This window comes from Amycolatopsis alkalitolerans (genome assembly GCF_006152065.1).
Classification (GTDB): Bacteria; Actinomycetota; Actinomycetes; order Mycobacteriales; family Pseudonocardiaceae; genus Amycolatopsis_E; species Amycolatopsis_E alkalitolerans.
The window spans coordinates 1-55,674 of record NZ_VDFW01000034.1 but is presented as its reverse complement, the minus strand read 5'-3'; the positions used below and the strand labels follow the sequence as shown (position 1 = coordinate 55,674).

General features: G+C 69.5%; 54 protein-coding genes, 1 tRNA gene, 1 rRNA gene, 1 other RNA gene and 1 pseudogene (1 of these 58 only partly in view). 24 read left to right on the top strand and 34 right to left on the bottom strand.

Annotated features, from left to right (window positions below):
- The 6 genes and pseudogenes from FG385_RS35730 to hutH form a co-directional block, all read right to left on the bottom strand.
- A pseudogene (locus FG385_RS35730) lies at positions 1-73 on the bottom strand (hypothetical protein) (its annotated part extends 240 nt beyond the left edge of the window); the annotation flags it as partial.
- Positions 74-76: 3 nt separating this feature from the next.
- Positions 77-1,243: an imidazolonepropionase gene (gene hutI / locus FG385_RS28365; RefSeq protein WP_139099864.1), complete on the bottom strand. Its 1,167-nt coding sequence runs from the start codon at positions 1,241-1,243 to the stop codon at positions 77-79.
- Positions 1,231-2,484 (bottom strand): formimidoylglutamate deiminase, encoded by a 1,254-nt coding sequence (locus FG385_RS28360; RefSeq protein WP_139099863.1) that lies wholly within the window; start codon positions 2,482-2,484, stop codon positions 1,231-1,233. The genes hutI and FG385_RS28360 overlap by 13 nt, the downstream gene beginning before the upstream one ends.
- Positions 2,481-3,674, bottom strand: coding sequence for an allantoate amidohydrolase (locus FG385_RS28355; RefSeq protein ID WP_139099862.1), 1,194 nt, complete (start codon positions 3,672-3,674; stop codon positions 2,481-2,483). The genes FG385_RS28360 and FG385_RS28355 overlap by 4 nt, the downstream gene beginning before the upstream one ends.
- A complete protein-coding gene (hutU, locus tag FG385_RS28350; RefSeq protein WP_139099861.1) occupies positions 3,671-5,317 on the bottom strand; it encodes a urocanate hydratase in 1,647 nt (548 codons plus the stop codon). The genes FG385_RS28355 and hutU overlap by 4 nt, the downstream gene beginning before the upstream one ends.
- Complete coding sequence (gene hutH, locus FG385_RS28345; protein ID WP_139099860.1) at positions 5,314-6,837, bottom strand: histidine ammonia-lyase; 1,524 nt, start codon at positions 6,835-6,837, stop codon at positions 5,314-5,316. The genes hutU and hutH overlap by 4 nt, the downstream gene beginning before the upstream one ends.
- A 72-nt stretch (positions 6,838-6,909) precedes the next feature.
- Between hutH and FG385_RS28340 the strand changes: the two genes are divergently transcribed.
- Entirely contained in the window at positions 6,910-7,695 is a 786-nt protein-coding gene (locus tag FG385_RS28340) for an IclR family transcriptional regulator (RefSeq protein WP_139099859.1), read from the top strand.
- A gap of 19 nt (positions 7,696-7,714) precedes the next feature.
- Here the strand turns inward: FG385_RS28340 and FG385_RS34080 are convergent, their stop codons facing one another.
- A complete protein-coding gene (locus tag FG385_RS34080; RefSeq protein WP_160148904.1) occupies positions 7,715-7,924 on the bottom strand; it encodes a hypothetical protein in 210 nt (69 codons plus the stop codon).
- A gap of 184 nt (positions 7,925-8,108) precedes the next feature.
- On the opposite strand from FG385_RS34080, the gene FG385_RS34075 reads away from it, so the two are divergent.
- Positions 8,109-8,678: a TetR/AcrR family transcriptional regulator gene (locus FG385_RS34075; protein WP_160148903.1), complete on the top strand. Its 570-nt coding sequence runs from the start codon at positions 8,109-8,111 to the stop codon at positions 8,676-8,678.
- A 1-nt stretch (position 8,679) separates the two neighbouring features.
- Here FG385_RS34075 and FG385_RS28330 read toward each other — a convergent pair whose 3' ends face one another.
- On the bottom strand, positions 8,680-9,273 hold the full coding sequence (locus FG385_RS28330) for a TetR/AcrR family transcriptional regulator (protein WP_139099857.1): 594 nt from the start codon (positions 9,271-9,273) through the stop codon (positions 8,680-8,682).
- A 194-nt stretch (positions 9,274-9,467) separates the two neighbouring features.
- Between FG385_RS28330 and FG385_RS28325 the strand changes: the two genes are divergently transcribed.
- The 6 genes from FG385_RS28325 to FG385_RS28300 all read left to right on the top strand — a co-directional run bounded on the left by FG385_RS28325 (position 9,468) and on the right by FG385_RS28300 (position 15,435).
- The gene (locus tag FG385_RS28325) at positions 9,468-10,232 is read left to right on the top strand and encodes a class I SAM-dependent methyltransferase (RefSeq protein WP_139099856.1); all 765 of its coding nucleotides are present in this window, start codon (positions 9,468-9,470) and stop codon (positions 10,230-10,232) included.
- Positions 10,233-10,409: 177 nt separating this feature from the next.
- Positions 10,410-11,486, top strand: coding sequence for an ABC transporter substrate-binding protein (locus tag FG385_RS28320; RefSeq protein WP_139099855.1), 1,077 nt, complete (start codon positions 10,410-10,412; stop codon positions 11,484-11,486).
- Positions 11,487-11,489: 3 nt separating this feature from the next.
- Positions 11,490-13,283, top strand: a complete 1,794-nt coding sequence (locus FG385_RS28315) for an ABC transporter permease (protein ID WP_139099854.1) — start codon at positions 11,490-11,492, stop codon at positions 13,281-13,283.
- Positions 13,280-14,383 carry an ABC transporter ATP-binding protein gene (locus FG385_RS28310; protein WP_139099853.1) on the top strand — a complete coding sequence of 368 codons (1,104 nt, stop codon included), beginning with the start codon at positions 13,280-13,282 and terminating at the stop codon, positions 14,381-14,383. The genes FG385_RS28315 and FG385_RS28310 overlap by 4 nt, the downstream gene beginning before the upstream one ends.
- Before the next feature lie 72 nt (positions 14,384-14,455).
- Entirely contained in the window at positions 14,456-15,202 is a 747-nt protein-coding gene (locus FG385_RS28305; protein ID WP_139099852.1) for a COG4280 domain-containing protein, read from the top strand.
- Positions 15,202-15,435, top strand: coding sequence for a hypothetical protein (locus tag FG385_RS28300; protein ID WP_139099851.1), 234 nt, complete (start codon positions 15,202-15,204; stop codon positions 15,433-15,435). Before FG385_RS28305 ends, FG385_RS28300 begins: the two co-directional genes overlap by 1 nt.
- A gap of 6 nt (positions 15,436-15,441) precedes the next feature.
- Here the strand turns inward: FG385_RS28300 and FG385_RS28295 are convergent, their stop codons facing one another.
- Together FG385_RS28295 and FG385_RS28290 are read right to left on the bottom strand one after the other, a co-directional pair.
- The gene (locus FG385_RS28295) at positions 15,442-16,020 is read right to left on the bottom strand and encodes a Chromate resistance protein ChrB (protein WP_139099850.1); all 579 of its coding nucleotides are present in this window, start codon (positions 16,018-16,020) and stop codon (positions 15,442-15,444) included.
- 51 nt (positions 16,021-16,071) lie between these two features.
- Positions 16,072-16,968, bottom strand: a complete 897-nt coding sequence (locus tag FG385_RS28290; protein WP_139099849.1) for a LysR family transcriptional regulator — start codon at positions 16,966-16,968, stop codon at positions 16,072-16,074.
- A gap of 138 nt (positions 16,969-17,106) precedes the next feature.
- Between FG385_RS28290 and FG385_RS28285 the strand changes: the two genes are divergently transcribed.
- The 3 genes from FG385_RS28285 to FG385_RS28275 are packed head-to-tail and all read left to right on the top strand — an operon-like array spanning position 17,107 to position 20,792.
- On the top strand, positions 17,107-18,498 hold the full coding sequence (locus FG385_RS28285; protein ID WP_139099848.1) for a M20 family metallopeptidase: 1,392 nt from the start codon (positions 17,107-17,109) through the stop codon (positions 18,496-18,498).
- Positions 18,495-19,769: an MFS transporter gene (locus FG385_RS28280; protein WP_139099847.1), complete on the top strand. Its 1,275-nt coding sequence runs from the start codon at positions 18,495-18,497 to the stop codon at positions 19,767-19,769. The genes FG385_RS28285 and FG385_RS28280 overlap by 4 nt, the downstream gene beginning before the upstream one ends.
- Positions 19,770-19,781: 12 nt before the next feature.
- Positions 19,782-20,792: a 1-aminocyclopropane-1-carboxylate deaminase gene (locus FG385_RS28275; RefSeq protein ID WP_139099846.1), complete on the top strand. Its 1,011-nt coding sequence runs from the start codon at positions 19,782-19,784 to the stop codon at positions 20,790-20,792.
- 335 nt (positions 20,793-21,127) lie between these two features.
- Here FG385_RS28275 and ssrA read toward each other — a convergent pair.
- Positions 21,128-21,499, bottom strand: a transfer-messenger RNA (tmRNA) gene (ssrA, locus tag FG385_RS28270).
- Positions 21,500-21,658: 159 nt separating this feature from the next.
- On the opposite strand from ssrA, the gene FG385_RS28265 reads away from it, so the two are divergent.
- From FG385_RS28265 to FG385_RS28255, 3 genes are read left to right on the top strand one after another with little or no spacing between them, the layout of a single operon-like run.
- On the top strand, positions 21,659-22,315 hold the full coding sequence (locus FG385_RS28265) for a sensor domain-containing protein (protein WP_139099845.1): 657 nt from the start codon (positions 21,659-21,661) through the stop codon (positions 22,313-22,315).
- 8 nt (positions 22,316-22,323) lie between these two features.
- Entirely contained in the window at positions 22,324-23,454 is a 1,131-nt protein-coding gene (locus FG385_RS28260) for a sensor histidine kinase (RefSeq protein ID WP_407645561.1), read from the top strand.
- Between the two features lie 53 nt (positions 23,455-23,507).
- Positions 23,508-24,152: a response regulator transcription factor gene (locus tag FG385_RS28255; RefSeq protein WP_139099844.1), complete on the top strand. Its 645-nt coding sequence runs from the start codon at positions 23,508-23,510 to the stop codon at positions 24,150-24,152.
- A gap of 1 nt (position 24,153) precedes the next feature.
- Here FG385_RS28255 and FG385_RS28250 read toward each other — a convergent pair whose 3' ends face one another.
- Positions 24,154-24,525, bottom strand: coding sequence for a cupin domain-containing protein (locus FG385_RS28250; RefSeq protein ID WP_139099843.1), 372 nt, complete (start codon positions 24,523-24,525; stop codon positions 24,154-24,156).
- A gap of 90 nt (positions 24,526-24,615) precedes the next feature.
- On the opposite strand from FG385_RS28250, the gene FG385_RS28245 reads away from it, so the two are divergent.
- From FG385_RS28245 to FG385_RS28235, 3 genes are all read left to right on the top strand, one after another.
- Positions 24,616-25,074, top strand: coding sequence for a MarR family winged helix-turn-helix transcriptional regulator (locus FG385_RS28245; protein ID WP_139099842.1), 459 nt, complete (start codon positions 24,616-24,618; stop codon positions 25,072-25,074).
- Positions 25,075-25,145: 71 nt separating this feature from the next.
- Positions 25,146-25,361 (top strand): hypothetical protein, encoded by a 216-nt coding sequence (locus tag FG385_RS28240; RefSeq protein WP_139099841.1) that lies wholly within the window; start codon positions 25,146-25,148, stop codon positions 25,359-25,361.
- Between the two features lie 97 nt (positions 25,362-25,458).
- The gene (locus FG385_RS28235) at positions 25,459-26,718 is read left to right on the top strand and encodes an acyltransferase family protein (protein ID WP_139099840.1); all 1,260 of its coding nucleotides are present in this window, start codon (positions 25,459-25,461) and stop codon (positions 26,716-26,718) included.
- Here FG385_RS28235 and FG385_RS28230 read toward each other — a convergent pair.
- The 8 genes from FG385_RS28230 to FG385_RS28195 all read right to left on the bottom strand — a co-directional run bounded on the left by FG385_RS28230 (position 26,708) and on the right by FG385_RS28195 (position 35,086).
- Entirely contained in the window at positions 26,708-27,598 is an 891-nt protein-coding gene (locus FG385_RS28230) for an amidohydrolase family protein (RefSeq protein ID WP_139099880.1), read from the bottom strand. The two genes, FG385_RS28235 and FG385_RS28230, sit on opposite strands and share 11 nt — an antisense overlap.
- A complete protein-coding gene (smpB, locus tag FG385_RS28225) occupies positions 27,598-28,074 on the bottom strand; it encodes an SsrA-binding protein SmpB (RefSeq protein ID WP_139099839.1) in 477 nt (158 codons plus the stop codon). The genes FG385_RS28230 and smpB overlap by 1 nt, the downstream gene beginning before the upstream one ends.
- A 16-nt stretch (positions 28,075-28,090) precedes the next feature.
- Entirely contained in the window at positions 28,091-28,987 is an 897-nt protein-coding gene (ftsX, locus tag FG385_RS28220; protein ID WP_139099838.1) for a permease-like cell division protein FtsX, read from the bottom strand.
- A 56-nt stretch (positions 28,988-29,043) separates the two neighbouring features.
- Positions 29,044-29,733: a cell division ATP-binding protein FtsE gene (ftsE, locus tag FG385_RS28215; protein ID WP_139099837.1), complete on the bottom strand. Its 690-nt coding sequence runs from the start codon at positions 29,731-29,733 to the stop codon at positions 29,044-29,046.
- Between the two features lie 86 nt (positions 29,734-29,819).
- The gene (gene prfB, locus FG385_RS28210; RefSeq protein ID WP_139099836.1) at positions 29,820-30,923 is read right to left on the bottom strand and encodes a peptide chain release factor 2; all 1,104 of its coding nucleotides are present in this window, start codon (positions 30,921-30,923) and stop codon (positions 29,820-29,822) included.
- A 72-nt stretch (positions 30,924-30,995) separates the two neighbouring features.
- Entirely contained in the window at positions 30,996-31,496 is a 501-nt protein-coding gene (locus FG385_RS28205; RefSeq protein ID WP_139099835.1) for a PadR family transcriptional regulator, read from the bottom strand.
- A 483-nt stretch (positions 31,497-31,979) separates the two neighbouring features.
- Positions 31,980-32,053 (bottom strand) — tRNA-Met (locus FG385_RS28200).
- 63 nt (positions 32,054-32,116) lie between these two features.
- Positions 32,117-35,086, bottom strand: a complete 2,970-nt coding sequence (locus FG385_RS28195; RefSeq protein WP_200834697.1) for a UPF0182 family protein — start codon at positions 35,084-35,086, stop codon at positions 32,117-32,119.
- Between the two features lie 163 nt (positions 35,087-35,249).
- On the opposite strand from FG385_RS28195, the gene FG385_RS28190 reads away from it, so the two are divergent.
- Positions 35,250-35,801: a PPA1309 family protein gene (locus tag FG385_RS28190; protein WP_139099833.1), complete on the top strand. Its 552-nt coding sequence runs from the start codon at positions 35,250-35,252 to the stop codon at positions 35,799-35,801.
- Positions 35,802-35,835: 34 nt separating this feature from the next.
- Here the strand turns inward: FG385_RS28190 and FG385_RS28185 are convergent, their stop codons facing one another.
- Entirely contained in the window at positions 35,836-36,981 is a 1,146-nt protein-coding gene (locus FG385_RS28185) for a YlbL family protein (protein WP_235022840.1), read from the bottom strand.
- Between the two features lie 105 nt (positions 36,982-37,086).
- Here FG385_RS28185 and FG385_RS28180 point away from each other — a divergent pair, with 105 nt between their 5' ends.
- Positions 37,087-38,454, top strand: coding sequence for a zinc-dependent metalloprotease (locus tag FG385_RS28180; protein WP_139099832.1), 1,368 nt, complete (start codon positions 37,087-37,089; stop codon positions 38,452-38,454).
- Between the two features lie 253 nt (positions 38,455-38,707).
- On the opposite strand, the gene FG385_RS28175 is transcribed toward FG385_RS28180, so the two are convergent.
- Complete coding sequence (locus FG385_RS28175) at positions 38,708-39,280, bottom strand: M48 metallopeptidase family protein (RefSeq protein ID WP_139099878.1); 573 nt, start codon at positions 39,278-39,280, stop codon at positions 38,708-38,710.
- Between the two features lie 164 nt (positions 39,281-39,444).
- Here FG385_RS28175 and FG385_RS28170 point away from each other — a divergent pair, with 164 nt between their 5' ends.
- From FG385_RS28170 to FG385_RS28160, 3 genes are all read left to right on the top strand, one after another.
- Entirely contained in the window at positions 39,445-40,494 is a 1,050-nt protein-coding gene (locus tag FG385_RS28170; RefSeq protein WP_139099831.1) for a TOMM precursor leader peptide-binding protein, read from the top strand.
- Positions 40,495-40,550: 56 nt separating this feature from the next.
- The gene (locus tag FG385_RS28165) at positions 40,551-41,894 is read left to right on the top strand and encodes an ABC1 kinase family protein (RefSeq protein ID WP_139099830.1); all 1,344 of its coding nucleotides are present in this window, start codon (positions 40,551-40,553) and stop codon (positions 41,892-41,894) included.
- A gap of 129 nt (positions 41,895-42,023) precedes the next feature.
- Positions 42,024-42,974, top strand: a complete 951-nt coding sequence (locus FG385_RS28160) for a hypothetical protein (protein WP_235022839.1) — start codon at positions 42,024-42,026, stop codon at positions 42,972-42,974.
- 3 nt (positions 42,975-42,977) lie between these two features.
- Here the strand turns inward: FG385_RS28160 and FG385_RS34495 are convergent, their stop codons facing one another.
- The 6 genes from FG385_RS34495 to FG385_RS28135 all read right to left on the bottom strand — a co-directional run bounded on the left by FG385_RS34495 (position 42,978) and on the right by FG385_RS28135 (position 47,444).
- Entirely contained in the window at positions 42,978-43,151 is a 174-nt protein-coding gene (locus FG385_RS34495; protein ID WP_200834696.1) for a hypothetical protein, read from the bottom strand.
- Positions 43,148-44,017 carry a class I SAM-dependent methyltransferase gene (locus FG385_RS28155; RefSeq protein ID WP_139099829.1) on the bottom strand — a complete coding sequence of 290 codons (870 nt, stop codon included), beginning with the start codon at positions 44,015-44,017 and terminating at the stop codon, positions 43,148-43,150. The genes FG385_RS34495 and FG385_RS28155 overlap by 4 nt, the downstream gene beginning before the upstream one ends.
- A gap of 113 nt (positions 44,018-44,130) precedes the next feature.
- A complete protein-coding gene (locus tag FG385_RS28150; protein ID WP_139099828.1) occupies positions 44,131-44,373 on the bottom strand; it encodes a hypothetical protein in 243 nt (80 codons plus the stop codon).
- A complete protein-coding gene (locus FG385_RS28145; protein ID WP_139099827.1) occupies positions 44,370-44,762 on the bottom strand; it encodes a WhiB family transcriptional regulator in 393 nt (130 codons plus the stop codon). The genes FG385_RS28150 and FG385_RS28145 overlap by 4 nt, the downstream gene beginning before the upstream one ends.
- Before the next feature lie 119 nt (positions 44,763-44,881).
- Entirely contained in the window at positions 44,882-45,127 is a 246-nt protein-coding gene (locus FG385_RS28140) for a hypothetical protein (RefSeq protein WP_139099826.1), read from the bottom strand.
- A gap of 238 nt (positions 45,128-45,365) precedes the next feature.
- On the bottom strand, positions 45,366-47,444 hold the full coding sequence (locus FG385_RS28135; protein ID WP_139099825.1) for an ATP-dependent DNA helicase UvrD2: 2,079 nt from the start codon (positions 47,442-47,444) through the stop codon (positions 45,366-45,368).
- A gap of 64 nt (positions 47,445-47,508) precedes the next feature.
- On the opposite strand from FG385_RS28135, the gene FG385_RS28130 reads away from it, so the two are divergent.
- Positions 47,509-48,237: a DUF4191 domain-containing protein gene (locus FG385_RS28130; RefSeq protein ID WP_139099824.1), complete on the top strand. Its 729-nt coding sequence runs from the start codon at positions 47,509-47,511 to the stop codon at positions 48,235-48,237.
- Positions 48,238-48,254: 17 nt separating this feature from the next.
- On the opposite strand, the gene FG385_RS28125 is transcribed toward FG385_RS28130, so the two are convergent.
- Positions 48,255-48,740 carry an RDD family protein gene (locus FG385_RS28125; RefSeq protein WP_139099823.1) on the bottom strand — a complete coding sequence of 162 codons (486 nt, stop codon included), beginning with the start codon at positions 48,738-48,740 and terminating at the stop codon, positions 48,255-48,257.
- Positions 48,741-48,913: 173 nt separating this feature from the next.
- On the opposite strand from FG385_RS28125, the gene glnA reads away from it, so the two are divergent.
- Positions 48,914-50,338 (top strand): type I glutamate--ammonia ligase, encoded by a 1,425-nt coding sequence (glnA, locus tag FG385_RS28120; RefSeq protein WP_139099822.1) that lies wholly within the window; start codon positions 48,914-48,916, stop codon positions 50,336-50,338.
- A 124-nt stretch (positions 50,339-50,462) separates the two neighbouring features.
- On the opposite strand, the gene FG385_RS28115 is transcribed toward glnA, so the two are convergent.
- The 5 genes from FG385_RS28115 to rrf all read right to left on the bottom strand — a co-directional run.
- Positions 50,463-51,209 carry an MFS transporter gene (locus tag FG385_RS28115; protein ID WP_139099821.1) on the bottom strand — a complete coding sequence of 249 codons (747 nt, stop codon included), beginning with the start codon at positions 51,207-51,209 and terminating at the stop codon, positions 50,463-50,465.
- Positions 51,210-51,293: 84 nt separating this feature from the next.
- Positions 51,294-51,728: an acyl-CoA thioesterase gene (locus tag FG385_RS28110; protein WP_139099820.1), complete on the bottom strand. Its 435-nt coding sequence runs from the start codon at positions 51,726-51,728 to the stop codon at positions 51,294-51,296.
- 14 nt (positions 51,729-51,742) lie between these two features.
- The gene (locus FG385_RS28105) at positions 51,743-54,724 is read right to left on the bottom strand and encodes a bifunctional [glutamine synthetase] adenylyltransferase/[glutamine synthetase]-adenylyl-L-tyrosine phosphorylase (protein WP_139099819.1); all 2,982 of its coding nucleotides are present in this window, start codon (positions 54,722-54,724) and stop codon (positions 51,743-51,745) included.
- A 20-nt stretch (positions 54,725-54,744) separates the two neighbouring features.
- A complete protein-coding gene (locus FG385_RS28100) occupies positions 54,745-55,491 on the bottom strand; it encodes a type 1 glutamine amidotransferase (RefSeq protein WP_139099876.1) in 747 nt (248 codons plus the stop codon).
- Positions 55,492-55,598: 107 nt separating this feature from the next.
- Positions 55,599-55,674: ribosomal RNA gene (gene rrf, locus FG385_RS35825) — 5S ribosomal RNA — on the bottom strand; the annotation flags it as partial.

Sequence of the window (55,674 nt, the reverse complement as noted above, 5' to 3'; positions counted from 1 at the left end):
CCGCGCCGATCCAGGTCGCCCCGATGAGCCCGGCGAACACCACCGCCGGGGTCACTTTCGGGTCGTCGACGATGATTCACCTGGGCGGTTTGTGGTTGAACATCCGGTGAACGCCGTTCAGGACGATCGCCCGGGTAAGCGGCACCCCTGGGCGATATGCGAGGTGTGTGACTGAGGGTGCGTCCAGCACCTGCAGACAGGCCCGCGCGCCGGGCCGGATGAAGCCGACGTCCGTTCGCCGCAGCGCTCGTGCGCCACCCGCTGTCGCGGCCCAGACCGCCTCCTCGACCGACATCCGCATCTGCAGCACGGCTGTCGCGACGCAGAAGGCCATCGACGTCGTGTACGAACTGCCGGGGTTGGCGTTGGTGGCCAGCGCCACCGTCGCACCCGCGTCGAGCAGACGCCGGGCCGGGGCGAGTGGCTGGCGGGTGGACAGGTCACATGCGGGCAGCAGCGTCGCGACCGTGTCCGACGACGCGAGGGCGTCCACGTCGGCGTCGGTGAGGTACGTGCAGTGGTCGACACTGGCCGCATCGTGGCGGACCGCGAGCTGGACGCCGGGACCGGGGCCCAACTGGTTGCCGTGGACCCGCACGCTGAGCCCGCGCTCGGCGGCCGCCAGCAGCACTCGCTCGGACTGGGCCTCGTCGAACGCGCCCTCCTCGCAGAAGACGTCCACCCAGCGCACGAGTCCCTTGACCGCGTCGAGCATCTCGCCGCAGACCAGGTCCACATACGACTCCGCATCGGTTCCCGGCGGGACGAGATGGGCACCGAGGAACGTCACCTCGTCCACCACCTCCGCGGCGATACGGGCGGATCGCACCTCGTCCACAACGGACAGTCCGTAGCCGGTCTTCGTCTCCAGGCAGGTCGTGCCCTGGCGCCGGGCCTCCTCGACGTGCTTGCGCAGGTTCGCGGCGAGGTGCTCGTCGGAGGCGGCGCGCGTGGCCGCCACCGTCACCGCGATTCCACCTGCCGTATAAGGATTTCCGGACATCCTCGCTTCGAACTCGGCCGTCCGGTCCCCGGCGAACACCAGGTGCGTGTGGCTGTCCACCCAGCCGGGCAGGACGGCACGACCCTCGACGTCAAGGCGTTCATCGGCGGCTGGGGCGTCGCGTGACGGGCCGACCCAGGCGACACGGGTACCGTCGAGCACGATCGCCGCGTCCCGCAGCCGGCCGGCCTCCGGATCGTTCGTGGTCAGCTCACCGATTCGGTCGATCAGGATCGCCACAGCGCCTCGATCTCCTTCGCCAGCACCGTTTCGGGCCGTTCGACGAGTTGGTGCACGCGGTCTCGCACCACCCAGCGCCCACCCACGAGCACGTCTGTCACGTCGGCGGCGGTCGCGGCGAGCACGACGGCTTCGGCCTCGCTCCCGGCGGTCCGCACCGATTCGGGATCGACCACGACGAGGTCCGCCGGCGCGCCCACCCGCAAGCCGCCGCCGGACGCCGCCATCAGCTCGGTCATCGTGAACCGGCCGCGGGACCCGGCGGCCAGCCGCTCGTTCATCTCCAGGGCCCTGGCCTCCTCGAACGGGTCGATGACGGCGTGGCTGTCGCTGCCGAGGCACAGCGGGACGCCCGCATCCGCAAGTGCGCGCGCGGGGCCGATTCCGTCCCCAAGATCCCGTTCCGTGGTGGGGCAGAAACAGACCCGCGTACGCGTCTCGGCGAGGGTGCGGATGTCGGCCTCGGTCAGATGCGTGCCGTGCACCGCGACCGTGTCCGGCCCGAGCACGCCCGCGTCCGCGAGCACCTGGGCCGGCGTCCGGCCAAGGTGGGCGAGGCACTCTTCGTTCTCCGCCCGCTGCTCGGACAGGTGGACGTGCAGCGGGCGCCCCTTGACCGAGGCAAGCTGATCGACGGGAACGGCGCGGACCGAGTGCACGGCGGCGCCGACGGGCACTCCCGGTTCGAACGCCTCGACCCGCCGCGCCCACGCTTCGGCGTCGCCGTCGCCGAAGCGCCTCTGCGGCTCGTCGAGTTCGCGATCGAAACCACCGGTCAGGTAACAGGTGTCGAGCACCGTCACCCTGATCCCCGCCTCCGCCGCGGCCTCCACCAGCGCGTACCCCATCGCGTTGGGATCGTCGTACGGGCGCCCGCCCGGCCCGTGATGCAGGTAGTGGAACTCGTCCACGCTCGTGTACCCGGCGAGCGTCATCTCGGCGAAGACCCCGCGCGCGAGGCGGTGATAGGACTCGGGATCGAGACGCCCGGCGAGCGCGTACATCCGCTCACGCCAGGTCCAGAATGTGCCTCGGTCGTGGTGCGTCCGGCCGCGCAGGGCGCGGTGGAAGGCGTGCGAATGCCGGTTGGCGAAACCGGGCAGGACAAGTCCATTCAGGACGATGCCGGTCCGGGGCGCGCCCGGCGTAAGCGCTTTCAGCACACCGGCCTCGACCTCGATCCGGACGTCGCGCGCGACACCGTCCGGCAGCCACGCCCGCGCACACCAGTAGGTCGTCATGTCGACAAATGCCGCAGTGCTTCGGCGAGCGCCCGCGCGCCGTGTTCGACATCCTCGTCCTCGGCGAACTCCTCCGGCGCGTGGCTGATGCCCGTCGGGTTCCGCACGTAGAGCATTCCCGCGCGAGTGTGGCCGGACAGGATCGCGGCGTCGTGCCCGGCGCCGGTCGGCAGTTCGGGTGCCCCGCCGAGCAGGGCGCGAAGCTCCTCTCGAAGGCCCGCGTCGAAAGCCACGGTCCCGCCGTAGGACTCCTCCGAGAGCCTGATCTCGCAGCCTTCCTCGGCCGCGGCCTTGCCCGCCGCGTCCGCGATCTCGTCGACCAGTGGGCGCACCCGGTCCTCACCCGTCACCCGCGCGTCGAGCCAAAGGTCCACAGTGGACGCGATGACGTTCGTCCCGCCAGGTCGCGGGATCAGCCTGCCGACCGTCGCCCGCGCACCCTCGACCTTCGACGCGATCCGCCGCGCCGCCGCGACCACCGCCGCGGCCGGAACCATCGGATCGTGCCGGTCGCCCATCAGCGTCGCCCCGGCGTGGTTTCCCTGACCGGAGAACGAAAACCGCCACCGCCCGTGGGCGATGACCGTGCTGCCCACGGCCACCGGCGAACCCAGATCGACCAGGCCGCGACCCTGCTCGACGTGCAGTTCGAGGAACGTGCCGATACGCGACAGCGCGACCTCGTCCCGCCCGAACCGCTCGGGATCGAACCCCGCCCGCGCGGCCGCTTCCGCGAACGTCACGCCGTCCTGGTCACGCAAGGCGCGGGCCTTGCCGGCGTCGATCGATCCCGTGAGCAGCCGCGAACCCAGGCACGGCACACCGAAACGGCCGCCCTCCTCTTCGGCGAACACCAGGACCGCCAACGGTTTCCCCGGCCGGAACCCCTCGGCCTGAAGAGCCGCGACGGCGTCGAGCGCGCTGACCACCCCGAGCGGTCCGTCGAAGGCGCCGCCGCCCGGCACCGAGTCGAGGTGGCTGCCCGTGACCAGGGCGTCCGGCCCCGGCGTTCCCCACCAGGCCCACAGGTTGCCGTTGCGATCGGTCTCCACGTCGAGCCCGATGCGCTCCGCGCGCTCGGCGAACCACGCCCGCAACTCGCCCTCCGCGCGGTCGAACACGTGCCGCGAATAGCCGCCGCGACCGCGTCCGACGCCGGCGATCTCCCCGAGCAGGCCGACGGCGCTCACCGCTCTTCCTTCATCGGCACGCGCACGCCTCGCTCGTGCGCGACCTCCACCGCGCGTTCGTACCCGGCGTCGACATGGCGGATCACGCCCATCCCCGGATCGTTCGTCAGCACCCGCTCGATCTTCCGCCCGGCCAGCGAAGTCCCGTCCGCCACGCACACCTGGCCCGCGTGGATCGACCGCCCCATCCCGACGCCGCCGCCGTGGTGGATCGACACCCAACTGGCCCCGGACGCGGTGTTGACCAGGGCGTTCAGCAAGGGCCAGTCAGCGATCGCGTCGGAACCGTCGGCCATCGCCTCCGTCTCGCGATACGGCGAGGCGACGCTCCCCGAATCGAGATGGTCGCGGCCGATCACGACCGGCGCCTTCAGTTCGCCGCTGGTCACCATCTCGTTGAAGCGCAGCCCCGCCAGATGACGCTCGCCATAGCCGAGCCAGCAGATGCGCGCCGGAAGCCCTTGGTAGGCAACGCGTTCCCCGGCGAGCCGGATCCAGCGTGCGAGCGATTCGTTGTCCGGGAACAACTCGAGAATCGCCCTGTCGGTCGCCGCGATATCCGCCGGATCGCCGGACAGCGCCGCCCACCGGAACGGGCCCTTGCCTTCGCAGAACATCGGCCGGATGTAGGCGGGCACGAACCCGGGATAGTCGAACGCGCGCTCGCACCCGCCGAGTTTCGCCTCGCCGCGCAACGAGTTCCCGTAGTCGAACACCTCGGCGCCCCCGTCGAGGAACCCCAGCATCGCATCGACGTGCCGGGCCATCGAATGCCGGGCCCGCTCAGTGAACTCCTCCGGCTTGCTCGCCGCGTACTCGTGCCAATCCTCGACGCCGACCCCCACCGGCAGGTACGACAGCGGATCGTGCGCGGAAGTCTGGTCGGTGACGATATCGGCCTCGACACCCCGCCGCAGCAACTCGGGCAACACCTCGGCCGCGTTCCCGATCACCGCCACCGACAACGCCTGCCCGGCCTGTTTCGCCGCCGTCACCCGGCGCACCGCGTCGTCCACATCGGACGCCAGCTCATCGAGATAGCGGGTGTTCAGCCGCCGCCGGGCCCGGTCCGGATCGCATTCGACGACGAGCGCCACGCCACCGTTCATCGTCACGGCGAGCGGCTGCGCGCCGCCCATCCCGCCGAGCCCCGCCGTCACCGTCAGCGTGCCCTTGAGCGAACCGCCGAACCGCTTCGCCGCCACCGCGGCGAAGGTCTCGTAGGTGCCCTGCAGGATTCCCTGCGTGCCGATGTAGATCCACGAGCCGGCGGTCATCTGCCCGTACATGGTGAGCCCGAGCCGTTCGAGCCGGCGGAACTCCGGCCAGTTCGCCCAGTCCCCCACCAGGTTCGAGTTCGCCAGCAGCACACGCGGGGCCCACTCGTGCGTGCGGAACACCCCGACCGGCTTACCCGACTGCACGAGCAACGTCTCGTCATCGTCCAAAGTGGTCAGAGTACGGGTGATCGCCTCGAAGCTCGCCCAGTCGCGGGCCGCCTTGCCGGTGCCGCCGTACACGACCAGGTCTTCCGGGCGTTCGGCGACGTCCGGATCGAGGTTGTTGTGGAGCATCCGTAACGCGGCCTCCGTCTGCCAGCTCTTGGCAGTGCGTACGGATCCGCGGGCAGCTCGGACGATCATGCTTCCTCCAATGCCTCGAGAACGGCTCCCGACCTGACGAGTTCCTCCGCCGCGGCGATGTCCGGCGCGAGGTGCCGGTCCGGCCCCGGACCGCCGGCGCGTTCACGCACGATGTCCCGCACCGCCCCGGTGACGGGCGCCGGCCGCAACGGCGCGCGCAGGTCCAGCGCCCGCGCCGAGGTCAGCAGTTCGACGGCGAGCACCGTGGTCAGCCCGTCGATGGCGCGCCGCAGCTTCCGCGCGGCGGACCAGCCCATCGAAACGTGGTCCTCCTGCATGGCGCTGCTGGGAATCGAGTCGACCGAGGCCGGTACGGCGAGCCGTTTCAGCTCGCTGACCACGGCGGCCTGCGTGTACTGCGCGATCATGTAGCCGGAGTCCACCCCGGGATCGTGCGCGAGGAACGCCGGGAGTCCTTGTGAGCGCGCGACGTCGAGCATCCGGTCGGTGCGGCGTTCGGCGATGCTCGCGACGTCGGCGACGCCAATCGCGAGAAAGTCCAGCACATGAGCGATCGGGGCGCCGTGGAAGTTGCCGTTGGACTCGACGCGGCCATCCGGCAGCACGACCGGATTGTCGATCGCGGCGGCCAGTTCCCGGTCGGCGACCAGTTCGCCGTGGGTCACGGTGTCCCGTGCCGCGCCGTGCACCTGCGGGGCGCAGCGCAGCGAATACGCGTCCTGGACGCGTGTGCAGTCCGGCCCGCGGTGGCTCGCGACGATCTCGGAATCCCGCAGTGCGGCGAACATCCGCCGGGCGGAAAGCGCCTGCCCCGGATGCGGTCGCAACGCCTGCAGATCGGCGGCGAACGCGCGATCGGTGCCCAGCAGGGCTTCCACGCTCATCGCACCGGTGAGGTCCGCGGTGTCGAGCAGGCGGTGGAGGTCCGCGAGCGCGAGCACCAGCATGCCGAGCATGCCGTCGGTGCCGTTGGTGAGGGCGAGCCCTTCCTTCTCCGCGAGCGTCACGGGCGCCAGACCGGCCTGCCGCAAGGCATCCGCGGCCGGAAGGCGAACGCCGTCCTGGACGGTTTCCCCTTCGCCCATCAGCGCGAGCGCGACGGCGGCGAGCGGCGCGAGATCCCCGGAACACCCCAGCGAACCGTACTCGTGCACGACCGGCACGATGCCCGCGTTGAGCAGTCCGGCGAGCGCGGTCGCGGTCTCCGGGCGCACCCCGGTGTATCCGGTGGCGAGCGTACGCAGGCGCAGGAACATCAGCGCGCGCACGACTTCCGGCTCCACCGCCGCCCCGGCACCGGCCGCGTGTGAGCGGATCAGCGAACGCTGCAGCGCGGTCCGGCGGTCGGCCGGGATGTGCCGGATGGCCAGCGCGCCGAACCCCGTCGAGACGCCGTAGGTCGGTTCGGTCGCGCCCGCCAGCGCGTCGATATGCTGCCGGGTCTCGCTCAGGTTCTTGAGGACCGCTTCACTCAACTCCACCCGGGCCCCGCCGCGCGCGACCGCGGTCACCTGCTCGCGGCTCACGGGCCCCGCGTCCAGCCGAACTGCACTCACCATCAGCCCATTCCACCTCTGCCGAGTGTCTCGCACAGTTGGCGAGGGTGTGCTTCGGTCTGGTATTCCAGACACATGACCGACGTGCCGGCGCTGCGGCGTGGCCTGGCCGTGCTGGACGCACTGGCGAGGCGTGCCGGACCGGCTTCGGCCGCCGCGCTCGCACGCGAGCTGGACCTGCCGCGGTCGACGACCTATCACCTGCTGGCCGAGCTCGAGGCCGCCGGTTTCGTCGCGCATCTGCCCGCGGAGCGCCGGTACGGGCTCGGCATCGCGGCGTTCGAGCTGGGTTCGGCGTACCTGCGGCACGATCCGCTCGAACGGCTCGCGGGACCGTTGCTGCGCGAACTCGTCGACGAGGTCGGGCACACCGCGCAACTCGGCGTGCTGCACGGGAACGAGCTGGTGTACCTGCTGAAAGAGCGTCCGGCGCTGCCCGAAACGCTGGTGACGGACGTGGGCGTGCGGATTCCGGCGCACCTGCCCGCCTCGGGGCGCGCGATGCTCGCGTACCTGCCGGCCGCGCATGTGCGGGCGCTGTTCCCGGACGCCGCCGCGTTCGTGCGCCGCACGGACCGCGGGCCGCGGAACCTTGCCGAGCTACGGCGTGTGCTCGCGACCGGTCGCCGGCGCGGCTGGGCGGTGGAGGACGGCTTCGTGACCGCAGGGTTCGCTTCCGTCGCGTACCCGGTGTTCGACCACGGTTGCCGGCCGATGGCCGCGGTCAGCGTGACCCTGCGACACCACTGCCCCGACGAAGCCGCGGTATGCGGGCAGGACTGGCCCGAACTCGCGCGGTGCGTACGTGTCGTGGCCCGGGACCTGACCACCCGGATCGGCGGCCAGTTTCCGGTTGTCTAGCGCCAGTCCCTTCGCGCCCCTAGATGAGCTGCTTGCCCTGCTCGGCGTGCAGGCCGAGCATCTCGAGCAGTTCCGCGCACTCCTCGGCGTCGGCCGAGTGGCCGGCCACCGTACGCGCGGCTTTGCACTCCTGGGCATCCCGGAGGACCTTCTCCTCCGCGCGAACACCTGCGAGCCAGCCTCCCTGCGCTGCTTCATCGGGGCTGGTCGCACGGCTTACCCGGGCCATCTGGCACCTTCTTCCGGCTTCGCGTCTGGGTGGCGGAATTCGCCTAACCGCGCTAAGCATCGCAGGCGCTGTGCGGAGCGTCCAGTTTCACTTCACTCCGTCACGTACGCGCAACACGCCGGAAATAGGCAACCGGATCCATTATCCATTCGGATGGACGATCCGGATACCGTACGATGAGCGCGTGAAATCGCGGGGTGAAACGCCACGGCGGGCAGATGCGGCGCGTAACCGCGAGCGCGTGCTGCGGATCGCGCGGGAGCAGCTTACCGCCGGTGACGAATCGCTCCAGCTGAACACTATCGCACGGCTCGCGGGCGTCGGCGTCGGCACCGTCTACCGGCATTTCCCCGGTCGCAATGCGTTACTGGAGGCCATTTCCCACGGTTCGCTCGCGGAATTGACCGAACGCGCCGAAAGCGCGGCGGCGAACGGTGACCCATTAGCCGGATTGCATGAGTTATTACGCTTCGCACTCACCCGCACACTGGCGGAACCGGGTTTCGCGGGCGTACTGGGTTCGCCCACCGCGGCCGATCCCGCGACCGCGGCCCTGAAATCCCGCTTCGACAAGGCGGCGGGCCGGCTGCTGCGCCGCGCGAAGCAGCAAGGCCAGGTGCACGAGGACCTCCGCCCCGCGGACCTGCGCCGCCTGCTGGCCGGTATCACCCACGCGCTGCGCTGCGGTCCGCACCCGCCCCGGGTGGTCAAGACCTATCTGCGGACGCTGCAGAACGGGCTCCGGCCCAGCTGACTCACGGCAGCCGCCGTTGCACGACGTCCGCCATGACCGTGTCCACCACGCGTTCGATCGCGCCCGGCTCGACCGGCTCCCGGCCGGCGAACAGCAGGTGCCCGGTGCCGACCAGCGCGAGCGCCAGCGAATCGACGTCCGCGTCGGCCGCGATACGGCCGAGCGCGCGTTCGTCCGTGAGATAGGCGGAGATCATGGCGCTGGCCTGGCTCATGACCGGGACACCGGGAAGCCCGGCCTGGCGCAGCCGGGCGCGCAGGCCGTCCCGGAAGACGACGAGACCGAGGATCCCCACCGCGATCGGATCGAACAGGTCGGTCAGCGCGGTGACCAGGTTCCCGCCGACGGTTCCCCGCCCGGCGGCCTGGCGGAGGACGGCCGCCCGATCCTCGACCCTGGCGACGCGATCTTGCACCAGTTCGGCGAGAAACGCGTCGAAGTCCTCGAAATGCCTGTGCAGGACACCCTTGGCGACACCCGCCTCCGTCGTGACGGCACGGCTCGTCAGCGCGCTCGGCCCGTCACGGAACAGGACACGCTCGGCGGCGTCGAACAACTGCTTGCGCACATCGCGGATATGCACCCCGGTCGGCATACCGGCATTCTCTCCGCATCTTTGCCTCACACGCCGGCGGGCTCGAACCGCGCTCCGTGCCACTGGTCGCCTGAAGCTCGGTGCGAGTCGCGCGATCGCTGACCGCGAACCAGCACCCGACTGCTTAGTGGGCACTCGCCCACTAAAGTAGGCGAGTGCCCACTGTACCTTCCGAGCCCCATCAAGCCAGGCAGATGGCCGAATCGTTCGGCGTGGACGCCGAACGCTACGACCGCGCCCGCCCCGGCTACCCCGACGAGCTGGTGAACCGGATCGTCGCCGCCGCCCCCGGACGAGGCTTCCTCGACGTCGGCTGCGGCACCGGCATCGTGTCCCGTCAGTTCCAGGCGGCAGGCTGCACGGTCCTCGGCGTCGATCCCGACTCCCGGATGGCCGGCTTCGCCCGCCGAATCGGCATCGACGTCGAAGTCGCGACCTTCGAGGAGTGGGACCCGGCGGGCCGCACGTTCGACGCGGTGGTCGCCGCCCAATCCTGGCACTGGGTGGACCCGGTCGCCGGCGCCACCAAGGCGGCGGCGGTCCTTCGCCCCGGTGGTGTGCTGGCGATCTTCGCGCACGCGTACATCCCGCCGCCGGAGATCGCAAACGCTTTCGCCGAGGTCTACCGGCGCGTACTGCCCGACGCGCCGTTCACCAGACAGCGCGCGGCGACCGCGCCCGACATCTACGAGGCGATGTTCGCCAAGTTCGCCGGGGGAATCGAAGAGGCAGGCGGCTTCGGCACACCGGACCGGTGGCGCTTCGAATGGACCCGCACCTACACCCGTGACGCCTGGCTGGACTTCCTCCCCACCACAGGCGGCCTGACCCGGCTCCCGAAGGACAAACTCGACGAAATCCTGAGCGCGGTAGGCAACGCGATCGACGCCCACGGCGGCGAGTTCACCCTTCCCCACACCACACTGGCGCTGATCGCCGGCACCGGGCGAACTGCCTGATCAGCGCAAACTTCCGGCGCGATCTCACCGACCGTGCGCGGACCGTTACAGGTCCACTCCGCGGTGGCCTGATGTTCACCGAGTCGCCACTGAAGCACCACCTCACCGCCTTGGCTGTCACACATCGTTCGTAACGACGGTTTTTGGCTCGGCGCTAACGGCGATGAGGAGAACTCCATGACCACCTGGAATGCCTGGCGGACCGCGGCCGCCGTGGTCGCCGTCGCGGCCACGGCCTCGGTCGCCGCGTGCGGCGGCGGATCGGCCACCACCCAGACCGCGGCCACGAAGGCCGGCACCGTGCCACTGGTCGTCTACTCGGCACAGGGCTACGACTCGGCCGTGACCAAGGCTTTCCAGGCGGCCACCGGTATCCCGGTCAAGCTGGACGACGACAGCACCGGCCCGCTGCTGACCAAGATCGCCGCCGAGCGCAACAATCCGCAGTGGGGCCTGCTGTGGGTGGACGGCGACACGGCGTTCGCCGCTCTCGACAAGCAAGGGCAGCTGCTGGACTACGCGTCGCCGACCACCCTGACCTCGGCCGGCCAGGCTCTGGTACCCGCGGACCACTCCTACATGCCGGTGAGCACGACCGTGGTACCGGCGCTGATCTACAACGCGGCCAAGGCGCCCGCGGCCCCGGCCACCTACCAGGATCTGCTCGGCCCCGTCTACAAGGGCCTGGTCGGGATGAACGACCCGGCGCAGTCGGGGCCGACGTTCCCGTTGGTGGCCGGCCTGATGAACCAGCTCGGCGGCCAGGCCAACGGCGTGTCGGCCGGCGAGAACTACCTGCGCCAGCTCAAGGCCAACGGCCTGCACGTCTACCCGACCAACGGCGACACCCTGCACGCGCTCGAGACCGGTCAGATCAGCTACGGCCTGATCCAGAGTTCCGCCGCGCTCGGCGAGGTGGCCAAGGCGCACAAGAACGCGAACTTCGACCCGAAGATCATCTATCTGCCCAAGTCGACGCTGCTGCCCAGCGCGATCGGCATCGACAAGGGCGCGCCGGCCGCTGAACAGGCCGAGGCCAAGAAATTCGTCGAGTACGTGCTCTCGCCCGCCGGGCAGCAGGTCATGCAGAAGGGCGATCCGACGGGCGACTCGCTGTACTGGCCGATCGTGCCCGGCGTGTCGCCGCTGCCGGGCTTGCCCGCGCTGCCCGCCGGCTACCAGCGGATCGACCCCGCGTACTGGGGTCCGCTGGAGAACCAGGTCAACACCTTCTTCGATGCCAACATCAAGTAGCCGATGACGTCGCACAACGACGTGGAACCACTGGACGTGCTCGCTCCCACCGCGCAGGCGGAGCGAGCACGTCCGCGGTCCGGCGGCCTGCCGAGGTGGGTGAGCCGCGCGCCGGTGACGCTGTTCTGGGCGATCGTCGTCGCGATCCTGCTGGTGCCGATCCTGCTGTTCCTCGCCGTGGCCTTCAGTCCGGCGCTGTTCGGCCAGGGACCGCAGTGGTTCACGCTGTCGGGCTTCCACGACGCGCTGTCCGGGCCATTGCTGACCGGCACGCTGGACTCGCTGCTGGTCGGCGTCAGCTCCGCGGTCGTGGCCACCGTGCTGGGCTTCGCGGTGGCGTGGGTGGTGCTGCGTACCACCGTGCCCGGCAGGCGGCTGTGGTCGGCCGCGATGTTCGCCCTCCTGCTGGCGCCGTCGTACCTGATCGCCTTGGGATGGGAGCGGCTGTTCGAACCGCAGGGTGTGTTCGACCTGCTCGGCGTGCCCACCGCCGGAGTGCGATCGCTGCTCTACGGACCGGTCGGCGTGATCACCGTGCTGACGGTGAAGGGGGTGCCGTTCGCCTACCTGGCCATGTCGGCGGCGCTGCGCGGCCTCGGCGAGGAGTTCGAGGCGGCCGTCCGCGTGCACGGTGGCGGCAGGCTGGCCGCGTTGCGTGTGGTGGTCGCGCTGCTCGGCCCTGCCGTCTGGTCGTCGCTGGCGATCGTGTTCGCCGAATCGATCAGTGACTTCGGTGTCGCGGCGACACTGGCCAACGACGCCCACTTCCCGGTGGCCACCTTCGTGCTCTACAACGCGGTCGACAGCTTCCCGATCCAGTTCCCGGTCGCCGCCGCGGTCGGCTGGATCCTGATGGGCATGGCGGTGCTGGCGCTGCTGGCCCAGTCGGCTTCGTTGCGCGGCCGGAGCTACCGCGTGCTGTCCGGTCGCAACCGTGTCGCCCGCCGCCGGCGGCTGTCCACCGTGAGCACGGTCGTGGCCTTCGCGGCGATGGGCGGGCTCGTGCTGCTCAGCCTGGGTGTGCCGATCTTCGGGGCGGTGTCCGCCTCGCTGATCAGCGGCCTCGGCTCGCTGCTCGGCGACCACGGGATCACGCTGGCCAACTACCAGCACGTGCTGGGCGACTCCGGGCTGCGCGGGCCACTGCTGTTCTCGGCCGAGATGGCCGCGATCACCGCCACCGTCACGATGGTGCTGGGCATGACCGTCGCCGGCGTGCTGAGCGCCCGGCGCGGGCGGTTCTCCGCCCGGCTGCTGGATCTGGTGCTGCTGGCCGCGGTCGCGCTGCCGGGCATCGTGTTCGCCGCCGGCTACATCTTCACCTACAACCTGCCCGTCACGAACCAACTCGGTATCCATCTCTACGAGACCTCGACACTGCTGTTGATGGGCTACGTCGCCACCGCGCTGCCACCGGCGTCCCGTGTGCTGCTGGGCAGCGTCGGCCAGGTGCACGCGTCGATGCGCGACGCGGGCCGTGTGCACGGCGGGGGCCCGGTGGGCTCGTGGCTCCGCACCGTCGCGCCACTGCTGGCCCGGCCGATGCTCTCCGCCTGGAGCCTGACCTTCGGCGCCACGCTGCTGGAACTGCCCGTCTCCGAACTGCTGTACCCGCCCGACCAGCCACCGGTCTCGGTCGGCATCACCAAAGCCCTGTCCAACTACGACTTCGGGGGCGGCACCGCGATGGAGGTCATCGCCATCGTGCTCGCACTCGGCGTGATCGCGCTGGTGTGGGGCCTGTTCTGGCTGCTTGCCCCCGTCGGCTGGCGACGCCTGGGAAGGACCATCCGATGACCGTCGCGACGAAGAGCCCGGCCATTGTCCACGGCCATACCGTCCACCTGCGGCAGGTCAGCAAGCACTACGGCCGCACCGCCGCACTGACCGACATCGACCTGCACGTCGAACCCGGCCAGTTCCTCGTGTTGCTCGGCCCGTCGGGCTCGGGCAAGTCGACGCTGATCCGCACACTGGCCGGCGTCGAACATCTCGATCGTGGCCGGCTCCACCTCGGCGGCACCCTCATGGACGACGGCCGCCGCCGGCTGCCACCCGAACGGCGCGACCTGGCGATGGTCTTCCAGGACTACGCCCTGTGGCCGCACCTGACCGCGGCCGGCAATGTCGACTACGCGTTGCGCCGCCGGAAACTCACCGCCGCCGAGGCCGGGCGCCGCCGTGCCGAGGCACTCGACCGCGTCGGGCTGGCCCACCTGGCCGGCCGGTACCCGCACGAACTGTCCGGCGGCGAACAGCAACGCGTCGCGCTGGCCCGCGCCGTGGTCGGCAACCCCCGGCTGCTCCTGTTCGACGAGCCACTGTCCAATCTGGACGCCGATCTCCGGGAGCGGCTGCGGGTCGAGATCGCCACGCTGACCCGGCAGTCCGGCGCCACCGCCGTCTACATCACCCACGACCAGTCCGAAGCGTTCGCGCTTGCCGACGTCATCGGCGTGCTGGACAAGGGAAAGCTGGTTCAGCTGGGGCCACCCGAGGCGATCTACCACGACCCCGCGACCCCGTTCGTCGCACGGTTCACCGGCCTGTCAGGCGAACTGAGCGGAACCGTCGACAGCGTGGACGGCGATGTCGTACGCGCGCGGGTCGGCGCCGACCTGATACGGGCCAAGCGGCGCGGCGCAGTCGGTCCCGGCGACACGGTGCGCGTCCTCGTCCGCCCCGCCGCCCATTTCGCGGCCGAGGTCGATAGTGCGCCTGAAGGGACGGTGGAAGGCAGCGTCGTCGACGTCGCCTACCGCGGCCACGGCTACGACCACGTCGTCGCGTGCGGCGGCACCACTCTCGGCGCGGTGTTCGCCACCCACGCCCGGCCTCGCGGCAGCCGCGTCCGGCTTCGGATCGACATCGAAGGGTGCATGGCCTTCGCCGGCTGAAGCCAGCCGTTAGCCTCTCGATGTGACTGCTGTTAGAGTCAGCTGGTAGAACATCCGGGAGGGAGGTTGCCAGTGACCACGAGCGCGCTGTTCATCGCGGTGTTCCTGGCTTGCGCGGTGGAAGCCGTCGAAGCGCTGACCATCGTGCTCGCGGCAGGGACCTCGCGGCAGTGGCGATCGGCCCTGCTCGGCGTCGGCGCAGGACTGATGCTGCTGGCCGCCATCGTCGCGGCGCTCGGTCCGGCGCTCACCGCGGTCCCGCTGTCCGCACTGCGGCTGGTCGTCGGCGGGCTGCTGCTCATCTTCGGCCTGCAATGGCTGCGCAAGGCGGTGCTGCGGGCCAGCGGCCACAAGGCTCTGCACGACGAGAACGCCATCTATGCCACGGAGCTGGCCACGGCGCGATCCGCGCCGCGGACCGCACGGTGGGTGGTGACCGACTGGTACGCGTTCACCTTGTCCTTCAAGGGCGTCACGCTGGAAGGGCTGGAGGTCGCGTTCATCGCGCTGACCTTCGGCAGCAACCAGCACAACATCCCGCTGGCCGCGATCGCCGCGATCGCCGCCGTGCTGGCGGTCGCCGGTACCGGATTCGCGGTCCGCGCCCCGCTCGCCAGGGTGCCGGAGAACACGATGAAGTTCGTCGTCGGCGTGATGCTCACCGGTTTCGGCCTCTTCTGGGGCGCCGAGGGGGCGGGCGCCCGGTGGCCCGGCTCGGACGCCGCCTTGCTGGGCATCGTTCCGGCGGTCGCCCTGTTCGCCCTGGCGCTGGTCGCGATCCTGCGCCGGCCCGCCCTCGTCCCCGCCACGGAGAACTGATGATCAAGCGAATCCGCGCGTTCGGCGCGTTCTGGTACGACTTCGTCGTGGGCGACGACTGGCGGATCGCCGTCGCCGTGGTGGCCGCGCTGGCGGTCACGATCGTCCTGAGCCACAACGCGGTGAACCCGTGGTGGGTACTGCCCGTGCTGGTCGCGCTGGTGCTGCCGTGGAGCCTGTGGCGAGCTCGACGTGTGCCCGTGCCGGCGCGCGAGGAAGCCGGGGAGCGCTGACCGCCGTCAGCGGCTTTCCCCTTCTTCGACGTACACGCGCGCCGCGTATTCCTCCAGCGCCTGCTCGCATTTCTCCAGTGCCTGCACGGTCGCCGCGCGGCCCGGTGCGCCGAACACGTCCCGGTCGGTGATCTTGGCGAACCAGTTGCGCAGCTTCACCAGGTCCTCCTCGTTCTCCTCCAGCTCCGCGTAGGTGAAATGGGTGGCCCGGTATTCCTTTTCCAGCTGAGCCAGGAAGTCCTGGCACTTGTCCACGATCTCCTCGTACTCGTCGTCACGCGCGGCCTGGAACGCCTTCCGCACCTCGGGCTCGCCCGCCAGCGCCGTGCACGACATCAGCACCGCGGTTCCCGACATGTCGACGATTTCCCGGCGGAGCTTGCGCAGGGCCCGCTCGCCGGCCGGGCTGGCCGGCAACGCGGCCGCCGAGTTCTGCAGGTAGATCGCCCCGAGGCCCTTGATGCGCCGCCATACCGTCGCGCGCAGGCGAGTCGGCTCCGAAGGGATCCGGTAGATCAACAACAGCCAGCCCGGCTCGCCGCCCTCCTGGCCGTCGGGATCGTTGGAGGTCTGTTCCCTTGACACGACGACAGTCTGCCTGACCGGCCACGATCGCGGCTCCCGGGTTCGGGCCGCTCAGTCACCGATCTCCTCGATCAGGTGCACCAGGAAGGCCCGCACGGCCGCCGGCAGCGCCCGGCGCGCCATCGACTGGATCTGCACACTGCGCCTGCGCAGCTCCGGATTGCGGATCGGCACGATCGCCATCCCGTCCGGGCCGAGCCGCCGCCGTACGGTGAGCGGGCCGACGAGCGTGACCCCGCCGCGCAGCTGCGCGAAGCTCTGCAGCGCGCCCGAATAGTTGCTCACCAGTGCGGGTTCGAAGGCCAGGCCCTCGACCGCGACGCATACGTCGAACAGCTGCCGGATCGTGGTGCCCTCGTCCATCAGCGCGAGCGGGTACTCCAGCAGTTCCGCGAGTTCGACATCGGCGCGGCCGGCGAGCGGGTGGTCGTCCGGCATCAGCGCGTAGATCGGCTGCTGCCGCGAATACTCGACCCGGATTCCCGTTTCCGGGGCCAGACTGTAGGTGACGGCGAGATCCACCGCACCTTCTTTCACCTGCTGGGTCGCCTCCGCCGGGCCAGTCACATTCAACCGGAACCGGACCCCCGGGTGCCTTTCCCGGAATGTGGTTATCGCCCCCGGCAGGAAATCGCGTGCGAATCCCTCCGAACTCGCGAGCTTGACCGTGCTGCGCGCCAGCGCGCGTACCCCGTGCACGTCCGCGAGCACCTGCTCTGCCTCCAGCGCGTTTCGCCGCGCGTAGGCGGCGAGGATCTCGCCCGGCTCGGACAGCACCATGCCCCGCGGCTGCCGTTCGAACAGCGGCGCCCCGACGTCCTGCTCCAGTTTCGCGATCTGCCGGCTGATCGCCGACGTCGCCACGTGCAGGCGCTCGGACGCTTCGCTGATGGAACCCGTGCGCGCGACCTCGAGGAAGTAGCGCAGGGGCGTGGGCAGCAGGCTCATGCGCGGATAGTAGTCGTTGCCGGGAAAGCAACGCAGCCTTCGAAAACGCGTAATTGTCCCCGGTAACCCGGTTTCCTAAACTCGATTCACCGGCTGAATGAATTGTTACTCGCAGGTTTCCGAAGCCAAAGGGGAATGATGTCCCGCGCCGCCGCGCTCGATCGAGCCGCCAGATACTTCGATTCCGGGGAATTCCTGACCGAACTCGCCCACCGGATCTCCCATCCCACGGAAAGCCAGGATCCCGGCCGCGCGCCGGCGCTGCGCGAGTACCTCACCGGCGAGATGATCCCGGCCCTGACCGCTCGCCTGTGCGGCACCGCGCGCGTCGTGGACAACCCGGCGGGCGACTTTCCGCTGCTCGTGGCGTCCCGGCACGAGGGCGAGGGCCTGCCCACCGTGCTGGTCTACGGTCACGGGGACGTCGTGCTCGGTGAGCCCGAGCGGTGGCGCGCGGGGCTGGACCCGTGGCGGGTCGTGGTCGAGGGCGATCGCTGGTACGGCCGCGGCACGGCCGACAACAAGGGCCAGCACGCGATCAACTTCGCCGCGCTGGAACAGGTCCTGCACGAGCGCGGGCGGCTCGGCTTCAACCTCAAGGTGCTGCTGGAGACCGGCGAGGAGTCCGGCTCGCCGGGGTTGCGCGCGGTCTGCGCCGGGCTGCGCGACGAACTCGCGGCCGACGTCCTCATCGCCTCCGACGGACCGCGCGTCGCGGCGGACCGCCCGACGCTGTTCCTCGGTTCGCGCGGCTCGACCCCGTTCACGCTTCGGGTAGCGGAACGAAAAGGTTCCTACCACTCCGGAAACTGGGGTGGCCTGCTGCGCAACCCGGCGACCGTCCTCGCCGCGGCCCTGGCGACCATCGTCGACGCGCGCGGCCGCATCCTCGTCCCTGGCCTGCGCCCGCCGGAGATCCCGGCGAACGTCCGCGAAGCGCTGCGCGACATCACGTTCGGTGGCGGCCCGGAGGATCCCCAGGTCGACGAAGGCTGGGGCGAACCGGGCCTCACTCCGGCCGAGCGCGTCGTCGGCTGGAACAGCCTCGAGGTGCTCTCGCTCGCCGCGGGCAACCCGGACACCCCGATCAACGCGATCCCCGGCGCGGCGCACGCGCACTGCCAGCTCCGGTCCGTGGTCGGCACGGAGGCCGAGAAGCTCGGCGTGGTCCTCCGCGAGCATCTGGACGAGCACGGCTTCGGCATGGTCGAGGTCGAGGTCGGTGCCACCATGCCGGCCACCAGGACGGATCCCGACGACGGCTGGGTGCGCTGGGCGCTCGGCTCGATCGGCCGCACGACCGGTGCGAAACCCGCGCTGCTGCCGAACCTCGGCGGCAGCATCCCCAACGACGCGTTCGCCGACGAACTCGGGCTGTGCACGCTCTGGATCCCGCATTCCTATCCGGCCTGCGCCCAGCACTCCCCGGACGAGCATCTGCTCGCGTCCGTGGCGCGGGAGAGCCTGCTCATCATGACCGGCCTCTTCTGGGATCTCGGCGAGCGACCGCCATCGAGGAGCCATCCATGACCACACAAGCCGTCTCCTCCGAAGCGCCGGTGAAGGTGCGCCGCGTCATCATCGCGGCGTCGATCGGGAACGCGATGGAGTGGTTCGACATCCTCGTCTACGGCTTCTTCGCCGCGACGATCTCGAAGCTGTTCTTTCCCTCCGCCGACGAGACCGTGTCACTGCTGCTGACGTTCGGCACGTTCGCGGTGTCCTATGTGGTCCGCCCGCTCGGCGGGCTCATCCTCGGCGCCTACGCCGACCGCCGAGGACGCAAACGCGCGCTGATGCTGTCGATCCGGCTCATGATGCTCGCGACGCTGCTCATCGCGGCGATGCCGCCGTACGCGAAAATCGGCCTCGTCGCACCGATCGCGATCCTGCTGGCCCGGCTGGTGCAGGGCTTCTCGGCGGGCGGTGAGTTCGGCAGCGCCACCGCGTTCCTCGTCGAGCACGCTCCCGAGAAGCGCGGTTTCATGGCCAGCTGGCAGTTCGCGAGCCAGGGACTCTCGACGCTGCTCGCGTCGTTGTTCGGCACGGTGCTGACGGCCACGCTCTCGGATGCGCAGTTGCAGTCGTGGGGCTGGCGCATCCCGTTCCTCTTCGGCCTGCTGATCGGCCCGATCGGCTACTACATCCGGCGTTACGTGGGCGAGGCCGGTGAGTTCGTCGCCACCGCGGGCGTCGAGCGCGCGCCGGTGAAGGAGACGTTCCGCGGCCAGAAGGGCCGCATGTTCGTGGCGATGGGCGCGCTCGCGGTGTCGACGGCGCTCAGCTACCTCATCACGTTCATGCCCACGTTCGCGGTCAAGGAGCTGCACCTGCCCGCGTCGACGGGATTCGCGTCCACTTTGCTCACCGGGATCGTGCTGACCGGCCTGACACCCTTGGTCGGCCACCTGCCGGACCGGTTCGGCCGTACCCGGATCATGGTGGTGTTCGCGGTGCTGATCCTCGCGCTGGTGTACCCGAGCTTCGCGCTGCTGGTGGCGTACCCGGGCTTCGGGGTGATCCTCGCCGTGATGTTCGTGATCGGCGTGCTCAAGGCGGCCTACTTCGCGCCGCTGCCGGCGATGATGGCGGACCTGTTCCCGATCACCAGCCGCGCCACCGGGATGTCGGTGAGCTACAACGTCGGTGTGATGCTCTTCGGCGGCACGACGCCGCTGGTGATCGTATGGCTCGTGAGTGCGACGGGCAGCAAGATCTCGCTTACCTTCTACCTGATGTTCCTGGCCGTGCTGAGCCTCGCGAGCGCGGTCGTCGCGCGTCGCGTGCTGGGCGTTCGCTGATCGGAGGATCCCTTGTCAATCAACGACTTCGACCGTTACCCGCTGCTGTTCGGGCCCTCCCCGGTGCATCGCCTGGAACGCCTGAGCGCGCACCTCGGTGGCGCCGGCGTCTGGGCGAAGCGGGAGGACTGCAACTCCGGAATCGCCTTTGGTGGCAACAAGACCCGCAAGCTGGAGTACCTCGTCGCCGACGCCCTGGCGCAGGGCTGCGACACGCTCGTGTCGATCGGGGGCGTGCAGTCCAACCACACGCGCCAGGTCGCGGCCGTCGCCGCCCGCGTGGGGCTGAAGTGCGTGCTGATCCAGGAAAGCTGGGTCGACTGGCCGGACTCGGTGTACGACAAGGTCGGCAACATCCTGCTGTCGCGGCTCGCGGGCGCGGACGTGCGGCTGGTGAAGGCCGGGTTCGGCATCGGGTTCAAGGAAAGCTGGGAGCAGGCGATCTCGGAGATCGAGGCGGCCGGCGGTACCCCGTACCCGATCCCGGCCGGTGCGTCGGATCACCGGCTCGGCGGGCTGGGTTTCGCCAACTGGGCCTTCGAGGTGGCGGAGCAGGAGCGGCAGCTGGGGGTCTTCTTCGACACCATCGTGGTGTGCTCGGTCACCGGCAGCACGCAGGCCGGCATGATCGCCGGGTTCGCCGCGCTCGGTGGGCGGCCGCGGCGGATCCTCGGCATCGACGCTTCGGCCAAGCCGAAGGAGACGTGGGACCAGGTGGCGCGGATCGCGCGCGGCACCGCTTCGCTCCTCGGCCTCGACCGGGACCTGACCGACGGCGAGATCCTGCTCGACGAGCGCTACCACGCGGGCACCTACGGCACACCCGACGACGCCACAACGGACGCGATGCGCGTCGCCGCCCGCACCGAAGGCATGATCACCGACCCGGTCTACGAAGGAAAGTCGATGGCCGCCCTGATCGACCAGGTGACACGCAACGAAATCCCCAGGGACTCAACGGTCCTCTACGCCCACCTAGGCGGCCAACCAGCCCTAAACGCCTACAGCACCCTGATCAACTAACGCCGCCCACCCGGGCCCAACCCCCGCGAGGCGACAGCAGAAGCCGCCCACACGGACGGGGGTCCGGGGGCAAGCCCCCGGGCGGGGTTTGGGGGTCGCACCCCCAAAAAAACGACGAAGATCGAGAACAAGCGAAGGCGCCCCCGCGACGAGCAGGGGCGCCTTCGATCGAGTGGGCCTGACGTGGCACAACCCGAACCCTCCGATGCTGGTCAACGACCAACGCAACCAGGCTGGTACGACAGGAGCTCGCACCGCAGGGGGCGTGGGGGACTCGGTCCCCCAACATAATCCGGAACGACCCGGTCCGCGCTTTCCGCGGACACGGGCCGGCCGAGTGGAGGTGCCGGGAATTGAACCCGGGTCCTCTGGCGCCTCACCAAGGCTTCTCCGTGCGCAGTTCGCTGTGCCTCTACTCGGCCCCACCGGTCTCGCGAACAAGCCGGTGTGACGGGCCCAGCCGCTGTGGGTGTTCCTTCCGGACCCCGCGGCCGGGTCCAGAAGGTGAGCCTCCTAGCTGATGCCGGCTACCGGGACGGAGGCGCTCCCGGGCCGACAGACACGCACTCGCTCAGGCGGCGAGGGCGTAGTCGCGCTGACTATTCGTCTTGGCGCTTATTTGAGTGCGATGACGCTTACGGTGGTCTCTCGCCTGCACCGGCACGCTTCCCTTGACTCAACGTCCAAAGTCGAAACCGTTCACCCCCTTGGTGATCCTTGATCCGCCTAGTCTAACGCCCCCGGCAAGCCGGTTTGTTCCCCCGGCGGTAGGGCCTGCCCTACCTCGTAGACGCCCGGGTTCCCCATGGTTCCGGCCCGTGTGGCGGGTGATGCTGAGTGGATCGTTTCGGGAGGAAGGAATCATCATGCACGCGGTCGAGGACGGGACGAGGCCCCATCCTTCGGTGGCTGGTTCGCTGGGGTATCTGCTGCTGAACTTCCCGGTGGGGCTCGCCGGGTTCGTGGCCGTGGTCACGCTCGCGCCGGTGGGTCTGAGCACGGCGATCGTCTGGCTCGGGGTGCCGGTGCTGGCCGTGCTGATCCTGGGGACGCGCGCCGCGGCGCGGTTCGAGCGCGCCCGGGCGCATGCCCTGCTCGGCACGTATGTGGCCTCGCCCTACCGGCCGTTGCCCGCGATCGGCTGGCGGGCCCGGTGGCGTGCGCGGCTGCTCGACGGCGCGACGTGGCGGGATCTGGGCTACTTCGTCGTGCTGTTCCCGATCGGCACGGCGGAGTTCGTCGTCCTCGTGACGTGCTGGTCGGTGGGTCTGGGACTGACGACGCTGCCCACCTATGTCGGCTACCTGCCCGAGGGCACCGACCTGGGCCTCGTCCGCATCACCTCGGCGGTCCAGGCGCTGCCGTGGGCGGTCGCCGGCGTGCTGGTGCTCGCCCTGTCGGTCGTGCTGACCCGTGAACTGGGCGCGGTGCACGCCCGGTTCGCGCGGCTGGCGCTCGGCCCCGGCCCGCGGGCCCGGCGGCTGGCCGAAACCGAACCCGACCTGCGAAGCGCGGTGGCATGATGGCGGGTATGGCCGCAGACCGGGCGCCACTGCACCAGCCGCGCCCGACAGCGGTTCGCACGATCACCTACCTGATCACCGGCTTCGTGCTGCATTTCGCCCAGTTCCTGCTGATCGTGCTCGGCATCGCGATCGGGATCGGGACGGTCGTGATCTGGGTCGGCATCCCGATCCTGATGCTGACCACGAGTGTCATCCGCGGGTCGGCGAACCTGGAACGCCGGTTCGTCGCCCGCATGCTCGCCACCCCACTGCCCCCGGTCGAACGCACCCCGGTCGAGGGCGGGATCCTGCGCCGCTGGCGATACCGCCTTGTCGATCCGACGACCTGGCGCGATCTGGGCTACCTCGCGCTGGTGTTCCCGCTGAGCATCGTCGAGGCGGCGGTCGGGCTCGCGTCGATCGTCCTGCTGCCGATCGCGATCTGGGTCGCCCCGTGGATCGGCTGGATGCACGGCTCGCTCGCGATGGCGCTGCTCGGCCCCAACCGCGCGAAACGCCTCGAGGTCACAGCGCAGCACCTGCAGGCGTCGCGGGCCCGGGGCGTCGACGCCGCCGAGGCGGAACGGCGCCGGATCGAGCGCGACCTGCACGACGGGGCGCAGCAACGGCTCGTGTCGGTGGCGATGAGCCTGGGCCGCGCGAAGAACAAGCTGGGCCGGGATCCCGACGCGGTGCGGGCACTGATCGACGAGGCCCATGTGGACGCGAAACTCGCCGTCTCGGAGTTGCGGGACCTCGCCCGCGGCATCTACCCGGCGGTCCTCGGTGACCGGGGCCTCGACGCGGCCGTGTCGGCACAAGCGGCGAAATCACCGATCCACGTCGACGTCGAGGTGGACGTGCACCCACGCCCGCCGGCCGCGGTCGAAACCACCGCGTACTTCATCGTCGGTGAGACCCTGACGAACATCGCGAAGCATTCGGGTGCGACGGAGGCGAGCGTCAAGGCCTCGCGCGCCGAGGACAAGGTCGTCCTCGAAATCACCGACAACGGGCACGGTGGCGCCCACCTACGGCCAGGTGGCGGGCTCGCCGGCCTGGCCGACCGCGCGGCGACGATCGACGGGGTGATCACGGTGGTCAGCCCCACCGGCGGCCCCACAGTCATCAGAGCCGACCTCCCCTGCCAATGGTGAACTGGTTCGTGAGTCAATAGCTGCCGACACACACCAACTCACCCGGGGGCCGTATGCGCGTAGTGCTCGCCGAGGACGCCGTCCTGCTGCGCGCGGGAATGCAGCGCCTACTGGCCGACGAAGACATCCACACCGTCGCCGCCGTCGACAACGCCGACGACCTCATCCACGCGGTCACCACACACAAACCCGACCTCGCCATCGTCGACGTCCGGATGCCCCCCACCTACACCGACGAAGGCCTGCGCGCCGCCCTGCAGGCCCGCGAAACCATCCCAGACCTGCCAGTGCTCGTGCTCTCGCAATACGTCGAGGAAACCTACGCCGTCCAACTACTATCCGGCGGCGCCGGCGGCGTCGGCTACCTACTCAAAGAACGGGTGGCCGACATCGCCGACTTCCTCGACGCGGTGCGCCGGGTCGCCCGCGGCGGCACGGCGATCGACCCGGAGGTGATCGCGCAGTTGATGGCACGTGGCCGCAAGAACCCGCTCGACGCGCTCACCGCACGCGAGTCAGAGGTGCTCGGCCTGATGGCACAGGGCCTGTCCAACACCGCCATCGGCGCACGGCTCGTCGTCTCCCAAGGCGCGGTCGAAAAGCACATCGGCAACATCTTCGCCAAACTCGGTCTCGAAGCCAGTTCGGAGGAACACCGCCGGGTGCGCGCCGTGCTCACCTACCTCGGCCGAGCCTGAATCACCGCGCCCAGGGCGGCTCGATCGTGCGCCCGTCGATCACGCCGACCATCCCCTTCGAGGTCGCCACCGTGAGGCGCGCGGTTCCGGTGCCGTCGTTGGCCAGCCGGACCGGGGTGTCCGGCGGCACGATGAGCGCATCCCCCGGCACCAGTTCGTGCTTGCCGTCGCCGATCTCCGCGCTGATCCGCCCTTCCTGCACCACTAACACCTCTTCGCGGCTCACCGTATGTCTTTCACTGGCCGCGCCAGGCGCGGCCTCGAGAGCCCACACCGCCAGTTCGGTCGAGCCACGGCTCGGCACCGCGAGCGGGCGGAACGTGAATCCGTGATTCTGAAAGGTCGGAGCATCGGCGAGAGACACCACAGGCACGAGAATCCTCCAAGTAGTCAAGTAGCTTGACCAAGTTCACAGTACGAGTGCCAGCCGATATAGTCAAGTCACTTGACCACAGGAGGCCTCATGCCGCACGGTGACCTGCCCGCCCTGCTGGCGCTCACCTGCCGCGCGGTCATGGATCAGATCCACGATCACCTTGCCGCAGACGGCTTCGCCGACGTCCGCCCGGCGCATGGTTTCGCGTTCCAGTTCCTGTCACACCGCGACGGAGCGACGGCGGTCGAACTCGCCGACCATCTCGGCGTCACCAAGCAGGCCGCCGCGCAACTGGTCGACGACCTGGAGAAACGCGGATACGTCGAGCGGCACCCGCATCCAGCCGACCGGCGCAGCAGGATGGTGTCCCTGACCGCGCGTGGCTGGCAGTGCATCGACCGGTTCATGACGTGGTCCGCCGACGTGGAGTCCCGCTGGGCCACACTCATCGGCGCCGGTCAACTCGACCAGCTGCGCGGCGGGCTGCTCGAGTTCGTCCGGGACGCCTCACGGGAACGCCAAGTCACGCTACGGCCGGTTTGGTGAGCCCGAGCGACACCGAGCGTGAATCCCCTATCCTGGTCGGACGTCAGCGAACGTCCGGAGGGGGCAGCACGATGAGCGAGGTGAGCGTCCGCTTCTTCGGCGGCCCGCTGGACGGCCGGGTCCAGACTCTCGGCGCGGAGGAGCCGGTCGCGGGCAGCGTCATGCGGCACGTGCACCTGCACGACGGGCCGAAGATCGAAACCCACTACCGCCTCGATTACTCCCCCGAATCCGGCTGGGAGTACCGCCTGTGCGGCGTCACCACCTCCGAGGTGGACGAGGTCTAGTAGGGCTGACCCCACCAAGGCGTTGCGCTGAACCGGAACCCGAAGACGGCGGCTGGCCTGGCTGCCCGGAAGCCCTTGTGCGACAAGGCTTCAAGCCATGCGACCAAGCCAGCGGGACAGTTTCCTCGACGTCGTACGCGCGGGCGCGATCCTCGCCGTGATCGCTCAGCACTGGCTGATGCCCGTGCTGAGCTATGGCGGCGGCCGCCTCGCGACCGGTAACGCGCTCGCCACCCCCGGCTGGGCGCCGATCACCTGGCTCTCCCAGGTGATGCCCCTGGTGTTCTTCGCCGGCGGTGCGGCCAATTTCATCTCGCTGGGCCGCGCCCCGTCGGCTCGTGACTGGCTGGCCGGGCGAATCGGCAGGCTGCTGCTGCCGGTGCTCCCGCTGGCCGCCGTCTGGCTCGCCGCGCCGGCCGTCCTGCGCGGCTTGGGTGCACCCGAGCAACCCGTCGAGGTCGCGGGTGCGATCGCCGGGCAACTGCTGTGGTTCCTCGCGGTGTACCTGCTGACCGTGCTGGCCACACCGCTCATGGCGGCCGCGCACCGGCGCCTGCCGCTCGGGGTGCCGCTGGTGCTCGGCGGGATGGCGGTGCTGGTGGACGTCGTCCGCTTCGAAGCCTTCGGCCTGTTCGGATACCTCAACGCGCTCTTCGTGTGGCTCGCGGTGCACCAGCTCGGCTTCCATTACGTGGACGGCCGGCTCGGCGCACTGAGCCGCCGCTCGGCGCTCACCCTCTCGGCCGCGGGCTTCGGGATCACCGCGCTGATGGTCGCGTTCGGTCCGTACCCGGTGAGCATGATCGGCATGCCGGGCGCACCGGTGTCGAACATGAGCCCGCCGACCGCGGTGCTGCTGAGCCTCGCCGCCGGTCAGATCGGGCTGGTCCTCGCGATCCGGCCCCAGTTGCGGGCGCTCGCGGCCCGTCCCGGCCCTGGTACCGCGCTGCGGTGGATCGCCTCCCGCTTCATGAGCGTCTACCTGTGGCATATGCCCGCGCTCGTCGTGGTCGCGGGGGTCAGCGTGCTCGGTTTCGGGTACGCCACGCCGGAACCCGGCTCGGCGCGCTGGTTCGCCGCGGCACCGTTGTGGATCGCCGCCGCGGGTCTGGTCCTGCTCGGGCTGCTGCGCGTGTTCGGCCGGTTCGAGGCCGTCCCGGTGCACGGCACCGCGCCGATGCCGCGGCTCGTCACGGCCGCACTGTTCGGTTCGCTCGGCCTGCTCGGACTCGCCGCGCGCGGTTTCGCCACGCCACCCGGCGGCGCCATCCTGAGTGGTCCGGTGCCCTGGGTGACGCTGGTGTTCGCGGGCGCGCTGCTGGCCTCGCACCGCAGCCCGGCCACGGTCAGAGGTTGAGCAGCTTCGCGGGAGTGTCGTGCAGGACCGCACGCAGGAACGGCTCACCGAGGCGATCGTCGGCCGCCCAGCCGGCGATCGCCCGCAACTGCGTCGCGTAGGAGTACGGGATGTTCGGGAAGTCCGTGCCCAGCACGACCCGGTCCGCTATCTCGACCAGGCGGTCGGTCCAGTCGCCCGGCAGCGGCATCAGCTTCTCGGTGAACGGCGCGCCGACCATCGTGGTGTCGATATGCACCCGCGGGTACCGCGCCACCAGGTCAAGCGCGGCCTCGTACTCGGGCATGCCGGCGTGCGCCAGTACCGCGACGAGCCGTGGATGCCGCGCCAGGACCTCCTCGAACACGTCCAGCCCGGTGAACGGGCCGCGTTCGGGCCCGTGCCCGGCGTGCACGACGACCGGCACGCCCGCGTCGGCGATCGCGCCCCACGCCTCGTCGAGCAGCGGATCACGGGGGTCGTACGCACCGACCTGCACATGGGCCTTGAAGCACCGGGCGCCCGCCCGCAGCTCGCTGTCCACATAGGACGACGCAGCGGGCTCGGGGTAGAGGGTGGCCGTGCGGACCGAGGCGGGCACGCGCTCGGCGAACCCGGCGAGCCACGCGTTGAGCCATTCGGCCATGCCGGGCTTGTGCGGGTACGCCAGCGGCGCGTACCTGAGCACCCCGAACGACTCGAGCAAGGCGATTCGATCGATCTCGGGCTGGCGGTACCACACCGGCCACGACGCGCCGAGCCGCGCTTCGACCTCGTCGAAGTAGGCCCAGACCTTGGTCATCATCCGGTCCGGCAGGAAGTGCAGGTGCAGGTCGACCAGGCCGTCGAGACCCAGCCCCCGCACCCAGGCCGCGATGTCCTCGTCCCGCTCCGGGCCGATCAACGGCGCCCTTTCAGCGCCCGCCCCACGGCGCGTTGCATCTCGCGCTGCGCGTCGCGCTTCGCCAGGTCCTGGCGCTTGTCGTAGGCCTTCTTGCCCTTCGCGAGGGCGAGTTCGACCTTGACCTTGCCGTCCTTGAAGTACAGCGACAGCGGGACCAGGCTCAGCCCGCTCTCCTTGGTCTTGCCGATCAGCTTCTCGATCTCGCCGCGGTGCAGCAGCATCTTGCGGTGCCGCCGGGCCTCGTGGTTGGTCCACGTGCCGTGTTCGTACTCGGGGATGTGCAGGTTGCGCAGCCAGACCTCGCCGTCGTCGACCGTGGCGAACGCGTCGGCGAGCGACGCGCGGCCGGCGCGCAGGCTCTTCACCTCGGTGCCCACCAGGACGAGACCGGCCTCGTAGGTGTCGAGAATCGACCAGTCGTGCCGTGCACGCCGGTTCGACACGATCACCTTGTGACCACGTTCCTTGGGCATACCGACCAGTTTATCTTCAGTGTCGAACGTATAGCCGCAGCGTCACGTAACCCGTGGTCGCCGAGATGACGATCGAGGCGAGCAGCAGCCATGGCGAGGTCACGATGATGTCGAGCAACTCGATCTTGGGGATGATGCCCGAGGTGACGCCGAGGATCCGGTCGAGGAAGGCGTACTTCAGCGCGATCAGCCCGGTGACCGAGAGCACCCAGCCGACGATGCCGGTCATCACCGCCTCGAGCAGGAACGGCAGCTGCGTGTACCAGCGGGTCGCGCCGACCAGGCGCATGATGCCGACCTCCGTGCGCCGGGTGAACGCGGAGATCTGGACGGTGTTGGAGATCAGCAGCAATGCGGCGAGCGCCTGGACGAGCGCGATGACGAACGTGCCGTCCCGGACGGAACCGAGCAGGCCGAAGAACCGGTCCAGGAACTGCTGCTGGTCCTCGACGCGGTCGACGCCCGGGCTCTTGCCGTACTCCTGCTGGATGATCGCGCTGCGGCTCGGGTCGTGCAGCTTGATCTGCAGCGAGGCCGGCAGTGCCTCGGGGCGCGCGGACTGCACGAGGATCGGGTTGTCTTGGAAGATCTTCTTGAACCGCGCGTAGGCCTGGTCGCGGTTCTCGAAGACCACGGACTCGACGGCGGGGTTGTCCTGGATCTGCTGGCGCAGGGTCCGGCACGGGTCCTTCGAGCAGTCCGTGTCGTTGGCGCTGACGTCCTGGGTCAGGTAGATCGAGACCTCGACGTCGGCCATGTAGTTGACCTGCATCTTGTCGATGGTGCGCACGATGAGCAGGCCGCCACCGAGCATGCCGAGCGAGACCGCGGTGGTGATGATCATCGCGATGGTCATCGTGACGTTCCGGCGGAGACCGGTGAAGACCTCGCTGAAGACGAAGCTTGCGCGCATCGGGGATTGTGTCCTTGGGTCGGGGGAAGAGGCGGGCGGGGACCGGAGCGGGGGAACTACCGGCCGACGCCGTACACGCCGCGGGCGTCGTCGCGGATCACCCTGCCAAGCTGCAGTTCGACGACGCGGCGCCGCATGGAGTCCACGATGGAGTGGTCGTGGGTCGCCATCAGCACCGTCGTGCCGGTGCGGTTGATGCGCTCCAGCAGCAGCATGATGTCCTGGCTGGTGTCCGGGTCCAGGTTCCCGGTCGGCTCGTCGGCCAGCAGCACGAGCGGCCGGTTGACGAACGCCCGCGCGATGGCGACACGCTGCTGCTCACCGCCGGAGAGCTCGTTGGGCATCCGGTCGGCCTTGCCGTCGAGCCCGACGAGTTCGAGGACCTCGGGCACGACCTTGCGGATGATGTGCCGGGGCTTGCCGATGACCTCGAGCGCGAACGCGACGTTGCCGGCGACCGTCTTGTTGCCGAGCAGCCGGAAGTCCTGGAACACGCAGCCGATGGTCTGCCGCAGCCGGGGGATTCTGCGGCGGGCCATCTTCGCGACGTCGAAGTTGGACACGAACACCCGGCCCTTGGAGGGCACCTCCTCCCGCAGCAGCAGCCGCAGGAAGGTCGACTTCCCCGAGCCCGAAGGGCCGATCAGGAAGACGAACTCGCCTTTGTCCACCTCAACGGACACGCCCTCGAGAGCGGGACGCGTCGACGTCTTGTAAACCTTGGAGACACTGTCGAGCCGGATCACGGTGGGCCATCCTACTCATGGCTACCGTTAAACCTGGGTAGGCATCTTCCCCGATTTGGAGCAGAGCCGCTCACAAGGCGTGATCATCATGCCGCCGCGGCCTGCTTCCGCCAGCGGATCCCCGCCTCGAGGAAGCCGTCGATGTCCCCGTCCAGCACCGCGCTCGGGTTCCCCACTTCGTGCTCGGTACGCAGGTCCTTGACCATCTGGTACGGGTGCAGCACGTAGGAGCGCATCTGGTTGCCCCAGCTGGACCCGCCGTCCTTGAGCGCGTCGAGTTCGGCGCGCTCCTCTTCCTGCTTGCGCTGCAGCAGCTTGGCCTGCAGGACCTTCATCGCGGCGGCCTTGTTCTGCAGCTGCGATTTCTCGTTCTGGCAGGACACGACGACGCCGGTGGGCAGGTGCGTGATGCGCACGGCCGAGTCGGTGGTGTTGACGCTCTGTCCACCGGGCCCCGACGAGCGGTACACGTCGACGCGGATGTCCTTCTCGGGGATGTCGACGTGGTCGATCTCTTCGACTTCCGGCAGGACTTCGACGTGCGCGAAGGAGGTCTGGCGGCGGCTCTGGTTGTCGAACGGCGAGATCCGCACGAGCCGGTGCGTGCCCTGCTCGACCGAGAGCGTGCCGTACGCGAACGGGGCGCTCACCTTGAACGTGGCCGACTTGATGCCGGCTTCTTCGGCGTAGGAGATGTCATAGACGTCTGTCGGGTATCCGTGGCGCTCAGCCCAGCGCAGGTACATCCGCATCAGCATCTCGGCCCAGTCGGCCGCGTCGACGCCGCCCGCCTCGGAGCGGATGGTGACGACGGCGTTGCGGTCGTCGTACTCGCCAGAGAGGAGCGTGCGCACCTCGAGCGCGTCGATGTCCTTCGAAAGCTGCGCGAACTCGGCCTCGGCCTCGGTACGGCTCGCGGCGTCGCCCTCGGCCACGGCGAGCTCCCAGAGCACTTCGAGGTCGTCGAGGCGGCCCCGGAGTTCGGTGACGCGGCGGAGTTCGGCCTGCCGGTAGGAGAGCTGGCTGGTGACCCTCTGCGCCGCCTCCGGGTCGTCCCAGAGGTTCGGCTGGGCAGCCTGGTTCTCCAGGTCGGCGACCTGTGCTCGCAGGTCGTCCAGGTCCATGACGGCCTCGACCTGCGCCAACTTGCCGGCGAGGTCTTTCAGGTCGGTTTCGAAGTCGGCACTCACAACCCTCAAGGTTACGGCAAGGGCCACGGCCGGCCGGTTACGGGCGAACCGGCCGTGGCTTGCCGTCGCCTCTCAGGACTGTGGGATGGCGTCGACCAGTTTGAGCGCGGCCCTCGCGTGCGCCTGGCCGAACTCGGCCACGGCCTTGACGTACGGGTCGTCCGCGGCCCTGACCGCGGCCTTGGCGTCGTCGAGTTCCTGGCTGTAGGTGGCCCTGGCCGACTCGATGAGCGCTCCCCGCTGTTTCACGGTGAGCGAACCGGCGTGCACGAGCCGGAGGATGAGCGGGCTGCGCAGGTGGTCGGGCCCGGCGTCGGAGCCGAGCCAGGCCTTGAAGGCCTTCTTGCCCGCGGCGGTGATGGCGTATTGCTGGCTGGAGCGGGGGCCTTGCTTGCCGAGCCGGACGAGCCCTTCCTTGGCGAGGGCGGGCAGTTCCCGGTAGACCTGGCTGCGGGTGACACTGAAGAAGGCGCCGAAGCGATCCTCGGCGCTCGCGACCAACTGTCCCCCGGTCGCCGGACCGTCCTGGAGCAGACCAAGCAATGCCGCTGCTGTCGCATTCAATTCAGACACCCCCTCACGGTCCCACTTTTCGGCCGATCTGTCCACAGTGGCCATCTGCTCCGTCCACAATGGTCACTGAAATCGTCCATCCGGCCCAACCACCCATGCTCCAGCCGCCCACCGACCCTCACCACGCGACCACCGCAGCCCAACAGCCCAAGCCGCGCCACACCATGGGGGGTGCAGGGGGGCGAAGCCCTCCCTGCCGGGGGCCTGGGGGTCCGACCCCCACCACGCGACCACCGGAACCCAACAGCCCAACCCGCGCCACACCGGGGGGGTGCAGGGGGGCGAAGCCCTCCCTGCCGGGGGCCTGGGGGTCCGACCCCTCACCACGCGACCACCGCAGCCCAACAGCCCAACCCGCGCCACACCATGGGGGGTGCAGGGGGGCGAAGCCCTCCCTGCCGGGGGCCTGGGGGTCCGACCCCCAGAGCAATAACGAAGGAGGCCCGCTCCGCGCTTTCCGCGGAGACAGGCCTCCCACCTCTGTAGCGGGGACAGGATTTGAACCTGCGACCTCTGGGTTATGAGCCCAGCGAGCTACCGAGCTGCTCCACCCCGCGCTGTGACAGTCAGTCTACGCCTTCCTTGCGGGCAGGTGTGCGCGGGGTGACCTCGGGGCGCGGTCAGCCTCCTGGCGGCGGTGCGCTCGTGGTCGTGGTCGTTCCCTTTGCCGACTCGTACTCCTTGGTGGCCGCTTCGAGCGCCGCGAGTGCCTGGCCCTGCGCGGCGAAGTCGCCGTTCTGCTGCGCGGTCCGCAGCTGGTCGAGCGCGGACGTGATGTCGGCGACGGCCTTGTCGAGCGCCGGGTTGCTGCCGCCCGACGCCGGAGGCGTGGCGGGTGGCGACGTGCTCGACGGTGGCGTCGAGGTGGGTGAGGTCGGTTCGGTCGGTGAGGTCGCCGACTGGTTGGCCCCGTCGCCGAAGACCTGTTTCAGCGCGTCGCCGAGTGTCGAGGCGAAGCCGACCTTGGGTCCGTACGACACCAGCACGCGTGCCAGCTGCGGATAACTGTTCTGGTTGCGCTGCTGGATATAGACGGGTTCCACATAGAGGAACCCGCCGTCGAGCGGCAGCGTGATCAGGTTGCCGAAGATGACGGTGACGGACTGGTTGCTGAACAGGGTGCGTTCCTGCGCGAATCTCGAGTCGCTCTGGAACTTGTTCTGCACTTGGACCGGACCGTCGACCTGACTGTTGCCGGCCGCGGTCGTGGGTAGTCGCAGCACCCTGATCGTGCCGTAGTCCTTCGGGTCACTGGAGACGGACATCCAGGCCGCCAGGTACTGCCGTTGCAGTGCCGTCAGGGGGCTGGTGAGCTGGAACGTCGTCGAGCTTTCCCCTGGCGCCTCGGCGAGCACGTAGTAGCCGGGCTGGTTGGCCAGGCCAGACGCGTCGAGGTTGGTGCCGCCCTCCTGGGTCGGATCCTGCGGCACGTTCCAGAAGGTGTTGGTGGTGTAGAACTCCTGCGGGTCACCGACGTGGTACTTGGTGAGCAGTTCCCGCTGCACCTTGAACAGATCTTCCGGGTAGCGGAAGTGCGAGCGCAGGTCCGGGCTGATGTCGGAGCTGGGCTTCACCAGGCCAGGGAAGACCTTCTCCCAGGACTTGAGCACCGGGTCCTTGTCGTCGACCGAGTACAGCGTGACGGTGCCGTCGAACGCGTCGACGGTCGCCTTCACCGAGTTCCGGATGTAGTTGATGTTGTTGTTCGCCAGCCGTGCGACACCGGACAGCGAGTCCTCGGTGGCCTGGCCGAGCTGGGTCTCCTGCGAGTACGGGTAGTTGTTCAACGTCGTGTAGCCGTCGACGATCCACTGGATCCTGCCGTCCACGACGGCCGGGTACGGGTCGCCGTCGACGGTCAGCCACGGGGCGACCTTCTGCACGCGTTCGCGCGGGTCGCGGTTGTACATGATCTTCGAGCCGTCGCTGATGGCGTTGGAGAACAAGATGTTGCGTTCGCCGTACTTGGCCGCGAAGGCGAGGCGATTGAACCAGTTGTCGATCGGGACGCCACCGGTGCCGTCGTAGCGGTAGTCGCTGTGGCCCGCGCTGTCGTACTCGCCGGGCGCCTTGCCCGCCTGACCGCCGACGATGGCGTAGTCGTTGGTCAGCTCGCCGTAGTAGATCCGCGGCTGGGTGACGTCGATGCCGGGGGCGTTCGGGTTCGCGGGGTTGAGGCCCTTGCCGGTCGGGTTCTGGGTGTCGCTGGTCGCCGCGATGGGGTAACCACCGTCGCTGTTGGCGCCCGACACGGCGCGGTCGATCGTGTTGGCCGGTGCCGCGACGAACCCGTTGCCATGGGTATAGACCATGTGCTTGTTGATCCAGTTGGTCTGGTTCCCGGTCAGGTTCGCGGTGTTGATCTCGCGGGCGGCGACGATGTAGTCCTGGGTCGTCCCGTCGATCGTGTAGCGGTCGATGTCCAGTTTGGCCGGGAAGCCGTAGAAGTTCTCCCTGCCGACGCGCTGCGTGAAGGTCGGGGCGAGCACGTTCGGGTCGAGCAGGCGGATGTTCGGCACGGTCGTCTTGTCGTCGCTGACCTGTGCCGCGGTGGCCTGCCCGGTGCCGCTGTAATCCTCGTACTGCACGTTGTTGAGGCCGAAAGCGTCCTTTGTGGCCGCCATGTTGCGGCTGATGGGAAGCGCTTCCTTCTGGTTGGCGTTCGGCTTCACCGAGAACTGCTCGAGGATCGCCGGCCAGGCCGCGCCGACCAGCACGCCGGAGAGGATGAGCAGGACGAGCGCGATCGCCGGCAGCTGGATGTTGCGCAGGAAGGCACCCGCGAAGAACGCGACCGCGCAGATCGCCGAGATGCACAGCAGGATGAGCTTCGCCGGCAGCACCGCGTTCAGATCGGTGTACGTGGCGCCGTAGAACAGCGGGGCGTTGCGGTCGGAGAAGAGCAGGTTGTAGCGGTCGAAGAAGTACTCCACCGCTTTGAGCAGCACGAACAGCCCGGCGGTGGTGGCGAGCTGAACCCGCGCGGACGACGCGAGCTGCCCGCCCCGGCCGGCCAGCCGGATGCCGCCGAACAGGTAGTGCGCGATCAGCGCGCCCACGAAGGAAAGCGTGATGGCGACGAACAGCCAGCCGATCAGCCACTGGTAGAAGGGCAGGGTGAACGCGTAGAAGCCGATGTCGTTGCCGAACTCGGGATCGGTCTTGCCGAAGCTGGTGCCGTTCAGGAACAGCTGCACGCGCTGCCAGTCGCCGTTGCCGGTGGCACCGGCGATGAGGCCGGCGACGACCGGGATGCCGATGCCGAACAGCCGGATGCGCCCGACGACGGCCGAGCGATAACGCGAGAGCGGGTCGTCGGCGCCGGAGACGGGCACGAACACCGGACGGGTGCGGTACGCGATCCACAGGCTGATCGCGAGGCTGCCGCCGACGAGCAGCCCGATCGCGAAGAACAGCACGATCCGGGTGAGGACGACGGTGTTGAAGACCTCGCGAGCGTGTACCTCGCCGAACCACAACCAGTTGACATAAGTGTCGAGGAGTCTCGCCCCGAGCAGCAGCGCCAGGACGATCACGGCGGCGATGATGAGCAGGATCCGGCTGCGGCGGGACAGCTTCGGCAAGCTCACAGGGGGCCGGTTGGCCACTGCACACGCTCCTGTTTGTTGCGAGTTCGGTCCGGGGCGGCGGACGAAACCGCACGCTACCCCTGGTCACCTAACTCTACGAAGGGCGCTCCGGGTTCCCCCACCCTCCCCGAATCGGACATCGGCCCCCTGACACGATGGCGGCATGGCGACATCTGAGAACCAGCCCTCCGGCGTGGCGGCGGTGGCCCGCGAGGTCGAGGAGTTCGTGGCTTCGGCCGGCTGGGACCAGCCGACGCAGCTGTTCGCGCTGGTACGGACCGAGGAGCTGCTGCGGCAGGAGCCGGACCTGGCGGGGCAGTTGGATGTCGCGAACCCGCTGACACCGGTGGCGCAGGACGAACTGCCTGAGGGCGATCTCGCGGAGGCGCTCGGGCGCATCGCGTGGCCGGAAGCCGTGGCGGGGTGCGCCGTGGCGCAGGAGATCATCGTGCTGCCTCCGAGCGCCGAGGCTTCGCTACCCGACGACGACGAGACCGACGATGTGGACAGGCTGCGGCAGGCCGCCGCGGACCACCCGGACCGGACGGAGGCGCGCCTGGTGGCCGCCGTCCTGCGTGACGGCCCCGCCGCGTGTGTGATGCGCCTGCGGGGCTACACGGCCGCGCCGGAGGGCGAGCCGGTCGACGAGGTGGTCGAAAGCCCCGACCTGGCTCCCAACTTGGTCAATGCCCTCCGCGCGACGCTCGTCCCCTGAGCTCAGCAGGACGGCGCGCGCCTCCCCGCCTCACTCAGCAGGACGGCGCGGGCCTCCCTGCCTTGACGTCGTCGAGGGCCGTGAGCGCCGAGTCGAGGTTCGTGACCTTCACGAGCCTCAGCCCGTCCGGATCCGCGGCCTTCGCTTCGGCGCAGTTCTTCTCCGGAGTCAGGAAGATCGTCGCCCCGGCCTCGCGCGCGCCGACGAGTTTGAACGAGATACCGCCGATCGGACCGACGTTGCCCTTCTCGTCGATCTCTCCGGTGCCGGCCACGTGCTCGCCGGCGACCAGGTCGCCCGGGGTGAGCCGGTCGATCATCGCCAGCGCGAACATCAGCCCGGCCGACGGCCCACCGACGTCCTCGAGTGACACCTTGACGTCGAACGGGACGTCCGCCCGGTCGATCGGCTGCAGGCCCATGAAGCCCTGCGCCGCCTTGGGATCGGGGTTCGCCGCGAGCGTGAGCGGGCTGGTGCGCGGTGCGTCCGTGCCGTGCTGGAAGGTGATCTGGATCGTCTGCCCCGGCTTGGTGCCGACCAGCGCGGCGCGCACGTCGTCCTCCTGCGCGATCGGCTTGCCGTTGACGTTCAGCAGCCGGTCACCGGCCGCGAGCACCTTGTCCGCCGGGCTGCCGGAGACGACCTGCTGCACGAGGACCTTGATCGGGAAACCGAGATGCCGCAGCGCCGCGACCTCGGCGTTGCTCTGGGAGTCCTGGAACTCCTTGACGTTCTCCCGCTGGACCTGCTGGTCGCTCTCCCCCGGCGTGAAGTACTCCTCGCGGGGCGCGAGCGCGTAGCGGCCGCTCGCCCACAGACCGAGCGCGCCGAACAGCGTGACCTGGTCGTTGAGGGAGACCGTCGTCATCCGGAGCTCGCCCGAGGTCGGGTAGGTCTGATGGCCGCTGATCTGGACGACCGTCGTGCCGCCCGACTGGCCGAGGGTGTCGAAGGTGGGGCCGGGGCCGATCGCGACGTAAGGAACGCGCACGAAGGCGCCGATGAGCCCGAACGCGATCGCGAGGAGGGCGCTCAGCACTACGGTCCAGCCTCGCCTGGTGAGCCGTTTCCGCCGGTCCGCGGGTGGGGTTCGCCGCCCGCCGCCCGCGCCGCCCGCCTCGCCGGCGGCGCCGTCCACGGTGGTTCCTCGAGCTGTGGTTTCCTCACGGGACTCGCTCACGCGGGACAGCGTACGGTGACGGGTCCAAGCTCCGGGTCACCAGCCCTCGGGCATGGGCGCATGGCTGGCCCGGTGTCCCCCTGGACGTCCGCGTACGGTGGTGGTATGAGCAATCTCCCGTTCGGTTTCGGGCTCCCCGATCCCGACAAGCGTGGTGAAAACGAGCCGGAAGGCGGCGGGCAGTCCGGCGCCGAGGCCTTCAACCAGTTGGGCCAGATGCTCAGCCAGCTGGGCCAGATGCTCAGCCAGGCGGGCAGCTCATCCGGGCCCGTCAACTATGACATCGCCAAGCAGATCGCGCTGCAGAAGCTGAGTGGCTCCGGCGGCGGCCAGATCGGTTTCGCGGCGACCAGTGACTCCGACTCCGCGGTCCGGGACGCGGCTCATCTGGCGGAACTGTGGCTCGACGCGGCGACGATCCTGCCCGCCGGCGCGAAGGCGACGGTGGCCTGGTCCGCGCGTGACTGGGTGCAGAAGACCTTGCCGACCTGGCAGCGGCTGTGCGATCCGGTGGCGCGGCAGGTGTCCGGCGCGTGGGTCGAGGCGCTTCCCGACGAGGCCAAGCAGGCGGCGGGACCCCTGCTGCAGATGGTCGGTCAGATGGGCGGCATGGCGTTCGGCTCGCAGCTGGGCAACGCGCTCGCGCAGCTGGCGTCGGAGGTGCTGACCTCGACCGAGGTGGGTCTGCCGCTGGGGCCGGACGCGACCTCCGCTCTGCTTCCCGCGAACATCGAGAAGTTCACTGAGGGGCTCGAGGTGCCCAACAGCGAGGTTCTCGTGTTCCTGGCCGCGCGCGAAGCCGCGCACCAGCGGCTGTTCACGCATGTGCCGTGGTTGCGGCAGCGGCTGCTGGCGACCGTCGAGGAGTTCGCGCACGGCATCAAGGTGGACACGTCGGCGCTGGAGCAGCTGGCGGGGCAGGTCGACCCGAGTAACCCGGCGAGCATCGAAGAGGCGATGTCCTCGGGCCTGCTCGAACCGAAGACGACGCCCGAGCAGCAGGCGGCGCTAGGTCGTCTGGAGACGCTGCTCGCCCTGGTCGAGGGCTGGGTCGACGTCGTGGTCGCCGATGCGGTCGGCGACCGGCTGCCCGGAGCCGGTGCGCTGCGCGAGACGCTTCGCCGCCGCCGCGCGACGGGCGGGCCCGCCGAGCAGACCTTCGCGACGCTCGTCGGCCTGGAGCTCCGGCCGCGTCGGATGCGTGCCGCGTCGTCGCTGTGGAAGCTCGTGGGCGAGCAGCACGGCATCGACAAGCGCGACGGTCTGTGGTCGCATCCGGACCTGATGCCCAGCGCCGAGGACCTCGACGACCCGATGGAGTTCAGCGAGCGCCTCGCCGACCAGGCGAGCATCGAAGACCTCGATCCCATCGCCGAGCTGGAGCGCACCGAAAAGGCCGAGAGCGAGTCCGGCTCCGCCCAGGACGCCGAGCCCGGTACGGACGACGACGAGGGCGGGAAGTCCGGCCACTGAACCGGCCCTCCCCGAGCCGCCCGCCAGCCACGGTTCGGCCGTGGCTGGAAGGTGCGCCGGTTTCCCGTGACCAGCCCGCCTGCCTCCGCCGCATCGTGACCCGCGCCGCGCCTCGTGGGTCGCACCCACCAGGCCCACGTGCACTGCGCCGACCAGCCCGGCGCGCCCACGTCCCTCCGCTATGCGCCCGCACAGCGCGCCGACCCGCGGCGCCCCGTTCTCCCCTCGCTCACCTCCTCGCGTGCCTCAGCCATCACCCGTCCATGTCCAACTCGCTGATCCCCCAGCCGGCCGCGGCCGAAAGACCCTCCAGATACCCCATCGCGCGTTCCGTCTTGGGGTAGCGCCGGACCAGGGCCCAGAACTCCTCGTCATGCCCCGGCACCCGCAGGTGCGCGAGTTCGTGCACGAGGACGTAGTCCAGCACCCAGGACGGCACCTGCCGCAACCGTTCGCTGACCCGGATCGTCGCGTCGGTCGGCGTGCACGACGCCCACCGTGTGCGCATGGGCGGCACCCAGCGCACACTCACCGGCAGCGCGTTCCTGTCCAGATAACGCGCCGACAGCTGAGCGCAGCGTGCCAGCAACGCCGCGTCCGACTGCCGTGCCGGTGAGGCACGCCGCGACTCGGTGCGCTGCAGCTTGCGCTCCATTTCCGCGACCCAGTGCTTCTCCTCCGCCCTGCTCATCCCGGCTGGGATAAGCACCACCAGCGTGTCTCCGTCGCGGTACGCGGAGACCGTGCTCCGCCGCCGCGTGCTCCGCCGTACTTCGACTTTCTGCTGCGGGTTCGCCACCTGCTCGGTTTTGTCCCGGCCCCTCAGCGAGGGCACCCGTGCGTTCGCCACCCGTCCAAGGTAAGCGCAGCCACCGACAACTCGGGAGCCTTCGACGCCAGACTGCCCTGGTTATCCACATCGAATTGTTCCTGTGGACAACTTCTGTGTTCAGCTGGCGATTTCGTAGTCAGGTTGTCACCGTATGTGTCATGACCGATCAGTCGACGACCGCAACGGAAGTCCGCCTGCCCAAACGCCCCCGGCTCAGACCCGGCCTCCGGGTGTACGACCGCTGTCCGGACGAGGTCCAGTTCGGGCTCGATCCGCGCCATGCGATGGTGGCCACCGAACTGAGCCCGGACCTGGTCCGCGTCCTGCACCGGCTCGACGGGCGCCATCGCACCGACGAGCTGCTCGCGATGGCCAAGGACGAGAACACCGCCCATCTCCGCGAACTGCTCCTCAACCTGACTCGCCTCGGCCTCGTCGAAGAGGCATGGGCTCCCGCGGGGCAGCGCCGCACGGCCGGCGAGGCCGGTCTCTGGTCGCTGCGGGCTCGCCAGCCCGGTACCGAGATCTTCGCCCGGCGCGCGCACAGCGCCGTCGTCCTGCACGGTGCGGGGCGGCTGACCATCGCGATCGCCACGTTGCTCGCCGCCTCCGGCGTAGGGAAGGTGCAGGTCGAGGCCAGCGGCGTGGTGACCGACCACGACACGGGCAGCGGCTACCTCGACGCCGATATCGGCAGGCAGCGGCGGGCGGCCGCAAGCGACGCGATCCGGCGGGCGAATCCGGCGGTCCGGCAGACGCGGCTGCGCGCCGACCGCCAGCCGGAGCTCGTCGTCTTGGCCGACGCGATCGTGCCCGCCCCGGAACTCGTGCAGCAACTCCTGCAGGAAGGGATACCGCACCTGCCGGTACGGGTCCGTGAGGGCATCGGCATCGTCGGGCCGCTCGTCTACCCGGGTCGCAGCACCTGCCTGGGGTGCGCCGACCTGCACCGCAAATCGATGGACCCGCGCTGGCCGATGGTGGCCGGCCAGCTCGCCGGGCGCAGCCAGCAGGCCGATCTGTGCAGCGTGCAGGCTACAGCCGGGATGGCCGTGGGTCAGGTCCTCCGGGTCCTCGACCGCGGCGAGGGCGCGCCGGCCTCGTGGAACACGACGATCGAGATCGACACCCACGCCGGAACGGTGGACCACCGCATGTGGCCGCCGAACCCCGCGTGCACCTGCGGGGCGCCACCGCTTCGATGCTGACCGGGTACATCCACCGGCGGCTACACGGCGGATCATCCGCAAGGCAGAATCGTTAGGTGACTGACTCCCGCGATCGCGACGACGAGGACAGCTCGGGCATTCCGCGCCGTACCGCAGCCAGAACGGCGAAACTGGCCAGCCTGCCGCTCGGCATCGCCGGCCGGGCCGTCGGCGGCTGGGGGCGGCGGCTGGCCGGTCAGAGCGCCGAGGAGGTCAACGCGACGCTGTCGGCGAGGGCCGCCGAGCAGCTGTTCGAGGTGCTGGGCGCGCTCAAGGGCGGCGCGATGAAGTTCGGCCAGGCGCTCAGCGTGTTCGAAGCGGCCGTGCCGGACGAGCTGGCCGCACCGTACCGCGACGCGCTGACCCGGCTCCAGACGGCGGCGCCTCCGATGTCGGCGAGGCAGACTCACCGGGTCCTCGCTGAGCAGCTGGGGCGCGGCTGGCGAAACCGGTTCCACGAGTTCGACGACGAGCCCACCGCTGCCGCCAGCATCGGGCAGGTACACCGGGCGGTGTGGCACGACGGCCGCGAGGTCGCCGTCAAGGTCCAGTACCCGGGCGCCGACGTGGCGTTGCGCAGCGATCTGCGACAGCTCCAGCGGTTCAGCAGGCTCTTCCAGGCGCTCATACCGGGAGCCGAGGTCAAGCCACTGCTCGCCGAACTCGCCGCGCGGATGGACGAAGAGCTGGACTACCGGGGCGAGGCGGAGAACCAGCGAAGGTTCGCGAAGGCCTTCGAAGGCGACGAGCGCGTGCACATCCCGCGAGTCGTCGCGAGCGCGCCGAAGACGCTCGTGACCGAGTGGCTGAGCGGGACTCCACTGGCCAAGATCATCGCCGGTGGGGACAGGGCGACCCGCAACTCCGTGGGGGCGATGCTGGCCGAGTTCCACTACTCCTCACCGGTGAGAGCGGGTCTGCTGCATTCGGATCCGCATCCGGGCAACTTCCTGCTGCTGGACGACGGCAGGCTCGGAGTGATCGACTTCGGCGCGGTCGCCCGGTTGCCGCACGGTATTCCGCGGCATCTCGGCGAAATGACGAGGCTCGCACTCGACGGCCGCTCGGCCGAACTCATGCAGTTGCTGCGCGCAAACGGTTTCGTGCGTACGGACAGTGATTTACGCGCCGAAGACGTACTAGCCTATTTGGCCCCGTTCACCGAGCCGCTGGCGACCGAGACGTTTCATTTCACGCGTAAATGGATGCAACGGCAGGCCATGCGGGTCGGTGATTCCCGGGGCCAGGACTTCCAGGTGGGAAGGTCACTCAACCTGCCGCCGGAGTACCTGATGATTCACCGGGTGACCGCCGGCTCGACTGGGATCCTTTGCCAGCTGGACGCGGAGATTCCGGCACGGGCGATTGTGGAGCGCTGGCAACCCGGCTTCGCGGATTAAGCCATTTGAACCAGTAGTTGTCCACAGGAAACCCGTATTTTCGCACGAAGTCGCCATTCACTCGCGGGAGTTGTCCACAATTTGCCCGATCACGTTCCGTGACGCCTGATTCATTGCCAGGCTGGGGGCATGGCCCGAATGACTTCCGCGGAACTGGCCGCCCTGACCATGCCGGAACCGGATGGCATCACCACGACTGCCAGGCTCCGCGAGGCTGGTGTGAACTCGCACGCCATCGCGTCACGGTGCCGTCCCGGCGGCCCGTGGCAACGCTTGCTGCCTGGCGTCATCGGCCTCGGCGAGGGGCGCCTGACCCGGCGGCAGATGCAGCGCGCCGCAACGCTCTACGCCGGCCAAGGCTCCGTCGTCAGCGGCGCCGACGCGCTGGACGCGCACGGTATCCATCTCCCGCCACCGGACCGGCTGCACATCCTCGTGCCGCCGCACCGGCGGGTCCACTCGCAGGAACTCGTGCACCTCGAGCGAACCTCGCGGCTACCGGAGCCGCTCGTCGACGGTGGCGTCGCCTTCGCGCCGCCGGCTCGCGCGACGATCGACATCGCCCGCCGTGAAACGGAGCCCGAGCGGCTCCGGAGGTTGCTGGCGCTGCCCGTCTACTTCGGCTTGTGCTCCCCGGACGATCTCCGTGCCGAACTCGAGGCGGGCAATCAGCGCGGTTCCGCGTCCGTTCGCGAAATGTTGCGGAGCCTGGGCTCCATGGGCGAGACGTACCTGCAGGGGCTCGCCCGTGAACTACTCGAAATGGTCCCGCTGCCGCCGCCGGTCTGGAACGTCACGATCTGCGACGCGCTGGGGAGGCCGATCGGCATGGTGGACGCCTGGTGGGACGAGGTCGCGCTCGGCTGGCAGTTCGGCGCGGGCGGTAAGGAGAATCGCGGGCCGAAGATGAACCATCTGGCGCTCGCCGCGGCCGGTGTGGTCCTGGTGCGCACCCCACCGGACCAGTTGCGCCGGCAGGTCAGACGGATCGCGCTGGAACTGACGAGCGCCTTCGCCAATGCGGCGAAACGAAGACGCCCGAGAGTCCGCGCCCTCGGCTCCGTTCCGGCGACGGTATGAGCTCTACCAGTACTCGCTCGGCAGCTTGCCCTCGATGTCCCGGACGTGGTCGCGGGCGCATTGTGGACACAGCCAGCGCACGTCGCCGCCCTCCCGCTCGGACACCCAGGCCAGCACGAGTGAAGGCTCGGTCTCCGCCTCGCGGACCGCACCGCAGCGGGCGCACCTCGTGGTCAAGGCTTTAGTCCGAAGTGGACTGTCCGGGTGCCCAGCACGTAGAGGTCGTCGCGATGGCCCAGGTGGTCCGGACCAGCCGGATCCAGCAGCCGCCGCACCGTTTCGCGGTCGTCCTCGCCGATCCTGTCCTCGACCGTCTCGGCAAGCCGGTCGAGCCGCCCGAGCACGAACTGCCGCACCTGCTCGGACGGCGGGGCCGGGTGATCGACGAGCGCGGTGAACGAGCCGACGTCGGCCAGCCCGGCCTTACCCAGTGCGGTGGTCCAGCCGTAGGGCATCCGGACGGCGCCTTCCATCGATGCCCGCATCTCGCCGAACCACTCGTCCCTGGCCGCCATCAGCCGGCGTTCGAGACCGGGCTCACCGATGCCGACGTCCCACGGCAAGGTCTGCGTCTCGAGCCCGCCTTCGGCCACCGCCAGCACGCCGCCTGGCGACAATGCCGAGGCGAGGCCGGTGACGCCGGCCTGCTGGTCGGGCAGGTGGTGGACCATCGACGCCGCCCACACGAGGTCCGCGGCGGGCACGAGGGTGTCGAGGGCCTGGGTGGCGACGTCGGCGTGGACGGTCCGGATCTCGACGGAATCGGTCGACGCGGTCTCGGCGGCGACGGCGAGCAGTTCCGGAACGGCGTCGACGAGGAAGAGGGTGCCACCGCCGCAGGTGGCGAGCGCGGCGGCCAGGGCGGCGCTCATCCCACCGGCCCCCGAGCCGACGTCGACGACCGTCGCGCCCCGGGGTAGCGCGGCCGTCAGGCGGGCCGCGATCGCGGTGAAGGCGCCGGCGTCGAGTTCGTCGACTCTGCGAAGGTCCGGGATCCGTGACGCCCAGTCGATGTGGTCGTGGGTGTGCGCATGTGCCGCCATGAGCCCATTCAACACGATCCGAAGACGTGGCAAGGGATGCCCGCCATGCCGATCACGGCGGGCATCCCCTGTCCCTTACCACCTATGGGAGGTGCATCGAGGCGAGGCAGAACTCAGGAACGGTGGCGGCGGGCTCGCTGGGCGGCCCAGCCGGCTATCCGGTCCCAACGCCGGGCCGCACGGGCGTGCCCGCGCCTCTGCTGGGCGTGGATGTCCCGGCGCAGGTCCTGTATTCGTGCTCTCGCCAGTTCTTCATATATCAACATCTCGGTGATCTCCTTGGTCGTGACGGGCGCCGCGCTGGGGCGGACATCCGCCATGTCTGGCTTCTCGCTGGTCAGCTGCGGGGCACTCATGCGGCAGCGCTCCGCTGCTCGCCCGAGTCCCGCTGCTCGAGGGTTTGTTCCGCTACCGGGTGCTTCCGCGGGCGTCCCCGGGGCCGCTTTCGCGCGACCACGGCGCCGCGCTCGAAGATCTCGCCGCCCCAGACGCCCCACGGCTCCCGCCGTGCGAGCGCACCGGCCAGGCAGGACTGCCTGATCGGGCAGTCACCACACAGGCGCTTGGCCCGCTCGAGGTCCGCGGGAGCCTCCGCGAACCACAGGTCGGCGTCGCCGGACCGGCAAGGCAGGTCCAGCTCGGGCGAGACAGCCGCGTCGAGCAGGTCGCCGATTCCCAGGGTGCCGGGGTCGGCGAACTCGGCGGGTAACGCCCCCTCTGACGCGAAGGCGATTGCCGATGACATTCCCGTTCTCCTTTGTGTAGTAACGGTTTTTCGGTTTTGACGGGTACTGCACAAACACGAAGGCCGCGGATCCGATGTACGGTTCCGCGGCCTTCGTGAGCCTGTTCCCTGAATGGGTGTCAGGGACTTCGCTCCAGCGGAGGGTGCGGAACATACGTCTGCGGCTGCTTGTTCGTCGGCATCCCGGTCGGCGCGGCATCGGCCAGCACGACCTCGGTACCGAAGACACGGTCACGGTCGGCAAGGTGGCGAAGGCGCGCCGGCGCCCCGGCCGGCACACCGATGCCGTGGCCGACGAAAACGCCAGCGTCAGCGGCGCAGGACAGCGTGGTGCCAGGGATACCGATCAGATTGGTGATCTTCATTCCGGACGCCTCCCTTCGCTGTCCAACGCGCATCGCCTTCGCGACGGGCGTAAACCCCCACGGGTGGCCTTCCACCCGGCCCCTGCAGGCTATTGCCCCGGACTCCGTCGCGGCAACCTATTTTTCCAAGACTCTCCGAATCGACGAAGATCGGCCCTGAGCGGCGGTTTTGCCGCACGGATCGACCCCTCGACGCGGCCTGTCACTTGCCCGCCCTCGACTGGAGCAACCGCCCCGATCAGCGCTCCCCGTTGACGACGGCCAGCACGTCGGCGCCGAAGCGCTCGGCCTTGTTCGGGCCGATGCCGGAAATCGACACCAGGCTGCGGCGATCGGCGGGCTGCTGTTCGGCGATCGCGATGAGCGTGGCGTCGGTGAACACGACGAACGGCGGCACCTTCAGCTCCTTCGCCCGGGTGATACGCCAGTCCTTCAACCGCGCCAGGAGCTCTTCATCCACATTGGACGGGCAGCGGCCGCAGCGCCCCAGTTTGATCTCCATCGTCTCCAGCAGGGGGCCGCCGCACACCCGGCATCGCGGCTTGGGCCCGCTCCTTCCGGACTGCGACCGCGGCACGCGCGCGGCCGGATGGTGTTCGGGCAGCAAGCCGTACATGAACCGGCTGCGCCGCCGATGCCGCTTGCCGCCCGCGTGACGCGAGAGCGACCACGACAACCACAGATGCTCGCGTGCCCGGGTGACGCCCACGTAGAACAGGCGGCGCTCCTCTTCGATCGCGTCGCCGTCGCCGTCCGCGTGCAGGATCGGCATGGTGCCCTCGGCGAGCCCGACCAGGAACACCGCCTCCCACTCCAGGCCTTTCGCCGCGTGCAGTGACGCCAGCGTGACGCCTTCGACCGTCGGCGGGTGCTGGGCGGCCGCCCGCTGCTCGAGCTCGGCCACATACCGCGGCAGATCCGCGCCCTCGACCGTCGCCGCGAGCTCCTCGGCCACTTCGACCAGGGACAGCAGCGCGTCCCAGCGCTCCTTCGCCGCCCCACCGGACGGCGGCTGCTCGGTCAGGCCGGCCCTGGACAGCACTGAACGCACCGCCGTCACCAGCTCCGTCGGAGGCGGGTCCGCCGCTGCGGTACGCAATGCGACCATGGCCTGCCGGATCTCGCGGCGGTCGAAGAACCGCTCCCCGCCGCGCACGAGGTACGGAACACCGGCCTCGGCGAGCGCCTGCTCGTAAACCTCGGACTGCGCGTTGATCCGGTACAGGATCGCGATCTCGCTCGCCGCGACCCCGCCGTCCAGCAACGCGCGAATGCGGGCCGCGACCGCGGCGGCCTCCGTCGGCTCGTCCTCGAACTCGGCGAACCGCGGCTCCGCGCCGGCCGGCCGCTGCGCGACGAGCCGCAGCCTGGACCCGGTGGGCCGGTTGCGCGCCGCGCCGATCACCTTGTTCGCCAGCTCGACCACCTGCGGCGTGGACCGGTAGTCACGCTCCAGCCGCACCACGGTCGCCTCGGGGAAGCGGCGGGTGAACTCGAGCAGCGGGCGCGGCGACGCGCCGCCGAACGAGTAGATCGTCTGGTTCGCGTCACCGACGACGGTCAGATCGTCGCGGCCGCCCAGCCACGCGTCGAGCAGGCGCTGCTGCAACGGGGTGACGTCCTGGTACTCGTCGACGATGAAGCACCGGTACCGCTCGCGGAACTCACGCGCGACCTCGCCGTGCTCCTCGAGGGCCGCCGTGGTGTGCAGCAGCAGATCGTCGAAGTCGACGACCTGGGCGGAGTTCTTCAGCTTCTCGTACGCGCGGTAGACCTCGGCGACCTTTTCCGGCGCGGCCGGGCTGTCCCGCTGGACGCGCGCGGCCGTGGCCGGATAGTCGTCGGGACTGATCAGCGACGCCTTCGCCCATTCGATCTCGCTCGCCAGATCCCGCAGGATCTCCGCTTCGGTGCCCAGACCCACCTTGTTCGCGGCCTGGCCGACCAGCCGCAGCTTGCCCTCGAGCAGATCCCACGGCCTGTCCCCGATCACACGTGGCCAGAAATACCGCAGCTGCCGCCTCGCCGCCGCGTGGAAGGTGAGCGCCTGCGCGCCCTCCACCCCCAGCGCGCGCAACCGCGTGCGCATCTCACCGGCCGCGCGCGTGGTGAACGTGACGGCGAGGACCTGTCCGGGCGCCACGTGACCCGACCTGATCAGGTGCGCGATACGGTGCGTGATCGTCCGCGTCTTCCCCGTGCCCGCGCCGGCGAGCACGCACACCGGCCCCCGCGGCGCCACCGCGGCGGCTCGTTGCTCGGGATCGAGCCCGTCCAGCAGGCCGGGCCGGTTCGTGCGAACTGCTGCGTCAACCACGCTGGCATCCTCGCAGAGGGGGCCGACAGAATCCGTACCGCCCGGCCGCCCGTATCCTGGAGATATGGCGGGAAAGCAGGACAAGGAAGCTGCACGGCAGGCGAAGCGGGAGAAGCGCGCGGCGAGCAAGGCGCGGCGCGGTCAGATCTTCGAGGCGTTCAAGATGCAGCGCCGGGAAGACAAGGCGCTCATCCCGTGGATGGCCGGCTCGATCATCGTGATCGCTGGCGTCGTGTTCGGCGTCGGCTTCTTCTTCAACGCCCAGTGGATCCTGCTCCCCCTCGGCATCGTTCTCGGCGTGCTGGCCGCGGTGATCATCTTCGGCCGCCGCGTGCAGAAGACGGTGTACTCGAAGGCCGACGGGCAGCCGGGCGCGGCGGGCTGGGCGCTGGACAACATGCGTGGCAACTGGCGCGTCACGCAGACCGTCGCCGCGACCACCCAACTCGACGCGGTGCACCGCGTGCTCGGTGGGCCGGGCGTCGTCCTCGTCGGCGAGGGTGCGCCGCACCGAGTGAAGAACCTGGTCGCGCAGGAGAAGAAGCGCGTCGCGCGGCTGATCGGCGAAACCCCGATCTACGAGGTGATCGTCGGAAACGAGGAGGGCCAGACGCCGCTGCGCCGCCTGCAGCCGACGCTGATGAAGCTGCCCCGCAATCTCAAGGGCGCCCAGGTCGACGCGCTCGAGGCGAAACTGGCCGCGCTGGGCAACAGGGGTGCCGCGATGCCGAAGGGGCCGGTCCCCCAGGGTGCCAAGATGCGCAACGTGCAGCGCACGATCCGCCGCCGCTGACTCCTTGCCGGGCCCGATCAGCGTAGGCGGACGACCACGGTGTTCGTCAGCCGATCGAGCCAACTGCGCCCGTCGGCGTTACGCACCGCAGCGGGGATGAGCAGGAAGGTCAGCGCCGCGCGAACCACCGCTCGCCAGATGCCGACCATGCTCTTGCCATCGAGGCGCGCGACGCGTATGCGGACCGCCGCCATCCCGGGGGTGAAGCCGAAGAACGCCACCGGCAGCACCGTGATGACCGCCCAGACCGCGATCGAGGCCAGGTTGTAGTTCTGCATCGCCGCCGTGTCCTGCAGCGCGGGGCGGATGAACAGCGAGGTCAGCAGGGATGCCAGCACCAGGTCGAGCACGAAGGCCAGTAGCCGCGGGCTGCCCCCGGCCACTGATCCGGGGCCGTCTTGGGGCAGGCCCAGTCGCTCTCCGCGCCAGCGCGGAGGCTCCGCGTCACCGGTATTGAGACCGGTGTAGGAGCCCGACAACCACTCTCCGGTCCATCTCGCCACACCATCAGGGTAGGTCGCTGGCGGAAACCCCGTCTGACCTGGTCCACTGGCCCGGTTCACAAGGCCCGTTAACATCGACGAAACATATGGGTGACTGGCGGGCAACACCGCGCTTTTAGCGTGAGCCGAAGAGAGTACTGCCCCCGGCAAAACAGTTGAAGGAGTTACAGAGGGTGTCCACTACTCCAGAAGATATCCAGCGTCTCATCACTGATGAGAACGTGCAGTTTGTCGATGTCAGGTTCTGCGACCTGCCGGGCGTCATGCAGCACTTCACCGTCCCCGCGAAGGCATTCGACGAGGAAGCCTTCGGTGAGGGCCTGGCCTTCGACGGCTCATCGGTACGTGGTTTCCAGTCGATCCACGAGTCGGACATGCTCCTGCTGCCCGACCCGGACACGGCGCGGATCGACCCGTTCCGCAAGGAGAAGACGCTCTCGATCAACTTCTTCGTGCACGACCCGTTCACACGGGAGGCCTACAGCCGCGACCCGCGGAACATCGCGCGCAAGGCCGAGCAGTACATCGCCGAATCCGGCGTGGCGGACACCGTGTTCTTCGGCCCGGAGGCCGAGTTCTACATCTTCGACTCCGTCCGGTTCAACTCCGCCGAGAACGGCACCTTCCACGAGATCGACTCGATCGAGGGCTGGTGGAACACCGGCCGCGAGGAAGAGGGCGGCAACCGCGGCTACAAGACCAAGTACAAGGGCGGCTACTTCCCCGTCCCGCCGGTCGACCACTACGCCGACCTGCGTGACGAGATCAGCCAGAACCTGATGAACTCGGGCTTCACCCTCGAGCGGGCGCACCACGAGGTGGGCACCGCGGGCCAGGCCGAGATCAACTACAAGTTCAACACGCTGCTGCATGCCGCGGACGATCTGCAGTTGTTCAAGTACATCGTGAAGAACACCGCGTGGGCCGCCGGCAAGACCGCGACCTTCATGCCGAAGCCGCTGTTCGGCGACAACGGCTCGGGCATGCACTGCCACCAGTCGTTGTGGAAGGACGGCCAGCCGCTGTTCTACGACGAGTCCGGGTACGCGGGGCTGAGCGACACCGCGCGGCACTACATCGGCGGCATCCTCGCCCACGCGCCGAGCCTGCTGGCCTTCACGAACCCGACGGTGAACTCCTACCACCGCCTGGTGCCGGGCTTCGAGGCGCCGGTCAGCCTGGTGTACTCGCAGCGGAACCGCTCCGCGTGCGTGCGTATCCCGATCACGGGCACCAATGCCAAGGCCAAGCGCATCGAGTTCCGCTGCCCCGACTCGTCGGGTAACCCGTACCTGGCCTTCGCCGCGATGATGATGGCCGGTCTGGACGGCATCAAGAACAAGATCGAGCCGGCCGAGCCGATCGACAAGGACCTCTACGAGCTGCCGCCCGAGGAGGCCAAGGACGTCAAGCAGGTCCCGGCCGACCTGGGCAGCGTGCTCGACAACCTCGAGTCCGACCACGACTTCCTCACCGAGGGCGGGGTGTTCACCCCCGACGTGATCGACACGTGGATCTCCTTCAAGCGGGAGAACGAGATCGACCCGCTGCGGCTGCGCCCGCACCCGTACGAGTTCGCGCTGTACTACGACGTGTGATCCCACCCCCCAGCCCAGTGCGCTGACCAGCGAAAACGCTGGTCAGCGCACTGTTCCAGGCCGCTCGGCGTGACGGTGAGCCACAGCAGGGCCCACCTCGGTCGTCACCCGAATTGCCGTCGAATCAGGGGTCAAGGATGGGGGCGTACTCGTGCGGACCACACAGCAGGACGACTGGCAGCAGGTGGTCGAACTCTGCGAGACCGTGACGAGGGAAGTACCCGAGGTCGTGCCCGACATCATCTCGCGAGCAGCCCGAGCGCGGCCATGCCGAGGACCGGCGGGGGAAGTCCAGCCGAAGGTCGAGCCTTCCACGAACACGAACGCCACCGCGCCCATCGCGACGATCGCGAGTATCTGCCCCGGCACGTCGAGCTTCGCGCGCGCGCCGCGCGGGATACCGCTGATCGTCCGCGTGACCAGGATGTAGACCCCGGCGCAGATCGGCACGTTGACGCAGAAGATGGCCTGCCAGCCCAGCGTGTCGATCAGCACGCCCGCGACCAGCGGCCCCATCGCGAGCGGCGGAAACCCCTTGCAGGACACGGAAAAGGATGAGCAGCGCGAGGTTCGGCGCGAGCCCGCAGATCAGCGAGGTGATCGCGAACCCGAGTACGCCGAGCCGGTACGCGCGGTCGTTGCCGAGCCGGTCACCGATCGCTCCACCGGAAAGGATCAGCGCGGCGACCGTCAGCGTGTAGCCGTTGACGACCCACAGGAGTGTGCCCAGCGAGCCGCCGAGCGAGGAGCGGATATGCGGCACCGCGAGGTTGACGATGTTGGTGTCGAGCATGATGACGAAATTGCCAAGGCAGATCGCGAAGAACCCCAGTGCGCGCCGCCGCTGCCCGGTCTCGACCATCGTCGCCATGCGACCAGCCTCGCGGAGCGCGCTTCGCACGCATATGCGAACAACGACGAATCTCCCGCGGCCGATCTCGTGGAAACCACGAACCTACTCGGCGGTGGAAAGCACCTTCAGGTCGTACCCAGCCTGCTCGAACCGGCTACGCGGATCGTCGACGAGCTTGCGCCGGTCGAGGTCCATCAGGCCCACCGTGCACGTGATGTCGGCGGACACGGTGCCGTCGGCCTTGTAGATGAACAGCTCCATCTGGAAGGACTTCCCGCTGCCGAACCGGGTGTCACACGTGACGTCCACGGTCTCGCCCATGCGGATCTCGCTGCGGTAGTTGATGGTCGAGGACAGCAGCACCGGCGAGATGTTCTGCTCTCCGAACGAGGTGCTGCCCCCACCGGCGCGCTCCAGCATCTCGATACGCGCCACCTCCCCGTACGAGTGGTACACGGCGTGGTTGAGGTGGCCCAGCATGTCCAGTTCGTACATCCGCACCTTGATCTGGATCCGGAAGGGTTCGCGCTCGCTCACAAGCCGTACTGTAGTCAATCGGCGAAGAACACGCGTTCGACCACCGCGTGGGCGCGGCGGGTCGTGCGGCGGTAGTAGTCGAGGAACTCGCCGGGATCCTCCTCGTCGCCGTAGCCGAGCACGCGCGCGACGGCGACGAGATCGCGCCCGCTGCCGGGCACCTGGTCGGACGCCTTCCCGCGTACCAGCATCGTCGCGTTGCGCACGCGCGTCGCGAGCAGCCAGGTCTCGGTGAGGGATTTCGCGTCTTCGGCGTCGACGATCCCCGCTTCGGCCAGTGCCGCCAGTGCGGCCGGCGTCGCCGTCGTGCGCAGGGCCGGCACGCCGTGGGCGTGGCGCAATTGGAGTAGCTGCGCGGTCCACTCGACGTCGGCGAGACCACCACGGCCCAGCTTCGTGTTCAGCGTCGGATCGGTGCCGCGTGGGATGCGCTCGGTCTGCACGCGAGCCTTCATCCGCCGCACTTCACGCACGCGGACGGCGTCGAGCCCGCCTTCGGGATAGCGGATGGCATCGATCACGTCGATGAATCGCGTCCCGAGATCGTCGTCCCCCGCCACGAACCGAGCGCGCAGCAGGGCCTGCGCCTCCCACACCTCGCCCCACCGGGCGTAGTAGGCGCGATACGACTCGAGCGTGCGGACCAGCGGACCGCCGCGGCCTTCCGGACGAAGATTGGCGTCGACCTCCAGCGGCGGATCGGCGCTGGGCTGCCCGAGAGCCTGCCGGACGGTCTCGGCGACCGAGGACGCGAACCGGACGGCCTGGGTGTCGTCGGCGCCTTCGTTCGCTTCACACACGAAGAGCACGTCCGCGTCCGAGCCGTAACCGAGTTCTCCGCCGCCGAGCCGCCCCATGCCGATGACGGCGATACGCGCCGGGCTGCCGTCGACCTCGGCCTGCCGCTGCCGGATCGCCGCCGCGAGCGCGCTCTGCAAGACCGCGACCCACACGCTCGACAGGGCTTCGCAGACCGCACGAACGTCCAGCAGTCCCAGCAGATCCGCGGCCGCGACCCGGAGCAGTTCGTGCCGGCGCAGGGACCGGGCGGCAGCAACCGCCGCCTTGATCCCCGGCTGCCGCCGCACGGTGGCGCGAAGGGACTTCGCGAATTCGGCGGCGTCCCGGCCCGCGAGCTGATCCGGATCTCCCAGCAGCTGCAACACTTCCGGCGCCCGCACCAGGAGTTCGGGGACCAGCTTGGAGGTGCCGAGCAGGTAGGCCAGCCGCTCGACGACCGCGCCTTCGTCCCGCAACACCCTGAGGTACCAGGGGGTTTCTTCGAGCGCCTCGGACACTTTGCGGTACGCGAGGAGACCGCCGTCCGGATCCGGGGTGTCCGCGAGCAGGTCGAGGATCACGGGCAGGAGTGTGTGCTGGATCGACGCCCGCCGCGAGACCCCGGAGGTGAGCGCCCTGATGTGCTGCAGGGCACCGTCCGATGCCACGTAGCCCAGCGCGGTAAGCCGCTGCGCGGCCTGTTTCGTGGTGAGCCGCAAGGCCTCGGTCGGCACGCTCGCCACCGACTGCAGCAGCGGGCGGTAGAAGAGCTTCTCGTGCAGGCGGCGGATCCGCTGCGCGTACCGGCGGAACTCCGCGAGAAGCACCGCGTCCGCGCTGCGGCCGCGCTCGGGCCTGATCCCGATGGCGCGCGCGAGGACCCGGAGCTCGGCGGTTTCGGAGGCTTCGGGGAACAGGTGGGTGCGGCGCAGGCGGCGCAGCTGCAGCCGATGTTCCACGGTGCGCAGGAACTCGTACGACGTCTCGAGCTCGGCCGCGTCCTCACGACCGACGTAGCCGCCCGCGCCGAGCGCCCGCAAAGCATCCATTGTGGACCGCAGGCGAAGGTCCGCGTCCGCGCGCCCGTGCACGAGCTGTAGCAGTTGCACGGCGAACTCGACGTCGCGCAGCCCACCGCGCCCAAGCTTGAGCTCGCGATCGGCCAGTTCGGAGGGCACATGCTTCTCGACCCGCCGTCGCATCTGCTGGACGTCCTCGACGAAGTTCTCCCGCTCCGCCGCGGACCACACGACCTCGTCGACCATCGCCACGTAGTTGCTGCCGAGTTCGGCGTCCCCGGCCACCGCGCGCGCCTTGAGCAGGGCCTGGAACTCCCAGGTGCGGGCCCATTTCTGGTAGTAGGCCGTGTGACCGTCCAGCGTCCGCACGAGCGCCCCGGCCTTGCCCTCGGGCCGCAGGGCCGCGTCGACCTCGAAGCAGGCCTTCCCGACGACGCGCATCGTCGTACTGGCAAGGCTGGTCGCGAGCTGGAGATCTCCTTCGCCGACGAAGATGACGTCGACGTCGCTGACGTAGTTCAGTTCGCGCCCGCCGCACTTGCCCATCGCGATGATCGCGAGCCGGGTGCCATCGAGGTCCTTTCCGGCGAGCTCGGCGTGGGCGACGGCAAGGCCCGCCGCGAGCGACGCTTCGGCGAGCGCGGTGAGCCGACCGGTCACCTCCGCGTAGGAGGGTTCGTCGAGCGAAGGCTCGACCACATGCCCGAGGTCGGCCGCCGCGATTTCGAGCAACAAGCCGCGATACCCGGCTTTGAGTGCCTGTTCCGCGGCGGTGCCCGTAAGGGGTGCATCGCCCGTCCCCAGAACGGTGGCGAGCAGCTCATCGGCGTAACGGCTGCTGTCCGTGCACTCCTCAGGTGCGAGACGGCGCCACTCCCCCGGCGAACTCACGAGGAAGTCCGCGAGCGCGCTTGACGTGCCGAGCACCGCGATCAGCCGTCCGCGCAGCGCCGCGTCCTCGCACAACGCCTTCGACAGCGCAGGCCAAGCTGCCTGGTCGACATCGCGGATGCGGTCGAGGCTGCGCAGCGCGAGGTCCGGGTCGGCGGCGCGGGAGAGCGCGATCAGCACACCGGTGCTCGACTGGTCGGGTCCGGCGTCGGTCCACCAGCCGGCGGCGCGTAGCTGCCCCTCGGCGCGGTCGTCGGTGAAGCCGTACCGTGCGGGGGACGCGGCGCCGCGTGCTTGCTCAACCATCAGCGTCCACCGTAGCCCGCTCACGCCAGCGGCAGCGTATTCGCAGGAGCCGCAGGCTCGAGCGCACCGCCGGCAAGCCGCACGAAGCGTGCGGCGAAGGGCTGCCAGGTCTCGGCGAGGTCCTGGTGGATCTGGCCGAGGGTGGCGGTGTCGAAGGCGCCTGGTTTGGCGGTGGCGGCCATCTCGGGCGCGTCCACCGCCCAGGCCTGGACGACCTCGGCGGTGGTCTCGATGTGGAACTGCACCCCGTAGGCGCAGCGGCCGAGCCTGAACGCCTGGTGGGGGTACTTGGGTGCGGATGCGAGCAGGATGGCGCCGACCGGGAGCCGACTGATCTCGTCGCCGTGGAAGTGCATCACATCGGGCATGAGCGGCAGGTCCGCGAAGAGCGGATCGGTCCAGGCCGCGTCCTTCTTCGAGATCAGCTGAGCCCCGACTTCAGGACCCTTCTCGCCCTCGGCGACCCGCCCGCCGGTCGCGACCGCGAGAAGCTGGGCACCCAGGCAGATGCCCAGCGTGGGCAAGCCGCTGCGAGTGCCCGCGGCGAGGAGGTCACGCACTCGGCTCAGCCAGGGATGCGCTGAGTCGTCCTCGGCGTTCATCCCGCCGCCGAGGCAGATGAGCCCCTGGTAGCCGTCGAGACCGCCGGGCAGCTCATCGGCCGGCGGAAGGCGGATGTCCAGATCCGCACCGGCGGCCGTAAGCCACTCGCCGAGTGGGCCGATCGGGTCGGACTCGTCGGGCTGGATCACCAGAAGACGCGGCACGCTCACGAATTCAGGATACGGACTGGCCGGTTTCCAGCCCAGAAAAGCCTTGAGGCCCTGGGAAACCCCTCTCGGGGTCTCAACCAGGGCCTCAAGGACCATGTTAAGTTCGGCGGTGTCCTACTCTCCCACATCCTGGCGGGTGCAGTACCATCGGCGCTGGTAGGCTTAGCTTCCGGGTTC

Bases quoted from the DNA above. Each gene is read 5' to 3' on its own strand.
- FG385_RS28140 (WP_139099826.1), bottom strand. From the start codon at position 45,127: ATGAAGATCACCAATCTGATCGGTATCCCTGGCACCACGCTGTCCTGC.
- FG385_RS28290 (WP_139099849.1), bottom strand. From the start codon at position 16,968: ATGAGCCTGCTGCCCACGCCCCTGCGCTACTTCCTCGAGGTCGCGCGC.
- FG385_RS28160 (WP_235022839.1), top strand. From the start codon at position 42,024: ATGGCCCGAATGACTTCCGCGGAACTGGCCGCCCTGACCATGCCGGAA.
- FG385_RS28285 (WP_139099848.1), top strand. From the start codon at position 17,107: ATGTCCCGCGCCGCCGCGCTCGATCGAGCCGCCAGATACTTCGATTCC.
- FG385_RS28150 (WP_139099828.1), bottom strand. From the start codon at position 44,373: ATGAGTGCCCCGCAGCTGACCAGCGAGAAGCCAGACATGGCGGATGTC.
- FG385_RS28245 (WP_139099842.1), top strand. From the start codon at position 24,616: ATGCCGCACGGTGACCTGCCCGCCCTGCTGGCGCTCACCTGCCGCGCG.
- FG385_RS28155 (WP_139099829.1), bottom strand. From the start codon at position 44,017: ATGGCGGCACATGCGCACACCCACGACCACATCGACTGGGCGTCACGG.
- FG385_RS28255 (WP_139099844.1), top strand. From the start codon at position 23,508: ATGCGCGTAGTGCTCGCCGAGGACGCCGTCCTGCTGCGCGCGGGAATG.
- FG385_RS28170 (WP_139099831.1), top strand. From the start codon at position 39,445: ATGACCGATCAGTCGACGACCGCAACGGAAGTCCGCCTGCCCAAACGC.
- FG385_RS28315 (WP_139099854.1), top strand. From the start codon at position 11,490: ATGACGTCGCACAACGACGTGGAACCACTGGACGTGCTCGCTCCCACC.
- FG385_RS28105 (WP_139099819.1), bottom strand. From the start codon at position 54,724: ATGGTTGAGCAAGCACGCGGCGCCGCGTCCCCCGCACGGTACGGCTTC.
- FG385_RS28240 (WP_139099841.1), top strand. From the start codon at position 25,146: ATGAGCGAGGTGAGCGTCCGCTTCTTCGGCGGCCCGCTGGACGGCCGG.
- FG385_RS28280 (WP_139099847.1), top strand. From the start codon at position 18,495: ATGACCACACAAGCCGTCTCCTCCGAAGCGCCGGTGAAGGTGCGCCGC.
- hutU (WP_139099861.1), bottom strand. From the start codon at position 5,317: ATGATCGTCCGAGCTGCCCGCGGATCCGTACGCACTGCCAAGAGCTGG.
- FG385_RS28330 (WP_139099857.1), bottom strand. From the start codon at position 9,273: ATGCCGACCGGGGTGCATATCCGCGATGTGCGCAAGCAGTTGTTCGAC.
- FG385_RS28300 (WP_139099851.1), top strand. From the start codon at position 15,202: ATGATCAAGCGAATCCGCGCGTTCGGCGCGTTCTGGTACGACTTCGTC.
- smpB (WP_139099839.1), bottom strand. From the start codon at position 28,074: ATGCCCAAGGAACGTGGTCACAAGGTGATCGTGTCGAACCGGCGTGCA.
- FG385_RS28130 (WP_139099824.1), top strand. From the start codon at position 47,509: ATGGCGGGAAAGCAGGACAAGGAAGCTGCACGGCAGGCGAAGCGGGAG.
- ftsX (WP_139099838.1), bottom strand. From the start codon at position 28,987: ATGCGCGCAAGCTTCGTCTTCAGCGAGGTCTTCACCGGTCTCCGCCGG.
- FG385_RS28260 (WP_407645561.1), top strand. From the start codon at position 22,324: ATGGCCGCAGACCGGGCGCCACTGCACCAGCCGCGCCCGACAGCGGTT.
- FG385_RS28190 (WP_139099833.1), top strand. From the start codon at position 35,250: ATGGCGACATCTGAGAACCAGCCCTCCGGCGTGGCGGCGGTGGCCCGC.
- FG385_RS28360 (WP_139099863.1), bottom strand. From the start codon at position 2,484: ATGACGACCTACTGGTGTGCGCGGGCGTGGCTGCCGGACGGTGTCGCG.
- FG385_RS34080 (WP_160148904.1), bottom strand. From the start codon at position 7,924: ATGGCCCGGGTAAGCCGTGCGACCAGCCCCGATGAAGCAGCGCAGGGA.
- FG385_RS28180 (WP_139099832.1), top strand. From the start codon at position 37,087: ATGAGCAATCTCCCGTTCGGTTTCGGGCTCCCCGATCCCGACAAGCGT.
- hutH (WP_139099860.1), bottom strand. From the start codon at position 6,837: ATGGTGAGTGCAGTTCGGCTGGACGCGGGGCCCGTGAGCCGCGAGCAG.
- FG385_RS28115 (WP_139099821.1), bottom strand. From the start codon at position 51,209: ATGGCGACGATGGTCGAGACCGGGCAGCGGCGGCGCGCACTGGGGTTC.
- FG385_RS28235 (WP_139099840.1), top strand. From the start codon at position 25,459: ATGCGACCAAGCCAGCGGGACAGTTTCCTCGACGTCGTACGCGCGGGC.
- FG385_RS28340 (WP_139099859.1), top strand. From the start codon at position 6,910: ATGACCGACGTGCCGGCGCTGCGGCGTGGCCTGGCCGTGCTGGACGCA.
- FG385_RS28145 (WP_139099827.1), bottom strand. From the start codon at position 44,762: ATGTCATCGGCAATCGCCTTCGCGTCAGAGGGGGCGTTACCCGCCGAG.
- FG385_RS28310 (WP_139099853.1), top strand. From the start codon at position 13,280: ATGACCGTCGCGACGAAGAGCCCGGCCATTGTCCACGGCCATACCGTC.
- FG385_RS28265 (WP_139099845.1), top strand. From the start codon at position 21,659: ATGCACGCGGTCGAGGACGGGACGAGGCCCCATCCTTCGGTGGCTGGT.
- FG385_RS28320 (WP_139099855.1), top strand. From the start codon at position 10,410: ATGACCACCTGGAATGCCTGGCGGACCGCGGCCGCCGTGGTCGCCGTC.
- FG385_RS28325 (WP_139099856.1), top strand. From the start codon at position 9,468: ATGGCCGAATCGTTCGGCGTGGACGCCGAACGCTACGACCGCGCCCGC.